The organism is Amycolatopsis sp. NPDC048633, from assembly GCF_040650695.1.
In the GTDB taxonomy this organism is placed as follows: Bacteria; Actinomycetota; Actinomycetes; order Mycobacteriales; family Pseudonocardiaceae; genus Amycolatopsis.
The window spans coordinates 110,960-161,161 of the sequence record NZ_JBEZHS010000022.1 but is presented as its reverse complement, the minus strand read 5'-3'; the positions used below and the strand labels follow the sequence as shown (position 1 = coordinate 161,161).

The window sequence follows — 50,202 nt, the reverse complement described above, 5'->3', positions numbered from 1 at the left end:
GTGCGCGCCCGACGCCCGCAGCGTGTCGAGGCCTTCCTGCCAGGTCCGCGGGGTGCCGAGGATGCGGACGACCACGATGCGCACGCCGTCGAGCACCTTCACGGCATTTCGGGCACGGCGTAAAACACTGTGTGACCAGCGCGTCTTCTCGATCGTGGCGCGCTCTGCCGGGTACCGTCGACAGTTGTGCGGACAACCCTCGAACGTCCTCCGGCGCACGTTTGCGCGGCCTTCGGCGGCCTGGACGACGGCAGCGAGCCGATGCCGGACTCGACGGCGTGGCGCTGCGGCGACCTCGTGTTCAAGCCGGTCACCGACAAGGCCGAGACGCTGTGGACCGCCCGTGCGCTCGACTACATCGACGAGCCGGGCCTGCGAGTCGCCAAGCCGGTCCGCTCCAGCGACGGCCGCTGGATCGTCGGCGGCTGGACGGCCTCCCGGTTCCTCCCCGGCACGCCCGAGCACCTCGGCGACGCGGCGGTGCTGGCCGCGGTGAAGCTGCACCGCGCCACCATCGGCCTGCCACGGCCGGACTTCATCGCCGGGCGCAAGGACATCGACGCGGTCGCCGACCGGGTTGCGTGGGAAGAGCTCGAGGTCCCCCTCGCGGAGACGAAGGGCGGCCGCTGGTTCGAGGTCCTCGCCGGCGCCCGCCGCCCGATCCGGCTCCCGCTGCAGGTGGCCCACGGCGAGCTGCTGGCCGGGCTGCTTTTCGACGGTGACGCGGCCCCGGGCGTCGTCGACTTCGTCCCGTACTACCGGCCGGGCGAGTACGGCGCGGCGATCGTGGCGGTGGATGCCCTGGCCTGGGGCGGCGCGACGCGGGCGCTGGTGGAGCGGTGGGCCCACCTGCCGGAGTGGCCGCAGCTGCTGCTGCGCGCGGTCCTGTTCCGGCTGGCGTCGAACGCGCTCAACCCGAGGTCGACGCAGGCGTCCCTCGACGGCCTGCGCGCCGCCGCCCGCGAGGTGTCCGGGGTCTTGTGACCGGCGCACCGCTCCGGGATGATCGCCGCGTGACCACCTACCGAAAGGGCCATGCCGCGTAGGCGCCCCGGAAGCCTGCGTGCCACCCGGCGGCTCGACGTCGTGGGGCCGCCGCCGGCCAAGATTCCCCACCTTTCCCGCCGCGCTCAGCGGCAGCTCGCCTTCGCCGAAGCCGACGCCGGTCTGTGGCCCGGCGCCGTTTCCGGCGTGCTCCGGGCCTGGCTGCACGGGATGCGGCACCTGTCGAGGCCGTCCTGGCCGCACTGTTCGTGTCACGGCTGCGATCCGGTCGGCGCCCGCGCCGAGCTCGCCGGCTTGCTGGACGAACTGCCGCGCCGGGACCGGGCGCTGATCGGGGCCGTGCTGGCGCGCGCCGACCGCCGGTACACGGACCGGACCCTGCCCGACCCGCTCGGCACGTCGCCGTGGTGGTTCGAGCGGCGGCTGCGGGACCAGAACGGCTGGTGACGCCGGTCACGCACCTCACCGCCGGGGCCTCGTGACTTCCGCCGCAATGTCAACTGCCTGAAACATTCGGTCGAATCCGGTTAACACGGCCTCCTTAGCGTCAGGGCAATCCCCGAACCGCCGAGGAGGTGCCCGTGCCGCAGGTCGACACCCACTGCCCGTACTGCGCGCTGCAGTGCGGGATGCGCCTCGACGGCGTCCGCGTGACGCCGCGGGACTTCCCGGTGAACGCCGGTGGCCTGTGCCAGAAGGGCTGGACCGCCGGCAGTCTCCTCACCTCGCCGAGGCGGCTGACCACCCCGATGATCCGGGTGGACGGCGCGCTCGAGCCCGTCAGCTGGGAGTTCGCCCTCGACTTCGTCGCGCGCAAGCTGCGTGAAGTACGGGAAAACCACGGCCCCGACGGCGTCGCGGTCTTCGGCGGCGGCGGGCTGACCAACGAGAAGGCCTACCTGCTCGGCAAGTTCGCCCGGGTCGCGCTCGGCACGTCGCAGATCGACTACAACGGCCGCTTCTGCATGTCGTCGGCGGCCGCGGCCGGGATCAAGGCGTTCGGCGCGGACCGCGGGATGCCTTTTCCGGTAACGGATCTCAAGAACGCCGACGTCGTGCTGCTCGCCGGGGCGAACCCGGCGGAGACGATGCCGCCGTTCACCCAGCACCTGCGCGGCGCCGACCTGATCGTCGTCGACCCGCGGCGCACCCCGACCGCGGAGCTGGCGAGCCTGCACCTCGCTCCCGCGCCGGGCACGGATCTCGCGCTGGCGCTGGGCATCCTGCACGCCGTCGTCGAGGGCGGCCACCTGAACCAGTCCTATGTGGACGAGCGCACGAACGGTTTCGAAGAGATGTGGCGGATCGCCGCGTCGTGGTGGCCGGAACGCGCCGAGCGCGTCACCGGTGTCTCGGCCGCGGACATGCGCCTCGCCGCCGCCAAGCTGGCCGCCGCCCGCAATGCCTACATCCTCACCGCCCGCGGCACCGAGCAGCACGCCACCGGCACCGCGAACGTCGGCGGCTGGATCAACCTCGCGCTCTCGCTGGGCCTGCCGGGCCGAAAAGGCTCCGGCTACGGCTGCCTCACCGGCCAGGGCAACGGCCAGGGCGGCCGCGAGCACGGCCAGAAGGCCGACCAGCTGCCCGGCTACCGCAAGCTCGACGACCCGGCCGCGCGCGAGTACGTCGCCGGCGTCTGGGGCGTCGACCCCGGCAGCCTGCCCGGCCCCGGCCGCTCGGCCACCGAGCTCCTGGATGCATTGGGCACCGAAGAAGGCCCGAAGGCGCTGATGGTGTTCGGCAGCAACGTCGTCGTCTCGGCGCCACGCTCGCAGCGTGTCCAAGATCGACTGTCCGCTTTGGACCTCCTGGTCGTCGCGGACTTCGTCCTGTCGGAGACGGCCGCGATGGCCGATGTCGTCCTCCCCGTCACGCAGTGGGCCGAAGAGGACGGCACGCTCACCAACCTCGAAGGCCGCGTCCTGCTGCGCCGCAAGGCCATCGACCCGCCGGCCGGGGTCCGGTCCGATCTGGACGTTCTCAACGGACTCGCGAAGCGCATGGGACAGCCGGAAGAACGGTTCCCCCTCGATGCCGAGACGGTGTTCGAGGAGCTGCGGGTCGCGTCCAAGGGCGGGATCGCCGACTACTCCGGCGTCAGTTACGACCGCCTGAGTGCGGGCGAGGCGCTGCATTGGCCGGTCCCGGCGAACGACCACCCCGGCACCCCGCGGATGTTCCTCGAAACCTTCGCCCACCCGGACGGCCGCGCGCGGTTCACGCCGGTCGAGTACACCGGCCCGGCCGAGCTGCCGGACGACGAGTTCCCGTTGCAGGCCACCACCGGCCGCGTGCTGCAGCACTACCAGTCGGGCGCGCAGACGCGGCTGATCGACGAGCTGAACGACGTCGTGCCGGAGGCGTTCGTCGAGGTCCACCCGGACACGGCGAAGCGCGCCGGGCTCGAAGAAGGCGACTCCGCGAGGATCCGGTCCCGGCGGGGAGAGACGATCGCCAAGGTCCGGTTCGTCCAGTCGCTGAAGCCCGACCTCGTGTTCGTGCCGTTCCACTTCCCCGGTGCGCAGCGCGCGAACCTGTTCACCAACCCGGCGCTCGACCCGGTCAGCCGGATGCCGGAGTTCAAGGTGTGTGCCGTTTCCCTGTCTACTGTGGATGGTGCCGCGTGAGCCCCCGTGAAGTGGTGATCGCCGGGTACGGCATGGCCGGTGCCCGGCTGGCCGACGAGATCCGCCGCCGCGACCCGATCGCCGAGCGGGTCCGGCTGACCGTGCTCGGCGCCGAGAAGCACGCCGCCTACAACCGCGTGCTGCTGTCGGCCGTCGTCGCCGGGGGGATGAGCGCCGAGAGCGTCCGCCTGCACGACGACGAGTGGGCCGCCCGCCACAACATCGACCTGCGGCTCGGGGCCGACGTCACGCGCATCGACCGCGAGAAGCGCTGCGTCGAACTCGGCGACGGGTCCACAGTGGACTACGACGCGCTCGTGCTGGCCACCGGCGCCAACCCGTGGATCCCGCCGGTCGAAGGCCTCGAAGCCGGGCCGGGCGTGGTCGCCTTCCGCAGCCTCGACGACTGCGCCAAGATCCTCGACGCCGCCCGCTTCGGCGCGCCGGTCGCGGTGCTCGGCGGCGGCCTGCTCGGCCTCGAAGCCGCCCGCGGCCTGGCCGGGCGCGGCAACCAGGTGACCGTCGTGCACCCGCTCGGGCACGTCATGGAGCGCCAGCTCGACCCGGCCGCCGGGCACGTGCTGGCCCGGCAGCTCACCGGCATGGGCGTCACCTTCCGGTTCGGCGCCACCGCCGCCCGCTACCTGCCCGGCGACGGCCTCAAGCTCGACGACGGCACGCTCGTCCCGGCTGACCTGGTCGTGGTCGCCGCCGGGGTCCGGGCCGAGACGAGCCTGGCCACCGACGCCGGCCTCGACGTCGACGGCGCCATCGTGGTGGACGACCTGTTGCGCACCAGCGACGGCCGCATCCACGCCCTCGGCGACTGCGCCCGCCACCCCGGTGCCCCGGCCGGGCTGATCCAGCCGGCGTGGGAGCAGGCGTCGGTCCTCGCCGACGTCCTGACCGGCACGAACGCGGCCGCCCGCTACCGCGGCACGACCGCCGTCACTCGGCTCAAAGCCCGCGGCATCGACCTCGCCGCGCTGGGCGAGACGCAGCTCGACGCGGGCGCCCCGGACGCCGAGGTGCTGACCTTCAACGACCCCACCGGCGGGCGCTACGGCAAGCTCGTCGTCCGCGAAAACCGTGTCACCGGGGCGATCCTGCTCGGCCTGCCGGACGCGGCCGCGACGATCACGCAGTTCCACGACCGCGGCACGCTGCTGCCCGACGACCGGCTCGCCGTGCTGCTGGGCCGCGCGCTCCCCGCCGGCAGCACCCCGGCGGCCAGCCCGGCCGACCTGCCCGCGGCGGCGGTGATCTGCCGCTGCAACAACGTCACCAAGGGCCGGCTGATCGAGGCCTGGAAGGCCGGGGCCACCGACACTCCCGCACTGGCGCGGGCCACGCGAGCCACGACGGGCTGCGGCGGGTGCACCGACACCGTCGGCGGCATCGCCACCTGGCTCGCGGCGCAATGACGAACCCGACCCGCACGAAGGAGAACTCCGTGGCGCACCGAGGAAAGCACTGGATCGAGCACTGGGAACCGGAGAACGAGCAGTTCTGGGAGGCGACCGGCAAGAAGGTCGCCCGCCGCAACCTCTGGTTCTCGGTCTTCGCCGAGCACATCGGCTTCTCGATCTGGACCCTGTGGTCGGTCATCGTCCTGTTCATGGGACCGCAGTACGGGTTCTCCGCCGCCGACAAGTTCCTCCTCGTCTCGACTCCGACGCTGATCGGCGGCCTGATGCGGCTGCCCTACACCTTCGCCGTGGCGAAGTTCGGCGGTCGCAACTGGACGGTCGTCAGCGCGGCGCTGCTGCTCATCCCGACGATCCTGGCGGCCGTCGTGCTGCACCCCGGGACGTCACTCGGCACGTTCCTGCTGGTCGCGGCCCTCGGCGGGGTCGGCGGTGGCAACTTCGCGTCGTCGATGACGAACATCAACACCTTCTACCCGGAGAAGCACAAGGGCTGGGCGCTCGGCCTCAACGCCGGGGGCGGCAACCTCGGCGTCGCCGCGATCCAGCTGGTCGGGCTGCTGGTGATCGGCACCGCGGGGGCGACGGCCCCGCGGATCGTGCTCTACGTCTACGTCCCGCTGATCGTGGTCGCGGCGGTGTGCGCGTACTTCTACATGGACAACCTCGCGACGGTGAAGGGTGACACCAAGGCGATGCGGGAGGTCGTCAAGGACCCGCACACCTGGGTGATGTCGTTCCTCTACGTCGGCACGTTCGGCTCGTTCATCGGCTACAGCTTCGCCTTCGGGCTGGTGCTGCAGAACCAGTTCGGCCGCACCCCGCTGCAGGCGGCCGCGGTGACGTTCCTGGGCCCGCTGCTCGGCTCGCTGTCACGGCCGGCGGGCGGCTGGCTGGCCGACCGGATCGGCGGCGGCAAGATCACCTTCTTCACGTTCATCGGGATGGCGCTGGCCACGGTCGTGCTGATCCTCGCGTCGACGTCGAAGTCCCTGACGCTGTTCACGGTCGCCTTCATCGTGCTGTTCGTGCTCGCCGGCGTCGGCAACGGCTCGACGTACAAGATGATCCCGGCGATCTTCCGGGCGAAGGCCCGCACGGCGATCGCAAACGGCGCCGAGGAGGCGGCCGAGCTGCTCAAGGCGCGGCGGCTTTCGGGCGCGCTGATCGGCCTGGCCGGCGCGATCGGCGCCGAAGGCGGCCTGTTCATCAACCTCGCGTTCCGGCAGTCGTTCGCCGACGCTCGCAGCGGGGTGCCGGCGTTCGTCGGGTTCCTGGTCTTCTACGGGCTGTGCTTCGCCGTCACCTGGGCGGTCTACCTGCGCAAGCCCGCCGAACAGCCCACGAGTGAGCGCGGTCTGGCGCTCGCGGGAGCGGAGGTCTGAGATGCCCACCCTGGTCGTCGCCGGACACGGCATGGTCGCCCACCGGCTCGTGGAGGCGGTGCGCGCGGAAGATCCACAAGGGACCTGGCACGTCGTCGTCCTGTCCGAAGAGCCGCGCCCGGCGTACGACCGGGTGGCACTCACGTCCTATGTGGACACCTGGGACCCCGCGGCGCTCGCGCTGCCGGGCTCGGACTACGCGGGCGACCCGCACGTCGACCTGCGACTCGGTGAGCTGGTCACGTCGGTGGACCGCGCGGCCAAGACGGTCACCACGGCGTCCGGTGTTGTTCAAGCCTATGACGCGCTCGTGCTGGCCACCGGCTCGCGGCCGTTCGTGCCGCCGGTGCCCGGGCACGACCTGCCCGGTTGCTTCGTCTACCGGACCATCGAGGACCTCGACGCGATCCGCGCGGCGGCGGTCGACAAGCCGGGCCGCGGGCGGCGCTCGGCCGTCGTCATCGGCGGTGGCCTGCTCGGCCTGGAGGCCGCGAAGGCGTTGCGGGACATGGGACTCTCCCCGCACGTCGTCGAGATGGCGCCACGGTTGATGCCGCTTCAGGTGGACGAGGGCGGCGGCGCGCTGCTGCGGCGGCTGATCACTTCGCTGGACGTGACCGTCCACACGGGAACATCGACTGACGCCATCGAAGCCGACGGCTCTCGGCTGGTGGCGCGACTGGGCAACGGTACCGAGCTGGACGTCGACCTCGTCGTGTTCTCCGCCGGGGTCCGGCCGCGGGACGACCTCGCCCGGCAGTCCGGTTTGGACGTCGGCCCGCGCGGCGGCGTGCTCACCGATGCGTCGTGCCGCACCAGCGATCCCTCGGTGTACGCGATCGGTGAGTGTGCCGCGGTGGACGGGCGGGTGTACGGCATCGTGGCGCCCGGGTACGCGATGGCCGAGATCGTCGCCGCCCAGCTCACCGGCGGTTCCGGGGAGTTCCCGGAGCCGGACACGGCCACGAAGCTGAAGCTGATGGGCGTCGACGTCGCGTCCTTCGGGGACGCGCACGCCCGGTCGGAAGGCGCGCTGGAAGTCGCCGTCAACGACGCGGTCGCAGGGACGTACAAGAAGCTCGTGGTCACCGACGACGGCAAGACGCTGCTCGGCGGCGTGTTCGTCGGCGACGCCACCGAGTACAACACCCTCCGCGCGCTGGTCGGCCGTCCGCTGCCGGCCGAGCCCGGTGCGATCCTCGCCCCGGCCGGTGGTGGCGCCGCGGTCGGCGTCGACGCGCTGCCCGACGCGGCGCAGATCTGTTCGTGCAACGCGGTGTCCAAGGGCGCGATCACCCGCGCGATCCACGAAGACGGCTGCGACACCGTCCCGAAGCTCAAGGCGTGCACCCGCGCCGGCACCGCGTGCGGCTCGTGCGTCCCGCTGCTCGGCAGGCTGCTGACGGCGTGCGGCGTCGAACAGTCGAAGGCCGTGTGCGAACACTTCCCGCAGTCGCGTGCGGAGCTGTTCGAGATCGTCCAGGCTACCCGGATCACGACGTTCAGCGAGCTGATCGGCCGGTACGGCTCGGGCAGCGGCTGCGCGATCTGCAAGCCCGCCGTGGCGTCCATCCTGGCCACCCTCGGCAACGGGCACGTGCTCGGCGGCGAGCAGATGACGTTGCAGGACACCAACGACCGGTACCTGGCGAACCTGCAGCGCAACGGCACGTACTCGGTCGTCCCGCGGATCCCCGGCGGCGAGATCACGCCGGAGAAGCTGATCGTGATCGGCCAGGTCGCCCAGGACTTCGGGCTGTACACCAAGATCACCGGCGGGCAGCGGATCGACCTGTTCGGGGCCACCGTGGACCAGCTGCCGCTGATCTGGCGCCGGCTGGTGGACGCGGGCTTCGAGTCCGGGCACGCCTACGGCAAGGCGCTGCGCACGGTCAAGTCGTGCGTCGGGTCGACGTGGTGCCGCTACGGCGTGCAGGACAGCGTCGGGCTGGCGATCGAGCTGGAGCTGCGCTACCGCGGCCTGCGGTCGCCGCACAAGCTCAAGTCGGCGGTGTCGGGGTGCGCGCGGGAGTGCGCGGAGGCGCGGAGCAAGGACTTCGGGATCATCGCCACGGAGAACGGCTGGAACCTCTACGTCGGCGGCAACGGCGGCACCACGCCGCGGCACGCCGACCTGCTCGTGTCCGATGTGGACACGGCGACGTTGATCCGCACGATCGACCGGTTCCTGATGTTCTACGTCCGCACCGCCGACCGGCTGCAGCGGACGGCGCCGTGGATCGAGGAGCTGGACGGCGGTCTCGACCACCTGCGCGCGGTGATCGTCGACGACTCGCTCGGCATCTGCGAAGACCTCGACGCGGCGATGGCCAAGCACGTCGACAACTACGCCGACGAGTGGAAGGGCGTGCTCGAGGACCCGGAGAAGCTGGCCCGGTTCACCTCCTTCGTCAACGCACCGGGCACCCCCGACCCGGCGATCTCGTTCCGCTCCGAGCGTTCACAGAAGGTGCCGGTCATGCTGGGAGTCCCGGAGGTGCGGCGATGACGACTTCGATCGAACGAACCTGGACGGCGGTCTGCCCGGCCGCTTCGGTCCCGGAGTACGCGGGGGTCGCCGCGCTGCTCGACGGCGGCGTGCAGGTGGCGATCTTCCACCTGCCCGGGGATCGGTGGTACGCACTGTCCAATTGGGACCCGTGCAGCGGCGCGGCGGTGCTCTCGCGGGGCATCGTCGGCGACGCGGGCGGCGTCCCGGTGGTCGCCTCGCCGGTCTACAAGGAACGGTTCGCGCTCGACAGTGGACAGTGCCTGGACGCCGAGGGTGTGACGGCCGGGGTGTTCGAGGTGCGCGTTCGAGAGGGCGTGGTCGAAGTGGAGAGCCCGTGATCCTGCCGCTGACCGGGTTCGTGGTCGGCATCACCGCGGCGCGCCGGGCGGACGAGCTCGGCGCGCTGCTGGTGCGCAAGGGGGCGAGCGTCCGCTACGGCCCGGCGATCCGGATCGTGCCGCTGACGGACGACACGGAGCTGCGCGCGGCGACGTCGGTGTTGCTGGAGTCCCCTGTGGACGCGGTGGTGGCGACCACGGGCATCGGCTTCCGCGGCTGGCTCGAGGCGGCCGAGGGCTGGGGGCTGGGGGACGCCCTGCTGTCGCGCCTCTCGTCGTCCGCGTTGCTGGCGCGGGGCCCGAAGGTGACCGGTGCCCTTCGCGCGGCAGGGCTTTCGGAGGCGTACTCACCGGCGTCGGAGAGCAACGCAGAGTTGTTGCAGCACTTGCTTTCTTCGGACGTCTCGGGCAAGCGGATCGCGGTGCAGCTGCACGGCGAGCCGCTGCCGTACTTCGTGGACGCCCTGCGCGCGGCCGGGGCGCAGGTCATCGAGGTCTCGGTGTACCGCTGGGTCGGCCCGGTGGACCCCGGTCCGGTGGATCGGCTGCTCGACGGGGTCCTGGACGGGTCGATCCACGCGCTGCCGTTCACGAGCGCGCCGGCGGTGGCGTCGCTGGTCGCGCTGGCCCGCCGCACGGGCCGGCTGCCGGGGCTGGTCTCGGCGTTGTCAGGTCCGGTCGTGGCAGCGTGCGTCGGGCCGATCACGGCCGGCCCACTGGCGGCGCTCGGCGTGCCGACGGTCCAGCCGCACCGGGCCCGGCTCGGGGCGCTGGCGCGGACGGTGTCGGAGACGCTGCTGGCACGGTCACCGCGGTTTTCGGCGGGCGGGCTGTCGATCGAGCTGCGCGGCCAGTCGGCGGTGGTGGACGGCGAGTGGCGCGAGGTGGCGCCGGCACCGATGGCGTTGTTGCGGGCGTTGGCGGCCGCCCCGGGTCGGGTGGTTTCGCGGCGGGAGCTGATCTCGGCGTTGCCCGGGGGAGGCGAGGAGCACGCGGTGGAGACGGCGATCGGCCGGTTGAGGACATCGCTGGGCGGCGGGAAGGTCGTGCAGACGGTGGTCAAGCGGGGGTACCGGCTCGCGGTGGACGCCTGCTCTCCGCCGTAGTCAACGTATAGCGCACCGGGGGACTTGCGGCAAGGCCCCCGTCGTGCCGAAGAATCACCGGCCGACGGCGAAATCGCCCGAAGGACGGAGATGCGGAGTGCGGGTGGTACTGGCGACCTACGGGACGCGCGGGGACGTCGAGCCGGTGGTCGCGCTGGCGGTTCGGCTGCGGGAGCTCGGCGCCGAAGTGCGGGTGTGTGCGCCACCGGACGAAGAGTTCGTCGAGCTGCTGACGCGGTTCGGCGTGCCGATGGTGCCGTTCGGGAAGTCGTGGCGATCGTGGGCGGCGGAGGAGTCGACGGCTGAGGAGCGGGTCGGGAACGTCGACGAGTTCGTCGCCGGCTACATCGCGGTGACGTACCCCACGCTCGCCGGAGCCGCCGAGGAGTGTGACGTGCTGCTGGCGAGCGGCATGCTCCACTTCGTCGCGGGGTCGGTGGCCGAGCGGGCCGCGGTGCCGCACCGGTTCGTGTTCTTCGCGCCGGGGCTGGGGTCCCCGCCTTACGCGGAACTGGTCCGGGCCCCGATCGACGCGCACCGGGCGTCGCTCGGCTTGCCGCCGGTGGACGACGTACCCGCGTTCCTGTTCACCGAACATCCGTGGGTGGCCGCCGACCCGATCCTCGGCCCGGCGCCCGGCGGGGTGCGGACGGGCTCGTGGATCCTGCCGGACGAGCGGCCGCTCCCGGCCGGGCTCGACGCGTTCCTGGCCGCCGGTGAGCCGCCGGTGTACGTGGGTTTCGGCAGCATGCGCGTGGCGAAGGACAGTGCGGAAGCCGCCATCGCAGCGATCCGCGCGCAGGGCCGCCGGGTTCTGGTCGGCCGCGGCTGGGCCGGCCTGGGCCTGGTCGACGACCGGGACGATGGGTTCGCGGTCGGCGAGGTCAACCAGCAGGCGCTGTTCCGGCGGGTGGCCGCGGTCGTGCACCACGGCGGCGCGGGCACCACGACCACGGCCGCGCGAGCCGGCGCGCCGCAGGTGGTGGTGCCGCAGGCGGCGGACCAGCTGTACTGGGCGAACCGGGTCGCCGCGCTGGGGGTGGGAGTCGCCCACGACGGCCCGGAGCCGACGTTCGAGTCCCTGTCCACCGCGCTCGCGACGGCGCTGCTCCCGAAGACGCGCTCGCGGGCGGATGTGGTCGCGGGCATGGTCCGCACCGACGGGGCGGCGGTGGCCGCGGAGCTGCTGCTGGAGAGCGCTAAGCGAGCCAGGTGACCGTGTGCTTCTCGAACCCCCGCGCCGCGGCCACCCGGGCCGCTTCCGACTCGGCCTCCTCGCGGACCTGCGGGCGCAGCGGGTCGAACGCCGTCACCGTGAACGTCAGCTTCGCGCCGCTGCCCTTCGTCCGCCACGTGCCCGCGATGTCGCCGTCCGCCAGCAGGATCCCCGGGTTGCCCAGCATCTTCCAGACTTCCTTGCGCCGCGCCGGGTCCGGGACCAGCAGGGCCTTGTCGCGGGCCTGGACGAACGGGTCCCACGGCGGCAGCAGCCGCACCACCTCGGGCTCCGGCGGGTTCTCCAGCGCCGCCACGCGCGACGACGGCAGGTAGCGGACCTTGCCCTCGACCTTCACCGCGGCCAGGTCGTCGGGCCACGTCTTGTCCACGACCGCCCGGGCCGTCCCCACGAACTCCGCCGCCTCACCCGGCGAGGCCGGGCCGTTGAGCCGCAAGTACGACTCGACCACCGACGTCGCCGCATCGACGTCCGGAGTGCGACGCATCCGGCCGCGTCCTTCGAGGGGCGCCAGCGTCGCCGGGGTCGCGCCGGCCACCAGGCGGACCCCCGCGTGCGGTGTCGCGATGCGCATCAGCTGCTCCTGGATGTGCGTCGCGTCGCAGCCGCGGCACCAGCGGGAGAACGCCGGTGGCAGCCGCTGGGTCACGGCCGCCGACACCGCGCCCTTCGGCATCGGTTCCTTGACCACCGCACGGATGGCGGCGGCCGCCGTGAAGACCACCTCGGCCGCGGCCAGGCCGGTGGACGCCAGTTCCTTGCGCTGCCAGAGCATCCTGGCCAGTGCGTCCGCGTCGTCGAGGGGCACCAGCGCGCGCGTCACCTCGGCGAGGTCCAGGTGGTAGTGCGGCGCGCCGCGGAGCGTCCAGCCCAGGACGAGCCGCGGATCGTCCACGAGGGACACCGGCCCCTCGACCCGCGCCACGGCGGCCAGCAGCGCCGTGTCGCGCATGCTGTCCTGCAGCCCGGCCCGGACCACCGCCAGCTCGGCGACGTCCCGCGCGGTGCGGTGCAGCCCGTGCTCGGCGATGCGGTAGGCGAGTACCTGACGACGGTCCACGTGCGACTCCTAGAACGCGTACTCGAAGGTGTACCCCATCTTTTCCTCACCCATCGTGCCGCCGACGGTGCCGCTCCCGGTGAGTCCCGCCAGCTCGCCGGTGCCCGAGCCCGGCACGACGCCGAACGTCGACGCGATGCCCTGGGCGTCGAACGTGAATTCGTGCTTCACGATGAACGTCCCTTCGCGACCGTCGACCTTGCCCGCGAAGCGCTCGAAGCTCGGCGACGTCGTCGTGCCGCTCTCGTAGCCTTCGCCCGCGTAGTACAGCAGGAGATCGCAGATCGATTCACCCTCGATGACTCCGTCGTACGCCATCGAGGCGTGCGCGTACGCCACCCGCGGGCCACCTTCGGTGCCGCTGACGACGTTCTCTTCCCAGTTCTTCATGGTGAATGCGTTCATGAGGACCACTCTGCCGGGCATACCTGTCAGCTTGTGTCAGGTATTTCTGCCAAACTGGAGATATGCGAGCCAGCCGTCTCCTGTCCGTCCTCCTGCTGCTGCAGAACCGCGGCCGGATGACGGCGGAAGAGCTGGCCGCGGAGCTCGAGGTCTCGGTGCGGACGGTCTACCGGGACATCGACGCGCTGTCGGCGTCCGGCGTCCCGGTGTACGCCGACCGCGGCCGGACCGGCGGGTATCGCCTGGTCGACGGCTACCGCACCCGGCTCACCGGGATGACCGAGGAAGAGGCCCAGTCGCTGTCGCTGGCCGGGCTGCCCGTGGCCGCGGCCGAGCTGGGGCTCGGCACCGTCCTGGCCGCCGCCCAGCTCAAGCTGTACGCGGCGCTGCCGCAGGAGCTGCGCGACCGCGCGGGGCGGGTCGCCGAGCGGTTCTACCTGGACGTTCCCGGCTGGCACCGGGGCATCGAAAGCCTGCCGGTGCTGTCCGCGGTCGCCGACGCCGTGTGGTCGTCGCACCGGATCCGGATCCGCTACGAACGCTGGGGCCAGCGGGTCGTCGAGCGGGACGTCGAGCCGCTGGGCCTGATCCTCAAGGCCGGCAACTGGTACCTCGCGGGTCGCTGCGAGGGCACCGATCGGACGTACCGGATTTCACGCGTGCTGGAGCTGACCGACCTGGGCGAGGAGTTCGAGCGGCCCGCCGGGTTCGACCTCGCGGCGTACTGGCAGGAGTGGTCCGAGCAGTTCGAACGCCGGATGTTCCCGCGCGTCGCCGTGGTGCGGCTGTCGCCGCGGGCGCAGGCTCTCGTACCGTTCTACGCGGGTTCGGTCGGCGCCCGCGCGCTGCGTGCGGCCACCGGGGAACCTGATGCGGACGGCTGGCTCACCGTGGAGCTGCCGGTGGAGCCGGGCGAACCGGCCATCGGCGAGCTGCTGCGGTTCGGGCCGCACCTGGAGGTCCTGGAACCGGCGGACCTGCGGGCGGAGCTGGCCGAAGCGATCGAGCGGATGGGTGCGATCTATGGGTGAGCTGAGCGGCGTCGCGATCGGCGTCACGGCCGAACGCCGGGCCGAGGAGTTCATCGGGGCCCTCGAACGCCACGGCGCCGACGTCCGTCACGCGCCGACGATCACCATCGTGCCCCTGGATCGCGACCCGGAGCTGCACGCGGCGACGCTGAAGGCCGTGATGTCCCCGGTCGACATCACGGTCGTGACGACGGGCGCGGGCTTCCGCGGCTGGCTCGACGCGGCCGAGGGCTGGGGACTCCGGCAGCAGCTGCTCGACCACCTCCGCGAGTCCCGGATCTACGCGCGCGGCCCCAAGGCGGTCGGTGCGATCCGTGGCGCGGGCCTGCGGGAGACGTACTCGGCCGAGTCGGAGTCGAACGCCGAGCTGTTCGAGGCCGTCACGGCGGCGGGCGTGCTCGGGCAGCGGACGGCGGTCCAGCTGCACGGGACCCCGCTGCCGGAGTTCACGGCGCCCCTGGTGGAAGCCGGTGCCTGGCTGGTCGAGGTCCAGCCGTACCGCTGGTACTCCCCGCCGGACGTGACGCCGGTGCACGACCTGATCGACGCGGCCGTGGCCGGCGAGCTGGGCGCGCTGGCCTTCACGAGCGCCCCGGCCGCGGCGAACTTCCTGACCCTGGCCCGGGACTACGGCCGGTACGACGAGCTGCTGACGACGTTGCGCGGCCCGCTGGTGTGCGCGTGCGTCGGCCCGGTGACGGCGGCGCCCCTCGAACAAGCCGGGGTGCGCACGCTGCAACCGGACCGACAGCGCCTGGGCGCTTTGGTGAAACTGCTGGTCACGACGCTCAGTGGCACCGGTGGGGCGTCGCCGAGCCGGTCGTAGCGCCGAGGTCGTCGTCGCGACCGGCGGCGAGTCGCGGCCACTGGGCGATGGGCCGGCCACCCGGCCACTCCGCGAGCGGCGGCCAGCCGGGTGCGCCGGCTTCGGTCCGGACGTTGGTGCACTCCTGCGGTGAGCCCTCGGGGGAGTCTTCCCAGGCCTCCTGGCGGCCGTACGCGGTCAGGTCCATCAGCGCGTAGCTGTAGTCCATCGCTTCCACGCCACGGCGTTTCGTCCAGTAGGTCTCGAAGACGCGGTCGCCGTCACGCAGGTAGCAGACCAGGTGGAACAGGCCGATCTCCCGCCCGACCAGGAGCGTGTCGAGGGACGGCTGCGCCGAGTACCAGGGCATCCGCCAGTCCATGAAGGCGCGGTAGCGCAGGCTTTCCTCGTACGACGTCCGCGCGTCGGCCGGTTCGGCGGAGACGTTGCGGCCTTGGGAGAACACCGCGTACGTGATGTCTCGGGAGTGCAGGTTGGCCAGTTCGGCGACCTGGTTGGCGTAGAACGTGCAGCCCTCGCACTGTTCGGGCGCGGGACGGCCCGGGTTCCACATGAAGTAGTAGGCGATGAGCTGGCGGCGTCCCTCGAACGCGTCGAGCAGGGTCACCGGGCCGTCCGGGCCGAGCAGCTCGAGCGTGGCGTCCACCTCGACCATCGGCAGGCGGCGCCGGGCCGCGGCGATCGCGTCGCCTTCGTGGGTGTGGGCCTTTTCCCTGGCGCGCAGCACATCCAGCTCGGCCTGGAACGTTTCGCGGTCGACGATGGTCATCAGGACTCCTTCAGCTTGACGGTGATCAGGACGACGCTCGCGAGCGTGATGACGACGGCGACGCCCAGGGCGAGGTGGATTCCGGTGAGCTCGGCGGCCTGCGTCGCGGCGACGGCGCTCAGCACCGGGATGCCGACGGTGATGCCCACCTGCTGGGTCATCGACGTCAATCCGGTGGCCAGGCCCTGCTCCTCGTCCGGCAGCCTGGACGTCGCGGTCACCGTGTACGCCACGATCGCGGCCACGTGGCCGAAGAACCCCACGAACAAAGCCGGGAGCAGGATCAGCAGTGCGGCGCGGCCGGGGCCGAGGAACAGCAGCGGCACGGTCGCCAGCGCTTCGACGGCCAGCCCGGCGGCCAGCAGGACGCGGCTGCCGAAGCGGCCGATGGCCCGGCCGGCGAGCACCCCCGCGGCCACCGACGCCAGCCCGGGCACGCCGAACACCAGGCCGGTCGCCCACGGCGAGAGCCCCAGGATCCGCTGCAGGTAGAGGGTGGTCAGGAAGATCACCGCGGGTTCCATCGCGAACAGCACGAGACCGGCGAAGTTACCCCACTTGACCGTGCGGCGGGCCAGGATCCGCGGCGGCACCAGCGGCGCCGGCGAACGCTGTTCGATCAGTCGGAACGCGGCCAGCAGCACCACGCCGGCCACCGCGGCGAGCACGCTCTTGTCGATGACGGCGTAGACGAGGGCGAGCAGGCCGCCGCTGACCGTCAGCGCGCCGGGCAGGTCCGGTCGCGCGCGGCCGGGCACGGTCGATTCGGGAACGAGGAACGGCGTGGCGACCAGGATGGCGACGGCCACGGGCACGTTCATGAAGAACGCCGCCCGCCAACTCAGCAGGCCGACGAGGGCCCCGCCGACCAGGGCGCCGACGGTGAAGCCGCCGGAAAGCAGGGCGCCGTTGAGGCCGAGGACGCGGTCCCGCGCGGTGCCTTCGGCGAAGGTCGTGGTCAGCAGCGACAGCGCCGCGGGCAGCGTCATCGCGGTGGCGAAACCCTGCAGCGCGCGGGCCGTCAGCAGCAGTTCGGGGTTCGTGGCGACGCCGCCCAGCAGCGACGCCGCGGCCAGCAGGGCCATCCCGGAGCGGAACATCCGCCGGCGGCCGACCAGGTCCGCGAGGCGGCCGCACACCAGCGTGAAGCCGGCCGCGGGCAGCACGAACGCCGTGCTGACCCACGGCAGCGCCGTCAGGTCGAGCCCGACACCGGCGCCGACCTGCGGCAACGCGACGTTCAGGATCGAGAAGTCGATCGACAGGAGGAAGCCGGCGCCGAGCAGCACGGCCAGGACGGCACGCTGTCTCGGCGTGAAACGGGCAGGGGGTAGCGCAACGAGAGTCATGGGGTTCTCCAGAGGGGGAGTCAGTCCTGCTCGGCGATGCGTTTGATCTTGGCCAGGCGGCGGTCCCAGTCGGCGGCGAGCGAGGTCATCCAGCGGGCCGTCGTGTCCAGGGCTTCCGGGCGCACGGCGTACCGGACCTCGCGGCCGACCTTCACGCTGTCGACCAGTCCGGCCGAGCCGAGGACGGTGAGGTGTTTGACGATCGCCTGCCGCGAGACCGGGAGGCCGCCGGCGAGGGTCGTCGCGGTGGCCTGGCCGTGGGCGGCGATCAGGTCGAGCAGCTGACGGCGGGTCGGATCGGCCAGGGCGGCCAGGACACCGTCGACGACGTCAGTGGACATCACTCGGCACGCGCGGCGAGCGCGGTGAAGCACTGTTCCCAGCCCGCGGTGTGGTCCTTGACGACGTTGCGCCGGTTTTCGTCGGACGTCGGCAGCTGCGCGAACCCGCTTTCGACGACGCGCAGCCGGGTGCCGTCGCCCTCGGGGGTCAGGGTGAACTCGACGAGCGTCGAGTTGTCTTCACGCAGCTCCTCGCCGGGGAACGCGCTCACCCAGCGGTACGCCAGGTAGGTCGGCGGATCGACCTTCTCGACGCGCAGCGGGAAGTCGCCGTGCTCCGAGTGCGTCACCACCAGGGTCTGGCCTTCCTCGGCCAGCGTGCCCTGGACGGTTTCGTCGTCGGTCGCCCAGAAGCCGGGTTCGGCCACCAGGGGCCAGACCTTCTCCGGTGCCGCGGCGATCAGCATCTCGCGTTCGATGATCATGGTCGAGCTCCTCTCATGTGCAACACCAGAGTTGCACATGAGGGCTCGTGGTGCAACCTCAGAGTTGCACTTCAGTCCTCGTTCGGGACTTCGCCCGCTTCGGCCGCGCGGGCTGCTTCCCGGCCCGCTGCCTCTTCGCTGATCCCCATGCGCCAGTAACCGGCGAAGCAGATCCGCCGCTTGTCGACTTCGCGCTCGCGCACCAGGTGTCGCCGCACCAGCTTCACGACGCCCGCTTCGCCCGACACCCACGCGTACGGCGCTCCGCCGGGGAAGGTCGCCGTACGCACCGCGTCCAGCAGGGCCTCTCCCAACGGGCGTGACCCGCGAAGCAGCCAGTGGACTTCGACCGCTCCGCGCGTCTCGAACGTCTGGCGCTCTTCGCGCTCCGAGACCTCGATGTACGCCGAAACGCGCGTGCCGGCCGGCAGCTGCTCGATGATCGCGCCGATCGCGGGCAACGCCGTTTCGTCGCCGACCAGCAGCTGCCAGTCGGTGCCGTCCGGCACGTCGTACAGGCCGTGCGGGCCGAGGAACGCCACCCGGTCGCCCGGTGTCACGCGCGACGCCCACGCCGAGGCCGGGCCGGTGTCGCCGTGCAGCACGAAGTCGACGTCGATCTCCGCCGACGCCGGCCGGTGCGCCCGCATCGTGTACGTACGCATCGGCGGCCGGACGTCGTCGGGCATCGCCAGGTACGTGCGGTACCACGACATGACGTCGGAGCCGGTCTCCGGCAGCTCGGGCGCTTCCTGGCCGGGCTGCGGGAAGAAGACCTTGACGTACTGGTCGGGCGCCCCGGCCGCGACCTCGCGGAAGCTCGCCGCCTCGAACGTCACGCGCACCATGTGCGGCGTGACCGGCCGGACCACGGTCACCCGGGCCCGGTGGTACGTCAGGGCGGGTCGCTCCACCTGCGTCGTCATTAGGCGAGGCTAACCTAAAAATTAGGGATCAGAACAGTCCCTCCTCGCCGGGATCTTCGTCACCGTCCGGCTTCCAGCGGTACTTCCGCAGGTCGACGCGCTGACCGTCGGCCAGCACGCCCTCCGCGCGCAGCCGCTCGAGCTGGTCGTGCACCAGGTGCGGCGCCGGCGTCCCGTTCGCGCGCAGGATCCGGTGCCACGGCAGGTCGTGGCCGTCCTCGGCCAGGATGGCGCCGACCATCCGCGGCGAGGGCGCGCCGGCGAGCGCCGCGATGTCGCCGTACGTCGCGACCGTGCCGGCCGGCACCGACTCGATGATTTCCCGCACGCGCTCGTGCAGAACGTCGTCCATGCCACCACTCTGCCGCACGGGTACGACACTTTTCGTAGCCGCCCGCCGCACGCTCCGGCACCTTCGTCGACCGCACCGCCGTTAAGGCGTGCCGGTGCCACGCCGGTTACTCCGGTCGTGGTTCCATCGCTGGGTGAACGCGAGGCGAACGGCGCAGGCGGACGCGCGCCTGGTGCGCACGCCGATCACCGACGCACCCACGTTCACCTGGGACGAAGGCGCCCGGCGGGTGCTCTCCGCACCCGGGGGTTTCCGCCGCGTGCTCGGCGGCCCCGGCACCGGCAAGACGTCGCTGCTCGCGTCGGCCGCCACCCGCCGCATCGCCGAGGGTGCGGACCCGGAGAGCGTGCTGGTGCTCACGACGTCCCGCAAGGCCGCCGACGCGCTGCGCGCCGACATCACGCGCCGCCTCACCTTCGACCCCGACCAGGCTCGGCCGCTGCCGCGGACCGTCCGCGAACCCCTCGTCCGCACGGTCCACTCGTACGCCTACTCGCTGCTGCGGCTGGAAGCGATGGCCGAGGAGCTCCCGCCGCCCCGGCTGCTCGCCGGCGCCGAACAGGACGTCGTCGTCCGCGAACTGCTCGCCGGTGACCTCGACGAAGAGGCCGAGTACTGGCCCGAGCAGCTGCGGCCGGCGCTGATCGTCCCCGGCTTCGCCGAAGAGCTGCGCGACCTGCTGATGCGAGCCGCCGAGCGGGGGCTCGGCCCGGAGGACCTCGCCGAGCTGGGCCGCCGGCGCGGCCGCGAGGAGTGGGTCGCCGCCGGGCAGTTCTGGGCGCAGTACGAAGAAGTCACGCAGCTGCAGGGCGCGGGCGGCAACGCGCTGGGCGTGGCGAGCGCGCCCGCGCTCGACGCCGCCGAGCTGGTCACCTCCGCGCTGCTCGCCCTGGAGGACGACGACGAGCTGCGCGAACGCGAGCGCACGCGCGTGCGGCACCTGTTCGTCGACGACGCCCACCACCTCGACCCGCTGCAGACCGGCCTGGTCCGGATGATCGGGCACACCGCGACCGAGTTCGTCGTCGCCGGCGACCCCGACCAGAACGTGTTCTCCTTCCGCGGCGCCGACGCGAGCCTGTTCGCCGACGCCGACCCGGACGGCAGCCGGACCGTCACGCTCACGACGTCGCACCGGCTGGCCCCGGCCGTCCGCCTGGCGGTGGCGAAGATCGGCGCGACGCTGCCCGGGTTGTCCCAGCACCGCAAGATCGTCGCGCCCGCCGGGGCGACCGGCGGGAACGTCCGGGTGCGCGTGATGCCGACCCCGGCGGCCGAGGCCAGCTGGATCGCCGACCAGCTCCGCCGCGCGCACCTCGTGGACGGCGTGCCGTGGTCGGAGATCGCGGTGCTCGTCCGGTCGCCGGCCCGGACTTTCCTGGTGCTGCAACGCGCTTTGCGCGCGGCCGGCGTCCCGATCGGGTCGGCGACCGAGGAGCTGCCGCTGGCCAAGCAGCCCGCGGTCCGGCCGCTGCTGGCCGTGCTGAAGCTGGCGCCGCAGCCCGACCTGCTCGACATCGACCTCGCCGAGATGCTGCTGTCGTCGTCACTCGGCGGCGCGGATCCGTTGGCGCTGCGGCGGTTGCGGCGCGGGCTGCGCCGGCTCGAACTGGCCGGCGGCGGGCAGCGATCGAGCGACGAACTGCTCGTGGAAGCGTTGCGCGGCGGGGACATCCTCGTCGGGCTGGCCGACGCCGAGGCCGAGCCGGTGCGCCGCGTCGGCGGCCTGCTGCGCGTCACGCACCAGGCCGTGGCCCGCGGGGACGGCGTCGAGCAGGTGGTCTGGCAGCTGTGGCAGGAAAGCGGTCTGCAGGACAAGCTGCTCAAGCAGGTCGACCGCGGGGGATCGCTGGGCGCGCAGGCCGACCGTGACCTCGACGCCGTCGTCGCACTGTTCGACGCGGCCGGCCGGTACGTCGACCGCCTACCTCGCGCGAGTGTCGCGTCCTTTGCGGACTACCTTGGTGCGCAACAGATCGCCGGGGACACCCTCGCGCCGGCGGCCGTCCCGTCGGACGGGGTCTCGCTGCTCACCGCGCATTCCGCCGCCGGTCGCGAGTGGACGGTCGTCGCCGTCGCCGGTGTCCAGGAGGGCGCGTGGCCGGACCTGCGGCTGCGCGGATCCGTGCTGGGCGTGGAACGGCTGAAGGACCTGATGTCCGGGGTGGACGACGACGCCGTCTCCGCGACCGCGCCGATCCTCGCCGAGGAGCGGCGCCTGTTCTACCTCGCGATGAGCCGGGCGAAGCAGACGCTGCTGGTCACCGCGGTGTCCGGAGAGGACGAACAGCCGTCGCGGTTCCTCGACGACCTCGAGGAGAACGGCGCCGACGACGGCGGCCTCGACTCGCGGATGAAGCCGCCTGGCCGGTCGCTGGTGCTGGCCGAGCTGGTGGGGGAGCTGCGCGAGGTCGTCTGCGACGACAAGGCCGAGCCGTCGCGCCGGCGCCGGGCGGCCAAGCAGCTCGCCCGGCTGGCCGAGGCGAAGGTGCCGGGCGCGCACCCTTCCACTTGGTACGGCCTGCTCCCGGCGTCCACCGACGAGCCGGTGCACCGCCCCGGTGACCTGATCCGGATCTCACCGTCCACAGTGGAGATCCTGACGAAGTGCCCGCTGCGCTGGATGATCGAGCGTCACGGCGGGAGCGACCCCGCGCAGCTGGCGGCGGTGACCGGGACCTTGGTGCACGGGCTGGCGGAGTCCGTCGCGTCCGGCAAGACGGACGCGGAGCTGCAGGCCGCGTTGGACGAGGCCTGGGTGCGCGTCGACGCTGGGGCGCCGTGGTTCTCGCGGCGCGAGCGGCGGCGGGTCGAGCAGATGCTGCAGAACTTCGTGACCTGGTTGGAGCGCAGCCGGGCCGAGCTCAAGGCGGCGGGCGTCGAGCAGGACATCGAGGTCGAGCTGCCGGCGGGCGGCGCCGACGAGGTCCGGGTGCTGCTGCGCGGGCGTGTCGACCGGGTCGAGCTGGACTCCGAGGGCCGTCCGGTGATCGTCGACATCAAGACGGGCAAGGTCCCGGTGTCCGGCAAGGACGCCGAGGAGCACCCGCAGCTGGCGGCGTACCAGCTGGCGGTGCTGCTGGGCGCGATCAAGGGCAGCAACGAGCCCGGCGGCGCGCGGCTGGTGTACGTGGCGAAGGCGAACAACAAGACGGGGTCGACCGAGCGGTCCCAGCCGCCGTTGGACGAGGTGGGCGGCAAGCAGTGGCTGGAGCTGGTCCGCGACGCGGCGGCCGCGGCGGCGGGGCCGGACTACCAGGCCCAGGAGAACCCGGACTGCGACCGTTGCCCGGCGCGAGGGTGCTGCCCCCTGCGGCCCGAGGGCAGGCAGGTGCCGGGCCCGTGACCGAGCTGACCACCGCGGCGGCCGCCCCCGCGCCGGGCGCCGCCGGCGGCGCCCGGCCCGGCGCGCGCCGGGGGGACGCTGCGGTTTTCGGTGCGCGCCTGCCGACCGCCGCGGTCGTCGCACCTGGCTTCCGCGAGGTGCGTGCGTGAGGCCGCTCGTCATCGCCAACCCCGTCGAGCCCGCCGAACTCGCCGACGCCCTCGGCCTGCACCGCCCCACCCCCGAACAGGCCATCGTCATCGCCGCGCCGGTCGAACCCTCCCTCGTCGTCGCCGGGGCGGGGGCCGGCAAGACCGAGACCATGGCCGCGCGCGTCGTCTGGCTCGTCGCCAACGGGATCGTCAGCCCCGACCGCGTCCTGGGCCTCACCTTCACCCGCAAGGCCGCGCGCCAGCTCGGCGAACGCGTGCGCGCGCGGCTGCGGCGGCTCGCCGGGTCCGGGCTGCTCGACCGGCTCGACCCGAGTGGCGGCCTGCGGTCCACTGTGGTCGCCGGCGAGCCGACCGTCCTCACCTACCACGCCTACGCCGGGCGCCTGCTGTCCGAACACGGCCTGCGGCTGCCGGTCCAGCCCGGCGTCCGGCTGCTCTCCGAGACGTCGTCGTGGCAGATCGCGCACCGCGTCGTGTCCACTTGGGACAACGAGCTGGACACCGACCGCGTCCCGCCGACCGTCACCGCGGACGTCCTGCAGCTGGCCGGTGAGCTGGGCGAGCACCTCATCTCCACCGAGGAGCTCGCCGAGTACACGACGTGGATGTGCCGCGTCATCGAGAACGCGCCACGCGCCAAGGGACAGCGGGCCGCGCTGCCGCAGAAGCTCACGGAAATCATGGCGGCGCAGCACTTCCGGCTCGCGCTGCTGCCGCTGGTCGAGGAGTACCACCGGCGCAAGCGCAACGAAGGCGCGCTGGACTTCGCCGACCAGATGTCGCTCGCCGCCCAGCTGGCGAGCAACTACCCGTCGGTCGTGCGCGGCGAGCGCGAGCGCTTCGGCGCCGTGCTGCTCGACGAGTACCAGGACACCGGGCACGCCCAGCGCGTCCTGCTGCGGGCGCTGTTCGGCGGCGTCGAGAACCAGCCGATGCCGATCACCGCGGTCGGCGACCCGGCCCAGGCGATCTACGGCTGGCGTGGCGCCAGCGCGGCCAACCTGCCCCGCTTCACCACGGACTTTCCCCGCCACGACGGCGAACGGCTCGTGCCCGCCCACGATTTCGGCCTGCTGACGAGCTTCCGCAACCCGCCGGAGATCCTCGACCTCGCCAACGCCATCGCCGAACCGCTGCGGGCACGCGGACTCGGCGTCGAACGGCTTCGGGCGCGCGAAGGCGCCGGGCCCGCGGACATCGCGTGCGCGCTCCTGCCGGACATCCGCGCCGAACGCGACTGGGTGGCCGACGCCCTCGCGCGGCGCTGGCACGCCACCCAGGAACAGACCGGGAAGCCGCCGACCGCCGCCGTGCTCGTGCGGCGCCGCGCCGACATGGCGCCGATCGCCGCCGAGCTGCGGGCGCGCGGGCTGCCGGTCGAGGTCGTCGGGCTCGGCGGGCTGCTCGACGAACCCGAGGTCGCGGACCTCGTTTCGACCCTCAAGGTGCTGGCGGATCCCCTGTCGGGCAGCGCGGCGGCCCGCTTGCTGACCGGCGCGCGCTGGCGGCTCGCGGCCGCCGACGTCGCCGCGTTGTGGCGGCGCGCGGGGGAGCTGTCGAGCCCGGAGAAGCCGGCTTCGGACGCTCCGGAGCTGGTCGTGGACCGCGTCGAACAGGCCGGTCTGATCGACGCGATCGACGAGCCCGGCTCGCCGGAGCGGTATTCCGAAGAGGGCTACAAGCGCATCCGCCGGGTCGGCTGGGAGCTGTCCGCGTTGCGTCGGCGGCTCGACCAGTCGCTGCCGGAGCTGGTCGCCGACGTCGAACGCACGATGCTCCTGGACGTGGAGTCGCTGGCGCGCCCGGGATCCGCCGGCCGCACGCACCTGGACGCGTTCGCCGAGGTCGTCACCGACTACGCCGAGACGGCACCGACGGCCACGCTTCTGTCCTTTGTGGACTATCTGAACACCGCCGCGCACGCCGAAGACGGGCTCACCCCCGGCGAGGTCGAGGTCGTGCCGGACCGCGTGCAGGTGCTCACCGTGCACTCGGCGAAGGGCCTCGAGTGGGAGGTCGTCGCCGTGCCGCACCTGGTGCAGGACGTCTTCCCGGGCCGGCGGCGGTCGTCGTCGTGGCTGCGGACCGCGACGTCGCTGCCCGCCGCGCTGCGCGGTGACTCGCAGGACCTGCCGGAGCTGCGGATCGCCGACGGCTACGACCGCAAGGAAGTCCAAGAAGGACTGGAGCTGCACGAAGCCGGGTTCGTCGAGCGGGAGCAGTCGGAGGAACGGCGGCTCTGCTACGTCGCGCTGACGCGGTCCGAGCACGCGCTGATCGTGTCCGGGCACTGGTGGAACGAGAGCAGCAGCCGGTTCAAGGGGCCGTCGGAGTTCCTGACGGAGATCGGCGACGTCGTGCGCGAGACCGGCGTCGGGCAGCTCGCCGAGTGGGCGCCGGAACCGTCCGCGGACGACGAGAACCCGCTGGTGTCGGACTCGCGGACGTCGCGCTGGCCCGTCGATCCGCTGGCCGACCGGCGCACCGGCGTGCAGACCGGGGTGGAGCTGGTGTCCGAGGCACTGTCCGCTGTGGACTCTTCTTCGGACACTGCCGAAGAGCAGTCCGAAGAGGACGATCCGGACGGCTGGCTGACCGACACCGACGTCCTGCTCGAAGAGTGGGCGCGCAAGGACGACCGGGTCAGGCGGGTCCCGCTGCCGTCGCGGCTTTCGGTGAGCCAGCTGGTCGCGCTGGCCGATGACGCGGGCCGGCTCGCGGCGGACCTGAGCCGCCCGCTTCCGATGGAGCCCAACAGCTTCGCCCGCCGCGGCACGGAGTTCCACGGCTGGCTGGAACGCCGGTTCTCGGGCGACCAGCTCATCGAGATCGACGACCTCCCGGGAGCGGCCGACTTCGGCGAAGCGCCCGACGCGGACTTCGAGGAACTGCAGACGGAGTTCGAGAAGAGCGAGTGGGCGTCGCGGGTGCCGCACGCGGTGGAGGTCTCGTTCACGGCCGACGTCGAAGGCATCACCCTGCGTGGCCGCATGGACGCGGTCTTCCGGCACCCCGACGGCTACTGGGAGGTCGTGGACTGGAAGACGGGCGCGGTCCCGCCGGAGTCCCGCCAGCCGGTGCTGGCGGTCCAGCTGGCGGCGTACCGGATGGCCTGGGCGGCACTGAAGAACGTCCCGGTGGAAGAGGTCCGCGCGGCGTTCCACTACGTCCGCGCGAACCGCACGATCCGCCCGGCTGACCTCCTGTCCCCAGAAGGCCTCCGCAAGCTCCTCCGCGACATCCCCGAGGCGTGATCAGACCCGTAACCCGCGTGATCAGGGACGTAACTCGCGTGATCAGACCCGCAACTCGCGAGATCCGGCCCCAAACACGCGAGTTACGTCTTCAATCACACGAGTTCCGGCCTCGGTCACGCTGGTTACGCGCGGTCTCGGACCTTCAGGGCCCACGCGATCAGGGGCCACTGCAGCGGGAGGCGGGCCCAGGCGATCGCTCGCTGCGGGAGCGGGGCCGAAGACGCGTCGACGGCCATCTTGACGTTGCCCGGGAAGACCCCCAGGAACAGCAGCGCCGCCGCCAAGCCGCCGAGACGACGCGTGCGGGGCACCGCCACCGCCGCCCCGATCGCCAGCTCCGCGACGCCCGATCCGTACGTCCAAGCCCGCCGCGAACCCGGCAGTGACCGGGGGATGAGCCCGTCGAACGGCTTCGGCACGGCGAAGTGCAGGACGCCCATCGTGCCCAGCACGCCGGCCAGTAAATGCGCGGGCCGTTGTGAGGTAGCCATGGCCTCATCGTTCCACGCGGCGGCCCGCCACCCGGTTCGGCTATCCTCCGGGCGTGAGTGACGCTCGACACCAGCCGCTGGGAGCCGGTGCATGAAGGCCCTGAGGCGGTTGCCGCTGGGCAGTCTCACCGATCGGCCGGACCACGAGCTCGTCGGCGTCCTGCGGATGCCCGAGCTGACGGTCAGTCCCCTCCGCTCCATCATGAAGCGGGTCGTCGGCGCGACTCTCGCGCTGCTGCTGACGGTGATCATCGTGTACCTCGACCGCGACGGCTACCGCGATGCCAACGGCGACGGCCTGTCCCTGCTGGACAGCCTGTACTACGCCACCGTTTCGCTCTCGACCACCGGCTACGGCGACATCGCGCCGGCCACCTCGTCCGCCCGCCTGGTGAACGTGCTGGTGATCACCCCGCTGCGGGTGCTCTTCCTCATCGTCCTGGTCGGGACCACCCTGGAGGTGCTCACCGAGCGCTCCCGGCAGGCGTTCAAGATCCAGAAGTGGAGGACGAAGGTGCGCGACCACACGGTCGTCGTCGGGTTCGGCACCAAGGGCCGGTCCGCCGTCAACGCGCTGCTCGGTGACGAGAACATCGCCCCGGGGCAGATCGTCGTCGTCGACACCGACCAGCAGGCCCTCGACGCGGCGAGCGCGCTCGGCCTCGTCGCCGTGCACGGCTCGGCCACCCGCTCCGACGTCCTGCGCGTCGCCGCGGTGCAGCACGCGCGCGCGGTCGTCGTCGCCCCGAACCGCGACGACACGGCGGTGCTCGTCACGCTCACCGCCCGCGAGCTGGCGCCCAAGGCGCACATCGTCGCGTCGGTGCGGGAGGCGGAGAACGTCCACCTGCTCAAGCAGTCGGGCGCCGACCAGGTCGTCGTCTCCAGCGAGACGGCGGGGCGGCTGCTCGGCATGGCGACGTCGACGCCGCTGGTCGTGGACATCATGGAGGACCTGCTCACGCCCGAGTCCGGCTTGGCGATCGCCGAACGGCCGGTCGAGCCGGCGGAGGAAGGCGGGTCGCCGCGGCACCTGTCCGACCTGGTCCTCGGCCTGGTCCGCGACGGTGTGCTCTACCGCATCGACTCCCCGCAGGCCGACGCCATCGAGCCCGGCGACAAGCTGCTCTACGTCAAGAAGGTGACGCAGACGGAGAAGATCGAGCGGTAGGTCCGGTTCGCCGCCGGCCGGGACCGGGCCGCCTGGGTTTTGCCCGCGGGATCTGGAACCATGGCGAAGTGCCCCCGCGATCACTCGATCTCAAGTGGCCCACGGTGGCGATCCCCGCCGCGGCGGGCGTGCTCGTCGTGGTGCTCGCCTGGCTCGCCGGGCCGGGGTTGCTGGGCATCTCCAACGACGACCTCGGCGCCCCGGTGACGGCCGAGGTCACCAAGCCCGCGCCGTGCGACCGGCCGGACGCCGTCGAGACCGTGAAGTTCACCGTCGCGGGCAAGACCCACGAGGGCACGCTCAACGGCTGCGGGCACGGCCAGGGCGAGCGCGTGGACGTCGGCGTCCCCGAGGACCTGCCCGACCAGGGCACGGTCACCGTCCGGGCCGCGGACACGTCGGCGGGCGCCTCGGACGCGCGGCGTCCCATCGGGCTGTTCCTGCTCGTGTTCGCCTGCTTCTCGGGCGGGATGTTCGTCTACCTCTGGCTGAGCATCCCGCTGCGGCCGAAGCCCGCCGCGAAGGTCAGCTGACCTCGGACGACGGCGCCGCGAAGGTGTTGCAGTCGGCGATCCGGTTGCTCGTGGCCCCCGCCCGCCACCAGGACGCGTAGTGCGCGTTCGTCCCGTGGTCGTGGCTGCGGGACGTGTTGTCGCCGCGGGTCTCCTGGTCGTTCCAGGCCTTGTTGTACATGTCCCGGCTGATCGTGCCGCCCTGGTCGACGTGCGCGCCGAGGAACATGCCCGAGAAGCACTGGGCCTGCAGCTCCTTGCGCCGGGACATCTCGAGCCCGGCCGGGCTGTTCTGGCCGGCCTCGTAGATCTTCTGCCAGGCCGCGTCCATCAGCCCGGCGACCTCCTGCACGTGGTGGCCGTACTCGTGGGCGAACAGGGCCAGGTAGACGCCGGGGTTGTTGCCGTACTGGTCGGTCTGCAGGCCGCGGAACGGGACGTAGAGGTTGTTTTCGCAGTAGTACGCGGCGGTCGCGATGCCGACCTGGATGGTGCCGCACTCGGTCTCGAAGCTCGCGCCGGTGGGGAAGTGCAGCGCCGGCGGCGTGAACGGCAGGCCGTAGGCGCTGAGGAACGGGCCCCACGCCGCGTCCAGGCACTTGCTGGCCGCGGTGAAGAACGCTTCCGCGCCCGCCTGCGTGCTCTGCCAGGTCGGCAGCGTGCAGACGCGGTTCTGCAGGCCGGCGTTCGGGTCCTGCAGGATCGGGTGGTCGGCGAGCTTGAGGATCTTCTGCGGGCCGGTCGCGCTGGGCGCGGACGTCTCGGACGGCAGGCTCGACGCCGAGGCGGGGGCACCCGCGCCGCCCGGCTGCGGCTGCGAAGGGACGTCTTGGGACGACGGGGTGTCGCGGAAGTTCGCGTTGGCCGACGGGGTCTCGCCGCGGTTGAGGGCGACGATCGCGACCAGTCCGAGCACCAGGACGGCCACCGCTCCGAGGCACACCCCGATCACTGCCGCCGGGGACCGGCGTCGCGGCGCGGACACGGTGTGCGGGCGGCCCAGCCAGGGAAGTTCCGGTTGCGCATCCGGCACCGGCGGCGGCTGGACGGTCCCGCGAGGCGGTACCTGGCCGTGGGGCGGTTGCGTCACTAGGCAGTCCCGAAGGGTCTCGGTACGGACCGGGGGTACCCGATCCCGCCATTCAGCATATCGGGGGAACGGGGCCTCTCGCACCCGTCCGTGCGCACGCGGTCACCGCGCTCGGACGTCACCCCAGGTCTGGCCGGGTGCGACCGGCTCTGAAAGAGTGTCGGCAAGCACGCACTGCAGGCGAGGGGCTTCGATGACAGACACCGGTGGCGCGCCCGGCGGCCAGGGCGACGACACGCCGACTCCCAGCCAGGGCGTCCCGCAGATTCCCGCCCCCGGAACGGGTGATTCGAAGCCGGCCGAAGACCACTCCGCGTCACCGGCGACGCCGCCGCGCGGGTGGCAGCCACCGGACGCGCAGGCGACCCCGGGACCGGCGACACCGCCCCCGGGCTGGCAGCGCGGACCCGGCTGGCAGCCGGACGCGCTCCCGCCGTACTCCGGCGGGCAGCAGCAGTACCAGCAGCAGCCTTGGAGCCCGCACGGGCTCGGCAAGCCCGGCGTGATCGCGCTGCGGCCGCTCAACATCGGCGACATCCTCGACGGCGCGATCACCGCGATCCGCCGGCACCCGCTGCTGATCCTCGGCATCGGCGCGGTGATGGCGGTGATCACCGCCGGGATCACGTTCCTCGTGCAGAAGTACGTGCTCGCGGACTTCGAGAACTTCGCCTCGACGGCGACCCTCGGCCCGGGCGCGACCGAAGAAGAGCTGCAAAGCGCCGTGTTCGGCACCTTCGGCGAGCTCTTCCTCGTGCTGATCCCGACGCTGCTGATCTCGACCATGCTGCTGGCGGTCACCACCGGCCTGATGGCCACGGTGATGGGCCGGGCCGCGCTGGGCCGCGAGGTCACCTTCGGCATCGCGTGGCGTGAGCTGCAGCCGCGGCTGCTGCCGCTGCTCGGCGTCTCGTTCGTGTACGGGCTGATCACGACGATCGGTCTGATGCTCTGCATCATCCCGGGGGTGCTGGCCTGGGTGTTCTGGGCGCTGGCCGTGCCGGCGCTCGTGCTCGAGCGCGGGACGTTCCGCCAGGCGTTCGCCCGGTCGATCAAGCTGGTCAGCGGCGCGTTCTGGCGGGTGCTGGGCATCCTGCTGCTGGCGCGGGTCATCCAGTCGCTCTTCGAGAACATCATCCAGCTGCCGTTCGCCCTCGGCACCGGCGTCTTCGACCAGGTGCTCAACCCGGGCAAGGTGTCGCTGCCCAGCACCGGTGACCTGCTGCTGCAGTCGGCCGGGCAGATCGTCTCCGGCACCATCGCGATCCCGTTCGTCACGCTGGTCACCGTGATCGTCTACCTCGACCAGCGGATGCGCCGCGAGGGCATGGACATCGAGCTGGCCCGCGCGGCCGGGGTGCAGCCGCCGCAGGCATGGTGACGCTGCTGCTCACCGACGTCCCGGTCGACATCGACCGGGACACTGCGCGGCGCGCGGCGGCGGAGGAGCTGACCGACCCGAAGTACCGGGACGCCAAACCGAACTTCCTGCAGCAGATCGGGCAGTGGCTCGGCGAACAGCTCGAAAAGCTGCTGAACGGCGTGTCGTCGGTGGTCCCGGGCGGGATCTGGGGCGTCCTGCTGGTCCTCGTGCTGCTGATCGTGCTCGTCGTCGTGATCCGGCTGCGCACCGGCAAGATCGCCCGCGCGTCCCGGGCCGGCCGGACGGTCTTCGGCGGGAAGCGGCAGAGCGCCGACGACTACCGCCGCTCGGCCGCCGAAGCCGCCGCGGGCGGGCGGTACGGCGACGCCGTCCGTGACCGCTTCCGGGCCGTCGTGCGGGCGCTGGAGGAACGCGCGCTGCTCGACGTCCGCTCCGGCCGGACCGCGGACGAGGCCGCCGCCGAGGCCGGGGTGCTGCTGCCGAACGTCGCCGCGGAGCTGCGCGAGGGCGCCCGCCTCTTCGACGACGTCCACTACGGCGGCCGCGAAGGCACCGAAGCGGCCTACCGCACGCTGACCGAGCTGGACGAACGTTGCCGCCGGGAAAAGCCGGTCGCCATGGCGGCCTCGTGAGCACTTCTTCCGTTTCGCCGGACGTGCGCCGGGTCTGGCGCGGCGCACGGATTCCGCTCGCCCTGGTCGCGCTGATCTTCGCCGCCGGCGCCCTGCTCCTGCTCGGCCGCGGCGAACAGACGCACGGCGCGCTGGAGCCCGGCTCGTACGAACCCGGCGGCGCGCACGCGCTCGCGCAGCTGCTGCGGGACCAAGGCGTCGACGTCCGGACGGCGCACACCGCCGACGAAGCGGACGACGCGATCGACGAAGACGCGACGCTGCTGGTCACCCAGCCGGACCTCGTCCCGGCGAAGCGGCTCGACGCGCTGCGGCAGCACGCCGCGGACGTCGTCCTCGTGACGCCGGGAGCGCCGACGTTGCACGACTCGCTGCCGCTGGTGCAGCCGGTCGGCCAGAGCGACCTCGGCACCCTGAGCCCGCAGTGCACGGTCGCCGCGGCGGTCGCGGCCGGCGACGTCACCCTCGGCGGCATCGGCTACTCCTCGCCCGGCGCGCGTTCGTGCTACCCCGGCGAAGACGGCGGCGGCACGCTGCTGCAGCTCGCCGACTCGGGCGGCACGACGACGCTCCTCGGCTCCTCGGCGCCGCTGACCAACGCGCGGCTCGCCGACCAGGGCAACGCGGCGCTGGGGCTGCACCTGCTCGGGGCGCACCCGAAGCTCGTCTGGTACCTGCCGTCCACCACGGACCCGGCGCTGGACGACACCCGCAAGTCGATCTTCGAGCTGATCCCGGACGGCTGGTACTACGGTGCCGCGCAGGCGTTCATCGCCGTGGCGCTGCTGGCGCTGTGGCGGGCGCGCCGGCTCGGCCCGGTGGTCACCGAGCCGCTGCCGATCGTCGTGCGCGCGGCCGAAACCGCCGAAGGACGCGCCCGCCTGTACCGGCGGGCGAAGGCCGCGGGACACGCGGGCGAGACGCTGCGGGAGGCGGCGCGGACCCGGCTGCGGACCGTGCTGGGCCTGCCGCGCGACGCGGACGCGGCGGCGCTGGTGACCGCCGTCGGCGCGCGCACCGGGCGGCCGGCCAACGACGTCGGCGCGGTGCTCTACGGCCCGCCGGCGCCGGACGACCCCGCGCTGGTCCGGCTGGCCGGCGAACTGGACAGGGTGGAACGAGAGGTGGGGCGAACTTGAGCAGCGGTACCGAAAACGCGACCGGGGCCCGTGACGCGCTGATCGCGCTGCGCGCCGAGGTCGGCAAGGCCGTCGTCGGCAACGACGCCGCGGTCACCGGGCTGATCCTGGCGCTGCTCTGCCGGGGGCACGTGCTGCTCGAAGGCGTCCCGGGCGTGGCGAAGACGCTGCTCGTGCGGGCGCTGGCGGCGTCGTTGAGCCTGGAGACCACGCGCGTGCAGTTCACGCCGGACCTGATGCCCGGCGACGTCACCGGCTCGATCGTCTACGACGCGCACAGCGGCGAGTTCTCCTTCCGCGAGGGCCCGGTGTTCACGAACCTGCTGCTCGCCGACGAGATCAACCGGACGCCGCCGAAGACGCAGTCGTCGCTGCTGGAGGCGATGGAGGAGCGGCAGGTTTCGCTCGACGGCAAGTCGCGGCCGCTGCCCGACCCGTTCATCGTGATCGCCACCCAGAACCCGGTGGAGTACGAGGGCACCTACCCGCTGCCGGAAGCGCAGCTGGACCGGTTCCTGCTGAAGCTGACCATGCCCACGCCGTCGCGCGAGGACGAGATCGGCATCCTCTGGCGGCACGCGCAGGGCTTCGACCCGCGCAACCTCGCGGCGGCGGGGCTCAAGGCGGTCGCGGGCGCTTCGGAGCTGGCGGCCGCGCGGGAAGCCGTCGCGAAGGTGACGATCGGGCCCGAGGTGATCGGGTACGTCGTCGACCTGTGCCGGGCGACGCGGCAGCTGCCGTCGGTGCGCATCGGCGTTTCCCCGCGTGGTGCCACGGCGTTGCTCGCGGTCACGCGGGCCTGGGCGTGGCTCGCCGGCCGTGACTACGCGACCCCCGACGACGTCAAGGCGCTGGCGCGGCCCGCGCTGCGGCACCGCCTCGACGTGCGGCCGGAGGCCGAACTGGAGGGCGTCACCGCGGACGGCGTGCTCGACCGCGTGCTCGCGTCCGTGCCCGTGCCGCGCTGACATGGCCGTCACCGGAAGGCTCGGGCTGCTGGCGCTGTTCGGCGCGCTGGTGGTCGGGCTGCTCCTGCCGTCGACGACCGGGATCCTGGCCGTCGGCGGGGTGCTCCTGCTGCTCGTGGTCGCCGACCTGGTGCTGGCCGGGGGCGTGCGGCCGCTGGCTTTTCAGCGGTCCGGCGACACGTCGGTGCGGCTCGGCGAGCCGTGCGAGGTGACGCTGGTCGTCGCGAACCCCGGTGGCCGTGCGGTCCGCGGGCAGCTGCGCGACGCGTGGCCGCCTTCGGCGGGCGCTGACGACCGGCACGTCCTGCGCGTTCCGGCGGGGGAGCGCCGGGCGCTGGTGACTTCTTTGCGGCCATCACGGCGCGGTGACCGGACGGCGGCGCGGGTGACGGTCCGGTCGGTGGGGCCCTTGGGCCTGGCCGCGCGGCAGGGTTCGCACGAGGTGCCGTGGACGGTCCGCGTGCTGCCGCCGTTCCACAGCCGCAAGCACCTGCCGTCGCGGCTCGCGCGGCTGCAGCAGCTCGACGGCCGCAGCGCGGTGCTGATCCGCGGCCAGGGCACGGAGTTCGACTCGCTGCGCGAGTACGTGATCGGCGACGACGTCCGCTCGATCGACTGGCGCGCGACGGCGCGGGCGGCGGACGTGATGGTCCGGACGTGGCGCCCGGAGCGCGACCGGCACGTGGTGCTGGTGCTCGACACCGGCCGCGTGTCGGCGGGCCGGGTCGGCGACGCCCCGCGTCTCGACGCGGTGATGGACGCGGCGTTGCTGCTGGCCGTGCTGGCTTCCCGGGCCGGCGACCGCGTCGACCTGCTGGCGTACGACCGCCGGCTGCGGGCCGCGGTGCAGGGTTCTTCGGGGGCTTCTCTGCTGACCTCGTTGGTGAACGCGATGGCGCCGATCGAGCCGTCACTCGTGGAGACGGACGCGCGGGGGATGGTCGCGGAGGTGCTCCAGCGCACCCGCCGTCGTTCGCTGGTGGTGTTGCTGACCGGGCTGGACGCGGCGCCGCTGGAGGAGGGGCTGTTCCCGGTGCTGAGCTCGCTGACCGCGCGGCACGAGCTGATCGTGGCGTCGGTGGCGGACCCGCGGGTGGCGGAGATGCTCGCCGGCCGGGGTGACGCGGAGGCCGTGTACGACGCGGCGGCGGCGTCGCGGACGATGGCGGAGCGGCAGCGGGTGACCGAACGCCTGGCCCGGCACGGGGTCAGCGTGGTGGACGCGGTGCCGGAGGAGCTGCCGCCGGCGTTGGCGGATCGGTACCTGGCGCTGAAGGCCGCGGGCCGCCTCTAACGGGTGGCTGCGGTGGTGAACGTCCGTTCGGCCTGTTAAGCCCGAAGCATGTGGATGCTCATGGCCGCGGCCCTGGCGATCGTTTCGGCACCGGCGTTGGCGGACGGTGCGCCGGTGTACCTGGCCGACGGCGGCGGCAAGCTCTCGCTCGCGGTGGTCGACGGCAAGCCGGTGCTGGCCGACGCGGGGGACGCGGGCGCGAAGTGGACGTACGCTTCGCAGCACTTCACGAATGTCCAGAGTGGACAGTGCCTGGCGGCGGCGAGCCCGGTCGACGGGGTGGCGGTGAAAATGGCGGCCTGCGACGCGGCGGACAAGCACCAGGCGTGGCGGCGCGTGGCGGGACTGCCGGGGTTGGTGGAGATCGCCAACGTCGCCACGGCAAGGTGTTTGACCGCGGAAGGCGCGGCGGTGGGAGCCCGGCTGTACCAGGAAGTCTGTTCCCTGACGGGAATCGCGAACACGTGGGCGGCGGGCGGCCGGACACTGGCGATCCTGTCCGGCAACGGCCAGCGCTTGGCGACGAAGGACCCGGGCGCGCCATTCGTGGTCCGGGTGATCGGCGAAAACGGCCAGCCGGCGGCTGATGTGCCGGTGACGTTCTTCGTCCGGGCCGCTCGTCCGAAGAACTCCCTGGCTTTCGAAGGGGGCGGCGAAACGGTGTCCGTCAAGACGGGAGCGGACGGTTCGGCCGCGAGCCCGAAGCTGGTGTTGACCGAGGTGGGCGAGTTCGAGGCCCGGTTCGTGGGAACGGCGGGGCTGGAGGACGGATCGTCGATCGCCTTCGAGGGCTCGTGCCTATGCTGACTCGGGCAGGGCGTCCCCGGCGTCGCGCGCGTCGAGGTCGCCCACTTCGCCTTCCTTCGCCGCTCGCCGGCCGAGCGTGAAGACGTACACCAGGAAAGCCACTTCGACCGCGATGCCGATGCCCACGCGGACCCACGTCGGCCAGCCCGACGGGGTCACGAACGCCTCGATCAGCCCGGACACGAACAGCACGCACGCCAGCCCGAGCGCCATCACGACCACCGAGCGGCCCTGTTCGGCGAGCGCGGCCGTCCGGGAACGGCGGCCCGGGTCGACCACCGTCCAGCCGAGTTTCAGCCCGGTGCCCGCCGCGATGAACACCGCCGTCAGCTCCAGGAGGCCGTGGGGGAGCAGGAGACCGATCATCACGTCGCCGCGGCCGGCCGCGCTCATCGCGCCGATGATCAGGCCCGCGTTGAGCGAGTTCATCCACAGCGCGCCGATCACCGGCAGGCCCAGCGCGATGCCGAGGAACAGGCACGTCGCCGCCACCCAGGCGTTGTTCGTCCACACGCGTGCCGCGAACGACGTCGCCGGGCCCGTCGAGTAGTAGCTTTCCGCCTCGCCGCCGGGCTTGGTCAGCTGGTTGAGCTCGTCGGGCGACGCGATCGACGCCCGCACGTGCGGGTCGCCCGCGACCCAGACGGCGATCACCGCCATCACCGCGATCGACACCAGCGCGGCCGGGATCCACCAGCGCCGCGAGAGGTACACGGCGGCGGGGAAGCGGCGCGTGAAGAACAGGGTGACCTCGCGCCACGCGGGGCTGTGCGACCCGGAGATCGCGCTCCGGCCCCGCGCGACCAGCCCGGACAGCCGGCTCACCAGGGCCGGGTCGGGCGCGACCGAGCGGACGATCGACAGGTGTGTCGCGGTCCGCTGGTAGAGCGTCACCAGTTCGTCGGCTTCCGCCCCCGTCAGCTTGCCGCCGCGGTGGGTCAGCTCGCCGAGCCGGTTCCACTCCGCCGAGTGCGTCGCGACGAAGACGTCCACATCCACGGGGCCAGCCTATCCGTCGCTACGCTGGGTCGCGTGCACGAGGAATCCGAGCTGGTCACCGGCGAAGCGGTCGTCCTGGACCTGCGCGTCGCCAAGCTCGCCAGCCGCGCGCTGGCGATGGTGCTGGACGTCCTCGTGCAGTTCGCGCTGCTGCTGGGCGCGTTCTTCGTGCTCATGCTCACCGTGCCGGGCGAGGACGAATCGCTCGCGCTGACCCTCATCCTGGTGTTCCTGGTGCTGATCATGGTCGGCTACCCGGTGCTGTTCGAGACGCTCTCGCGCGGCCGTTCGCTGGGCAAGATGGCGGTCGGGCTGCGCGTGGTGCGCGTCGACGGCGGCCCGATCCGCTTCCGCCACGCCCTGACCCGCGCGCTCGCCGGGTTCGTCATCGACTTCTGGGCGCTCGGCGTGTTCGGGGCAGTGGCGGTGATCGTGTCGCTGTGCTCGTCCGACGGCCGCCGCGTCGGCGACTTCCTCGCCGGGACGCTGGTGGTCCGCGACCGCGCGCCGGAGAGCTCGGGGTTCCCGGCGATCGGCATGCCCCCGGGCCTCGAGGGCTGGGCGGCCCAGCTCGACCTGACGCGGCTCCCGGACGACCTCGCCCTGGCGAGCCGCCAGTTCCTGGCGCGGTTCGGCCAGCTGGCACCGGAAGCGTCGCACGCGCTGGGGTGGAAGCTCGCGCAGCAGGTGGGCAACGCGCTGGGGACGCCGGTGCCGCCCGGGGTGCCACCGTGGGCGTTCCTGGCGGCGGTGCTGGCGGAACGGCGGAACCGCGACCACGCCCGCGCGGTCCGGACTTATGCGGCGCAGGTCGCGGCGGCGCGCGGGCACCTTCCCCCAGAGCCGGTGCCGGATCGGGCGGGGTACTCGGCCAGTGCCATGTCCACCGGCGGCCAGGCGTACGCGGCCGCGCAGCCTTCGCCCTGGTCAGCCGGGTCCGGACCTGCTGAGGGGGACGCGCCGACCCCGCCGTCCGGAACCCCGGCACCTCCCGCCGCCGAAAACCCGTTCACCCCACCGAGCTGACCCGGTTTCTCCAGCGCCCCAATGCGGCCTTCGGTGCGTCCAACGCACCGAAGGCCGCCTTGGGTGCGTTGAACGCAACCAAGGCCACATTGGGGCGCTAGGAGACGTCTCCGGACGCCGAGAGCCACGTGTTGCACTGCTGGTTGCGGTTCTTGGTCGCGCCGTGCTGCCACCAGGAGATGTTGTGCTTGGCGCTGCCGTGGTCGCGCTTGCCGTTGCGGGCGTAGTCGTCGCCGCGGTCCTGGGCGTTCCAGGCCTCGTTGTAGATGTTCTTGTCGACCGAGCCGCCGGAGACCGACGCCGAGCCGAGGAACATGCCCGAGAAGCACTGCGCCTCGAGCTCCATCCGGCGTGACAGCTCCAGGCCGACGGCCGAGTCGGCGCCCGCGTCGTAGCGCTGGCTGCCGTACGCCTCGGAGATGCCGGCCAGGTTCTGCACGTGGTGGCCGTATTCGTGGGCCAGGATCGACAGGTACGGGCCGGGGTGGTTGCCCCAGTCGTCGATCTCGATGCGGTCCATCGGCATGTAGATCGTGTCGTTCGACGGGCAGTAGAACGGTGTGACGCCGGTGGTGGTGCCCCCGCTGCCGCACGGCGTCGACGACTCCGACAGCGACCGCGGCACGGACAGGTTCGGCGACCGGAACGGCAGGTTCACGCCGCCGAGCATCCGCGACCACATCGCGTCGAGACAGGCGACCCCGGACTGGAAGAAGCGGGTGGCGCTGTTCTGGTCGGTCGCCCAGCGGCTCAGCGAGCAGGAGACGTTCTGCAGGCCGTAGTCGGCGCTGGCGAACAGCGGGTTGTTCCCGGTCGCGACGACCGAGCGGGGGCCGCGCGGGGTCTCGGACGTGCGGGTCGTGCGCTCGGTGGTCCGGCTGGTGGTCGTCTCTTCGGTGGACGACGTGGTCGAGGTGGTCTCGTCGGCGGAGGTGGTTTCGTAGGTGTCCGAGGGGTAGGTGCTGGAGTACCCGGCGTCGGCGACGTGCCGCGTGTTGCCCCCGATCAGCGCGACGGCCGCGACGAGCCCCCCGACCACGGCGACGATCCCGATGATCGCGACGGCGACGATGACCCCGGTGTTCGACTTCTTCGCGACGTAGGGCCGGTAGCCGGGCGCGAACCGAGGGCCGAAGGGCGCACCGGGGGGTGGGCCGGCGTAGGTGGGGGTGAAGACGGGCGGAGCGGCCGCAGCCGGCGGCGGCAGGGGCGCGCCGAAGCCGGGGCGCGGGTAGGGGGCGGACGGTGGGCCGTGGGCGGGAAAGCCCTGAGTGCCCTGCGGACCGCGCGGCGGCTGGCCGGGAAACTGCGGCGGCTGGGCGGGCTGTTGCGGTCGCCCGCCCTGCGGCGGCTGCCCGGGTGCACCGGTGGGTCCTTGCGGACCGGGTCCCGGGCCTTGCTGGGGAGCACCGCCCGGCGCTTGGTTCGGCCGGCCGTGCGGGGTTCCGGCCTGCCCTGGCCCACCGGGCGCCCCGGCCGGGCCGTGCGGTGCCTGCCCCGGCTGCCCGCCGGGGCCTCGGTTCGGCGCACCACTGGGCCCGGCGCCTTGCCCCGGACCTTGGCCCGGCGCGCCACCCGGTCCCTGGCCCGGCCGTCCCTGAGGGAGCGGCCGAACCCCAGGCGGCGGCAACGGCCGGGCCCCCGGTGGTGGCAATGGCGCCCGCCCCGGTGGCGGCAGCGGCCGCCGCGGGTCTTGTGGGCCAGGACCCTGTGGGCCTTGCGTCATGAAAGCGGAACCCCCCGTGCGATTTCCCCGTCGGAAGCGGCGTACCTGCGGAGATCTCGCCGTTCCGGGCGTCAGCATAGAGCGGGTGCTCTAGGGTGTGGTGCTGTGTTGAGCAAATGGGGGACAGCGGCCGCGGTCGCCATCGTGGCCGTGCTGACCGCCGGGCCCGCCGCCGCGCAGACCGGCCCGTCCGCCGGGCCCGTCCTGCCGGACGCGCCGTCCGAGCAGGTCAAGAAGCCCCAGCAGCTCGACGGCGAAAACGTGCTGCCGCCCGAAGGCGCCACCGCCGACGTCGCCCTCAAGGTCCTCCGCGACGGCACCCTCCAAGTCACCGAAAAGGTCACCGTCCCCGGTGGCAAGCAGCTCACTTCGCGCGTCCCGCTGAAAGTCTCGGCCGGGGACGACCAGGACCGCGTCTTCGAAGCCCGGGACATCAAGACCGAAGGCGCCGCCACCAGCCAGCTGACCGGCGACCAGCTCGTCCTCACCTTCACCGGCGGCAGCTCCACCGTCACCTACACCGTCGACGGCGCCGTCGCCGACCAGAGCGGCCGCCAGCAAGCCCGGTGGCAGGTCGCGAGCGGCTTCGACACCCCGCTCGCCAAGCTCACCGCGTCCTTCCTGGCGCCCTCGCCACGACTGTCCCCTGTGGACTGCTTCGCCGGCCCGATCGGCTCGAACCAGCGCTGCACCCTCGCCGAGCTCGACCACACCGGGGTCGTCCGCCTCGAGCAGAACGACGTCCGGCCCGGCGACCGCGTCGACCTGCTCGTCGGCCTCCCCGCGAACACCGTCCCGGCCACCGCGAAGTTCGCCGACGTCGGCCTCTTCGCCACCGCCTTCGCCTTCACCCCGCTGACCGGCATCGTCTTCGCGCTGCTGCTCGTCTTCCTCATCGCCGGCGGGATCTACGTCCAGCGCCGCCGCAAGGAGGACGCCGGCGCGCTCACCACCGCCACCGGCCCGGTCGAGGTCCTGCTCCGCGACGGCGAGCGCGTCTTCTTCGCGAGCCCGGACGGCGTCCTGCCCGGCCAGGTCGGCACGGTCGTCGACGAGACCGTCGACGTCGTCGACATCAGTGCCACCGTCGTCGACCTCGCCGTCCGCAACTACCTCTGGCTGGCGGAAGTACCGGGACAGGACTGGCAGATCGCCCGCCGCAACCCGCCGGACGAGCACCTGCACGACTTCGAACGCGCCGTCTACGAGACGCTGCTGCCGGCCGGCACCGACGCCGTCCTGGTGTCGCAGCTGCGCGCCCGCGGCCGCCTCGACCTGCGCAAGATCAGCGACGCGATGTACGCCGACGTCGTCACCAAGCGCTGGTTCTCCCGCCGCCCGGACACCGCCCGCGGCCGGCTGACCTGGCTCGGCGCCGGGATCTTCGCGCTCGGCGCGGTCGCCACCGCGGTCCTCACCTTCACCATCGGCGACGCGCTGCTCGGCGTCGCGGTCGCGCTGGCCGGGCTCGCCGTCGCCGCGGCGGCCGCGCTGCTGCCGTCGCGCACCGCGCGCGGCCGGGTGCTCGTCGGCCAGGTCCGCGGCCTGCTCGACTACCTGCACACCGCCAAGGCCGAGGACATCCCGCCGGCCGACCGCGAGATGGTGTTCTCGCGCTCGCTGCCGTACGCGGTGGTCCTGGGCGACACCGAACGCTGGCTCGGCACCTTCGCCGCGCTCAACCCCGCGTCGGACGGCTCGGCCGGGCTGTACTGGTACGGCGGCATGGAGTCCGATCACGACCTGCGCCGCTTCGGCGCGCACTTCCCGTCGTTCCTGACGGCGCTCGACGGGCTGCTCACCGCGTCCGCCCGCGCGTCCCGCTGACCGTGCTCGCGGGAGCGGTGCTGGCCCTCTTCCTGGCGGCGGCGCCCGTGCCCGCCCAAGACCAGCCGCCGTTGCCCACCGTGCCGCAGAGCGCCGAGATCCAGCTCAAGGTCGAGCGCGATGGCTCGCTCTCGGTCGCCGAAGCGATCTCCGTGCCCGACGGCGTCACGATGGACCGCCGCGTCCCGCTGCGGGTCGCGGCGCCGCACCACCGCGAGCGCGTCTACGGCGTCCGCGACGTCGTCCTGGAAGGCAGCGGGACGGCGAACGTGGACCAGGACGCGTTCACCGTCCACCTCACCGCCGGAACGTCGATCTTCCGGTACACAGTGGACGGTGCGGTCGCCGGCAACCGGGTCACCTGGGAGCTGGCCGGCGGCTGGAGCACCGACCTGAAGTTCATCCGGGCCTCCTTCGCGGCGCCGAAGATCCCGGTCGCGGTCGACTGCGCGATCGGCGGCTTCCCGTGCGCCGCCGCGCAGATCGACCACGCCGGGCTGACGCGGTTCAGCCAGCAGAACCTCGCGGCGGGCGACCGGATGACGGCGACGGTCGAGTTGCCCGAGCACACCGTCCCGGCGAACGAAGTCCTCGTCCCGGCCAAGACGATCGCGGGCGCGTTCGTCCTCACGACGCCGGTCGCCTGGGCCTGGGTGGGCTTCGCCGCGCTCCTGCTGACCGCGGCCGCGGTCGTCGGTTTCGCCCGCCGCCGTGGCACCGGCGACCCGCCCGAGGCCGGGCTGATCGCGAAGAACGGCGGGTTCGCGTCCCCGGAGGGTGTGCTGCCCGGGCACATCGGATTGCTGCTGCACGGCCGCGCCGGGCCCGCCGACCTGGCCGCGACCGTGCTCGACCTGGCCGTCCGCAACTACGTCTGGGTGAGCGACGGCCCGACGCTGACTCGCCGCAACCCGCCCGACGAGCACCTGACGTCCTTCGAACGTGCCGTCTTCGAGGCCGTCCTTCCGGGGGAATCGGTGACGCTCGCCGAACTGCGGCAGCGGCACGTCGAGATCCCACGGGTGGCGCTGCACGCCGATCTCGCCGGCCGCGGCTGGCTCGCGACCGGGCGGCTCGGGCGGGCCGGGACCCGGGTCGTCTGCTACGGCGTGTTCCTGACGATCCTGCTCGCGCTGACCGCCGGGTACGCCCAGCTCGGCGTCATCCTCACGCTGGCCGGAGCCGCCGCCGTCGCCGTCTCGGCCGCGCTGCCCGCCCGTCGGCGGGCGGGCGCCGAGGTCGCGCGCCGGCTCCGCGGCGTCGCGGAGCAGCTCGCCGCGATGCGGGCGAAGGACTTCGACAAGCCACAGCGCGAACTGGTGTTCTCGCGCGGCCTGCCGTACGCGTCAGCTCTGGGCGAACTAGGCCCGTGGGTGGCCGCGTTCGACGGCCTCGACCACCCTCCGCCGGTGTACTGGCACGACGGCGAGATAGCCCCTGACCAGGCCGGATCCTTCGCGACGGCGCTCGCGGGCACGTTCGCGGGCGCCCGCCGCGGGCGGCTGCTCGCCACCGCGGCCGCGGACACCGGGTGTCACCCGCCAGCCGGGAAGCCAGGAGGCGCCGAGCCGTCGTAGGGTGGGGCCATGGCCGATCCCGAGCTCGTCCGATACACCCTAGACAACGGTCTGCGCGTGGTCCTCGCACCCGACGCGACCGCGCCGGTGGTCGGCGTCAGTGTCCACTACGACGTGGGCTTCCGCTCCGAGCCGGAGGGGCGCACCGGGTTCGCGCACCTCTTCGAGCACCTGATGTTCCAGGGCAGCGAGAGCTTGGAAAAACTCGCCCACTTCCGGCACGTGCAGTCCAGCGGCGGCACCTTCAACGGGTCCACCCACCCGGACTACACCGACTACTTCGAGGTGCTGCCGAGCGCCGCGCTGGAGCGCGCGCTGTTCCTCGAAGCCGACCGGATGCGCGCGCCGAAGCTGACCGCGGAGAACCTGGCGAACCAGATCGACGTCGTCAAGGAAGAGATCCGGCTCAACGTGCTGAACCGGCCGTACGGCGGGTTCCCGTGGATCACCCTGCCGCCGGTCCTGTACTCGACGTTCCCCAACGCGCACAACGGTTACGGCGGCTTCGAGGACCTCGAGAGCGCCACGGTCGAAGACTGCGCCGCGTTCTTCGACACCTACTACTCGCCGGCGAACGCCGTGCTCACCGTGGCGGGCGACTTCGAGATCGCCAACGCCAAGGACCTGATCGAGCAGCACTTCGGCGACGTCCCGCACCGGCCCGCGCCGCAGCGGCCGTCCTTCGCCGAGCCGCTGCCGACCACCGAGCTGCGCGGCGAGAACGTCGACCCGCACGCCCCGCTGCCCGCGCTCGCCGTCGGCTACCGGATGCCGGACCCGGTCAACGACGTCGACGGCTACCTGGCCTACCTCGTGCTCGCCGGCGTGCTGACCGACGGCGACGGCTCCCGCCTGCAGCAGCGGCTGGTGCACCGCGAGCCCCTGGTCGTCGACATCGGCGCCGGTGCCGGGCTGTTCGGCCCGTTCGAGGCGCGCGACCCGGACACGTTCACCATCACCTTGATCCACCCGCACGAGGTGCCGCGCGAGCGCGTGCTCGCGGCGCTGGACGACGAGCTGCAGAAGCTCGCCGACAGCCCGCCGAGCGAGGAGGAGCTGCGCAAGGTCACCGCCCGCTGGACGGCGAGCCTGCACTCCGAGCACGATCGCCTGGTTTCGCGGACGCTCGCGCTCGGCTCGTTCGAACTGCTCTACGGCGACGCGTCGCTGGTGTACAAGCTCGCGGACCGGATGTCCGCCGTCACCTCGGAAGCCGTGTCGGCCGCGGCGAAGGCGCTGCGCCCGGACGCGCGCGCCGTGCTGGTGGTCAAGCCCGCTTCGGAAGGGAACAACGAGCAGTGACTTCTGCAACGCACCGCACGGCCGAGGAGATCGGCCGCACCACGCGGGGGCCGCGCCCGCTGCCCCCGCTGGGCGAGCAGCGCGCCGCCGGCGATCTGTCCCATGTGGACACCGAGCTTTCGAACGGCCTGCGGGTACTGGCCGTGCGCAAGGCGACTGTGCCGATGGTCGAGGCGCGGCTGTGGATCCCGTTCGCGGGCGACGACGCGCTGCACCCGGCGACGTCCGAGGTGCTCGCCGAGACGATCCTGACCGGCACCGCGCGCCGCAGCCGCATCGACATCGACACCGAGCTGGCGCTCATCGGCGGCGACATCGGCGTCGGCGTCGACCCGGAACGCCTGGTGCTGACCGGCTCCGCGCTCGCCGCCGAGCTGCCGACGTTCCTCGACGTCCTCGCCGACGCCCTCACCGGCGCGACCTACGCGGGCGACGAGATCGCGCGTGAGAAGGAACGGCTGGTCGAGCGGATCGCCGTCTCGCGCACCCAGCCGCGCACGATCGCGCGGGAAGCGCTGCAGAAGCACCGCTACGGCGACCACCCCGCCACGCGCGAGGTCCCGCGCGCCGAAGACGTCGCCGTCGTGACGCCCGAGCAGGTCCGCGCGCTGCACCAGGCGTCCGTGCAGGCACGCGGTGCCGTGCTGGTGCTGGTCGGCGACATCGACCCGGCCGCTGTCATCGGCGAGCTGGAGAAGGTGCTCGGCGGCTGGGCGTCCGACCGTTCCGCCGTCCGGCTGCCGCCGCTGCCGGAGCTGACCGGGCCGAGCGTGCGGCTGGTGCCGCGGGCCGGCGCCGTGCAGTCGCAGATCCGGCTGTCCGCACAGACCGTGCCGCGCACCGACCCGGGCTACGCCGCGCTGCAGCTGGCGAACCTGGCCTACGGCGGGTATTTCTCGTCGCGGCTGGTGGAGAACATCCGCGAGAACAAGGGGTACACGTACTCCGCGCACTCCGGGTTCGAGTTCACCGACGGCACCGCGGTGGTCAACGTCGACGCGGACACCGCCACCGACGCGACCGCCCCGGCGCTGCTGGAGACCCGCTACGAGCTGGGCCGCCTCGGCCAGGTCCCGCCGACGGGCGACGAGCTGGAGTCGGTGCGGCAGTACGCGATCGGTTCGCTGCTGACGTCGACGTCGTCGCAGTCCGGGCTGGCCGGCCAGGTGCTGGCGCTGGCCTCGACCGGGCTGGGGTTGGAGTGGCTCAACGAGCACCCGGCGCGGGTGGCGGCGGTGACCGCCGACGAGGTGGCCGAAGCGGCGCTGAAGTTCTTCGCCCCCAAGCGGTTCACCGGCGTGGTCGTCGGGGACGCGGCGGTGCTGGAACGCAAGCTCCTGTCCCTCGGCGACGTCGTAGTGGGCGAGCCGGCCTGATGTCCGTCCCGTTCTCCCTCGGTGCCCTGCCCACCCTGTCCCGGTCCACTGTGGACCGCCAGGAGGGCTTGCGCACCAACCCTTCGCGACTGGTGTCGCGCTGGGCCGACGCCCGGGTCGTCCTGCTGGACGACACCGGGCGCACCCCGGTCGTCGAGGGCTCGTCGGTCCTGGCTTTCCGCAAGGCGATCGACTTCGGTGCTTCGCCGCCGCCGGACGCGGTGTTCCTCGGCGAGTGGGAGGACACCGACTACTGGTCGCTGCCGGGCGGCCCGTCGGGTGACGCCGGCACGGTGAAGATGGCGGGCAGCTGGGGCTTCGTCGAGGAGGTCCCGAGCGTCGACGGCGAGATCTGGGTCGAGCTGCGCGGGTACGGAGACCTGCTGGACGACACGTCCGCGGGGCTGTTCACGACGGCGCAGGCGCTGCGGAACTGGCGTCGCCAGGCCAAGTTCTGCACCCGCTGCGGTCATCCGACGGAGCTGATCCAGTTCGGCTGGGCGAGCAAGTGCACGAACGACGGCCGCGAAGAGTACCCGCGCACCGACCCGGCGGTGATCTGCCTGGTCCACTCGCTGGAGGGGGTCAACGGATCCCACGTGCTGCTGGCCCGCCAGCCGATCTGGCCGGCCGGGCGGTATTCGGTACTGGCCGGGTTCGTGGAGGCGGGGGAGTCGCTGGAGGCGTGCGTCCTGCGCGAGATCCGCGAGGAGGTGGGGGCGGTCGTGTCGGACGTCCGCTACCTCGGCAGCCAGCCGTGGCCGTTCCCGCGCTCGATCATGCTGGGGTTCACGGCCCGGGCTGATCGTTCCTTGCCGTTGGTCCCGGCGGACGGCGAGATCGAAGAGGCGCTGTGGGTTTCGCGTGCCGAGGTGCGCGAGGCGTTCGAGAACAGCCAGCTGCGGAATGAAGGCGCTCGGCCGACGCCGATCGCGGGCGGTGCGGCGGAGATCATCCTGCCGGGTAATTCGTCCATCGCCCGCGTGATGCTCAAGGCTTGGGCGGACGCGGAGGAGTAGTCACGGCCAGTACGGCTGGGCGTTCGCCGCCGCCTCGGCGATCGCCCGGCCGTCGAGCGTCGTGGTGGTGCGGGCGAGGCCGACCTTCCGCCACTCGACGCTGAACTCGAACGGCTCGGCCGGCAGCGGGCTCAGCCACAGCTGCCGGTCGCCGCGGTAGTGCCGGTCGCTGCCGCTCGCCCCGCCGCCGACCTCCAGCAAGGCGCCCTGGCTGACGCGGAACTGCAGGCCGGTGTCGGTGGGGCCGGGGAACCCGCCCGCGTGACTTCCGTCGATGCCTTCCCAGGTGACCGCGTCCAAGGAGCCGCGCCGGACGGACAGGTGCACGGTGAAAGCGCACCCCGCCGGGTAGGCGAGGACGTCCTGCAGCGCGACCACCGCGAGGTCCGTCCGCGCGACGAACCGCGCGATCGGCACGGGGCACCCGAGCATCTCTTCCGGCGGGGTCATCGCAGGTCACCTCGTTCGATCACCGTGTGGGCCGGCTCGCCGGCGAAGCCGGCGACGGTGCCATAGGCCAAGTTCAGCGTCTCGAGCCGGTAGTGCCACTGGGCGCCGCACTCGCACAGCGAGCCGAAGCGGTAGTTGATCTGCCAGCGCAGCCACTCGCCCGGCCGCAGGCGGACCGGCTCCGGCCGCCATTCCCGGTTCGGCCAGCTCATCGGGGCCAGTTCCACCCGCACCGCCAGCGAACCGCCGGCTTCTCGGAGCGTGACTCCGTCCAGCGTGTCAAGCACCGTCGACTGCGGCGTGAAGCCGGTCGACTCGTCGATGGTCACCTCGTGCAACCGGACGCCTTCCGGCAGCGGGAAGACCACCGGCACGCGGTTGCGCGCGGAAGCCGCCGGGCCACCCCGGGACCGCTTGGTCCAGGTGGTCCGCACCCGTTGCGCGACGACGTCCACAAGACCAGGGTCCTCCGGTGGGCAACCGGAAATCCGCTGACCACGCCCCAGCCGCCCGGCGGAACTCGTTCACCGGTGTTTCCGCCACGTGGCCCAGCGCGGCCCCAAGCGTTACCTGCCCGTTTCCGGAGCCCGTTGACGACTGTGCCCCGGCTCACTACAGTCCCCGGAAACCGTCTGTAAAGTATCCTAATTAAGTCCGGAGGGACGAGTGCGAGCCGGTAGCCCGCGGATGCTGCGCGAGATCAACGATCGCGCCGCCATCGAGGTCCTCCTGCGTGAGGGCCCGTTGACGCGCGCCGAGCTCGAGCTCGCCATCGGGCTCTCCAAGCCCGCCACCGCGCAGCTCATCACCCGCCTCGAGCTGGACAACCTCGTCATGAAGGCCGGCGTGCGAGGCGGTGGCCGCGGACCGCGCGCCCAGCTCTGGGCGGCCAACGGCAGCCTCGCCTTCGTCGCCGCCGTGGACCTCACCCCGCACATCGCCGACTTCGTCGTCGCCGACGTCGCCGGGATCGTGCTCGCCGAGTACCGGATCCCGCTGCCCGTCCACAAGGGCGCCGACGTCGTCGGGACCTTCGGCGAGGCCCTCAGCCACGTCGCCGGGGAAGCCGGGATCACCCGCGACCAGCTGGCCCACGTCGTGATCGGCGCGCAGGGCGCGTTCGACCCGCGGACCGGCCTGCTCTCCTCCGCCCCGCACATCCCCGGCTGGCTCGGCTTCGACGTCCCGCAGAAGCTCAGCGACGACCTCGGCGTCGACGTCCTGATCGAGAACGACGTCAACCTCGTCGCCGTCGAGGAGATGAGCGTCGGGCAGGCCCAGGACGTCGACGACTTCGTCATGGTGTGGCTGTCCGAAGGCGTCGGCGGCGCGGTCGTCATCGGGCGCCGGCTCCTGCGCGGCGCCACCGGCGGGGGCGGCGAGATCGACTGGATGCGCGTGCCCGACCCGGCCACCGTCGACACCGGCGACGTCTGGCCCGAGGCCGGCGCCCGCTTCGGCAACCTGGTCGACTCGCCCGCCGTCTGCCGCCTCGCCGCCGCGCACGGCATCACCGCCGAAACCGCGTGGGACGCCGTCGCCCAAGCGGGCGACCGACACCCCTTCCTCGACGACCTGGCGAGAAGGGTCGCCGGCGGCGTCGCGAACCTCGTCGCGGTCGCCGACCCGCAGCTCGTGCTCCTCTGCGGCGACACCAGCCGCGCCGGCGGCGAGAACTTCGCCGCGCTGGTGCAGGACAAGCTGCACGAACTGGTCCTGCCGCGCACGCCCGTCGGCTGCGCTTCGGTGCAGGGCAACGCCGTCCGCGCCGGCGCGCTGCAGTCCGCCCTGGCCACCGCCCGTGAGGACGTCTTCGGCGTCGTCACCCCCACGCTCCTCGGGTCGCGCAGGCCCGCGGTCGGAGAGCCACTCGGCAAGACCCCGGAGGCCCTCCCGAACACCCGTCCCGCCCCGTCCCCAACCGAGTAGCCCAACCGATGAGGAGGAGGGCCATGCCCCCTACCACCCGGATCCGCCGAGGCGCCCTGTTAGCGGCCGCCGCCGCGGCGTCCGTCCTGCTGACCAGCGCCTGTTCCGGCGCCGCCGCCCCGAGCGGTGGTGACGCCGCGGCCGCGCCCGGCAAGGACGACAAGCTCACGATCACCGTGTACTCCAAGTTCACCGACCGCGAGTACGGCGTGGTCACCGCGGGCCTGAACAAGCTCAAGGCGAAGTTCCCGAACATCGAGATCAAGCACGAGGGCAACCAGGACGACGACAAGCTCACCCAGTCGATCCGCGGCGGCAACCCGCCCGACGTCGCGATCTCCTTCTACACCGACAACCTGGGCGCCTGGTGCTCCACCGGCAGCTTCCAGGACCTGAAGCCCTACATCGAGCGCGACAAGATCGACCTGAACCAGATCCCGGAAGCGGTCCGCAACTACACCGAGTACCAGGGCAAGCGGTGCGCGATGCCGATGCTCGCCGACGTCTACGGCTTCTACTACAACAAGGACATGTTCGCGGCGAAGGGCGTCACCTCGCCGCCGAAGACCACGGATGAGTTGCTCGAGGACGCCAAGAAGCTGACCGAGTACAACGCGGACGGCTCGATCAAGGTCGCCGGCTTCGTGCCGTCGATGCCGTTCTACGCCAACCAGGCCCAGTACTGGGCGCCGAACTTCGGCGCGCCGTTCATCGGCCCGGACGGCAAGTCGGACCTCGCCACCAACCCCGGCTGGAAGGCGATGTTCGAGTTCCAGCAGAAGCTGATCGATGCACTCGGTGGCCACGACAAGGTCGAGAAGTTCAAGGCCGGTCTCGGTGACGAGTACTCCGCCGACAACGGCTTCCAGAAGGGCAAGCTGGCGATGATCTACGACGGTGAGTTCCGCACCGCGTTCATCAAGGACCAGGCGCCGACCCTGAACTACGCCACCGCGCCCGCCCCGGTGCTCACCACCATGGCGGACAAGTACGGCAGTGCCTTCACCACCGGCACGATCATCGCGATCCCCAAGGGTGCCAAGAACCCCGGCGCCGCGTGGGAGCTGATCAAGCAGGTCTCCTTGGACACGGACACCCTGGTGGACATGGCCAACGGCCTGAAGAACGTGCCCAGCACGAAGGCCTCGCTGACGTCGCCGCGCCTCGACCTGCAGCCGCAGTTCAAGACGTTCCTCGACATGTACGACAGCGGCAAGCTCGTGTCGAACCAGACCACGCCGATCGGTGACGCGCACCTCAAGGCGGTCAACGACTTCGCCGAGAAGTGGCAGGCCGGCTCGATCCCCGATCTGACCGAAGGCCTGAAGAAGGTGGATGCGCAGATCAACGACGAACTGAAGCAGAAGGGCGCGGGCGGATGACGTCCACGCTCGCGGAAAAGGTCTCCCCGTCCGCGCCTGAGAAGGCGCGGGCGGGGGCCCGCCGGGCCAAGCGCCGCCGGACCGTCTTCCTCTTCATGGCACCGGCGTTCCTCGGATTCCTGATCTTCTTCGGCTACCCGCTGATCGCCACGGTCTACTACTCCTTCACGCGGTACGACCTGATCAACCCGCCGGTGTTCGTCGGCTTCGACAACTACGTCC

45 protein-coding genes (1 of these 45 running past the window's edge) are annotated in these 50,202 nt (G+C 72.5%); 31 read left to right on the top strand and 14 right to left on the bottom strand.

The genetic code is table 11. The features are described 5' to 3' along the window. The first annotated feature begins 186 nt into the window (after window positions 1–186). The 9 genes from AB0C38_RS32245 (at window position 187) to AB0C38_RS32205 (ending at window position 11,619) form a co-directional block, all read left to right on the top strand. The gene (locus AB0C38_RS32245) at window positions 187–984 is read left to right on the top strand and encodes a TIGR02569 family protein (protein ID WP_360680820.1); all 798 of its coding nucleotides are present in this window, start codon (window positions 187–189) and stop codon (window positions 982–984) included. Window positions 985–1,035: 51 nt separating this feature from the next. Continuing rightward, window positions 1,036–1,452 carry a hypothetical protein gene (locus tag AB0C38_RS32240; RefSeq protein WP_360680818.1) on the top strand — a complete coding sequence of 139 codons (417 nt, stop codon included), beginning with the start codon at window positions 1,036–1,038 and terminating at the stop codon, window positions 1,450–1,452. A 134-nt stretch (window positions 1,453–1,586) separates the two neighbouring features. After that, the gene (locus AB0C38_RS32235; protein WP_360680816.1) at window positions 1,587–3,635 is read left to right on the top strand and encodes a molybdopterin-dependent oxidoreductase; all 2,049 of its coding nucleotides are present in this window, start codon (window positions 1,587–1,589) and stop codon (window positions 3,633–3,635) included. Further along, window positions 3,632–5,059 (top strand): FAD-dependent oxidoreductase, encoded by a 1,428-nt coding sequence (locus AB0C38_RS32230; protein ID WP_360680814.1) that lies wholly within the window; start codon window positions 3,632–3,634, stop codon window positions 5,057–5,059. Before AB0C38_RS32235 ends, AB0C38_RS32230 begins: the two co-directional genes overlap by 4 nt. Beyond that, a complete protein-coding gene (locus tag AB0C38_RS32225) occupies window positions 5,056–6,447 on the top strand; it encodes a nitrate/nitrite transporter (protein WP_360680813.1) in 1,392 nt (463 codons plus the stop codon). The genes AB0C38_RS32230 and AB0C38_RS32225 overlap by 4 nt, the downstream gene beginning before the upstream one ends. Window position 6,448: 1 nt before the next feature. Further along, window positions 6,449–8,956: a nitrite reductase large subunit NirB gene (gene nirB, locus AB0C38_RS32220; RefSeq protein ID WP_360680811.1), complete on the top strand. Its 2,508-nt coding sequence runs from the start codon at window positions 6,449–6,451 to the stop codon at window positions 8,954–8,956. Continuing rightward, entirely contained in the window at window positions 8,953–9,297 is a 345-nt protein-coding gene (gene nirD, locus AB0C38_RS32215; protein WP_360680809.1) for a nitrite reductase small subunit NirD, read from the top strand. The genes nirB and nirD overlap by 4 nt, the downstream gene beginning before the upstream one ends. Continuing rightward, the gene (locus AB0C38_RS32210) at window positions 9,294–10,403 is read left to right on the top strand and encodes a uroporphyrinogen-III synthase (protein WP_360680807.1); all 1,110 of its coding nucleotides are present in this window, start codon (window positions 9,294–9,296) and stop codon (window positions 10,401–10,403) included. The genes nirD and AB0C38_RS32210 overlap by 4 nt, the downstream gene beginning before the upstream one ends. 97 nt (window positions 10,404–10,500) lie before the next feature. After that, window positions 10,501–11,619, top strand: coding sequence for a glycosyltransferase (locus tag AB0C38_RS32205; RefSeq protein ID WP_360680806.1), 1,119 nt, complete (start codon window positions 10,501–10,503; stop codon window positions 11,617–11,619). Here the strand turns inward: AB0C38_RS32205 and AB0C38_RS32200 are convergent. Next, window positions 11,603–12,700 (bottom strand): crosslink repair DNA glycosylase YcaQ family protein, encoded by a 1,098-nt coding sequence (locus AB0C38_RS32200; RefSeq protein ID WP_360680804.1) that lies wholly within the window; start codon window positions 12,698–12,700, stop codon window positions 11,603–11,605. The two genes, AB0C38_RS32205 and AB0C38_RS32200, sit on opposite strands and share 17 nt — an antisense overlap. 9 nt (window positions 12,701–12,709) lie before the next feature. Further along, window positions 12,710–13,105 carry a DUF3224 domain-containing protein gene (locus tag AB0C38_RS32195; RefSeq protein WP_360680802.1) on the bottom strand — a complete coding sequence of 132 codons (396 nt, stop codon included), beginning with the start codon at window positions 13,103–13,105 and terminating at the stop codon, window positions 12,710–12,712. Between the two features lie 62 nt (window positions 13,106–13,167). On the opposite strand from AB0C38_RS32195, the gene AB0C38_RS32190 reads away from it, so the two are divergent. Together AB0C38_RS32190 and AB0C38_RS32185 are read left to right on the top strand one after the other, a co-directional pair. After that, a complete protein-coding gene (locus AB0C38_RS32190) occupies window positions 13,168–14,136 on the top strand; it encodes a YafY family protein (RefSeq protein WP_360680800.1) in 969 nt (322 codons plus the stop codon). Then, window positions 14,129–14,962 (top strand): uroporphyrinogen-III synthase, encoded by an 834-nt coding sequence (locus AB0C38_RS32185; RefSeq protein ID WP_360680798.1) that lies wholly within the window; start codon window positions 14,129–14,131, stop codon window positions 14,960–14,962. Before AB0C38_RS32190 ends, AB0C38_RS32185 begins: the two co-directional genes overlap by 8 nt. Here AB0C38_RS32185 and AB0C38_RS32180 read toward each other — a convergent pair. The 6 genes from AB0C38_RS32180 to AB0C38_RS32155 form a co-directional block, all read right to left on the bottom strand. Further along, window positions 14,925–15,731, bottom strand: a complete 807-nt coding sequence (locus AB0C38_RS32180; protein ID WP_360680796.1) for a DUF899 family protein — start codon at window positions 15,729–15,731, stop codon at window positions 14,925–14,927. The genes AB0C38_RS32185 and AB0C38_RS32180 overlap by 38 nt on opposite strands. Then, window positions 15,731–17,080 carry an MFS transporter gene (locus AB0C38_RS32175; protein ID WP_360680794.1) on the bottom strand — a complete coding sequence of 450 codons (1,350 nt, stop codon included), beginning with the start codon at window positions 17,078–17,080 and terminating at the stop codon, window positions 15,731–15,733. Before AB0C38_RS32175 ends, AB0C38_RS32180 begins: the two co-directional genes overlap by 1 nt. 20 nt (window positions 17,081–17,100) lie before the next feature. Further along, window positions 17,101–17,421, bottom strand: a complete 321-nt coding sequence (locus AB0C38_RS32170; RefSeq protein ID WP_360680792.1) for a metalloregulator ArsR/SmtB family transcription factor — start codon at window positions 17,419–17,421, stop codon at window positions 17,101–17,103. Beyond that, on the bottom strand, window positions 17,421–17,846 hold the full coding sequence (locus AB0C38_RS32165; protein ID WP_360680790.1) for an SRPBCC domain-containing protein: 426 nt from the start codon (window positions 17,844–17,846) through the stop codon (window positions 17,421–17,423). Before AB0C38_RS32165 ends, AB0C38_RS32170 begins: the two co-directional genes overlap by 1 nt. A 71-nt stretch (window positions 17,847–17,917) precedes the next feature. Beyond that, window positions 17,918–18,772 (bottom strand): siderophore-interacting protein, encoded by an 855-nt coding sequence (locus tag AB0C38_RS32160; RefSeq protein WP_360680788.1) that lies wholly within the window; start codon window positions 18,770–18,772, stop codon window positions 17,918–17,920. Between the two features lie 28 nt (window positions 18,773–18,800). After that, window positions 18,801–19,124, bottom strand: coding sequence for an MGMT family protein (locus AB0C38_RS32155; protein WP_257923117.1), 324 nt, complete (start codon window positions 19,122–19,124; stop codon window positions 18,801–18,803). Window positions 19,125–19,296: 172 nt separating this feature from the next. Between AB0C38_RS32155 and AB0C38_RS32150 the strand changes: the two genes are divergently transcribed. Genes AB0C38_RS32150 through AB0C38_RS32140 form a run of 3 tightly spaced genes read left to right on the top strand, consistent with a single transcriptional unit; the run spans window position 19,297 to window position 25,876 of the window. Next, window positions 19,297–22,470 (top strand): ATP-dependent DNA helicase, encoded by a 3,174-nt coding sequence (locus AB0C38_RS32150; protein WP_360680833.1) that lies wholly within the window; start codon window positions 19,297–19,299, stop codon window positions 22,468–22,470. Beyond that, on the top strand, window positions 22,467–22,619 hold the full coding sequence (locus AB0C38_RS32145; RefSeq protein ID WP_360680786.1) for a hypothetical protein: 153 nt from the start codon (window positions 22,467–22,469) through the stop codon (window positions 22,617–22,619). Before AB0C38_RS32150 ends, AB0C38_RS32145 begins: the two co-directional genes overlap by 4 nt. Beyond that, window positions 22,616–25,876, top strand: a complete 3,261-nt coding sequence (locus tag AB0C38_RS32140) for an ATP-dependent DNA helicase (RefSeq protein ID WP_360680784.1) — start codon at window positions 22,616–22,618, stop codon at window positions 25,874–25,876. The genes AB0C38_RS32145 and AB0C38_RS32140 overlap by 4 nt, the downstream gene beginning before the upstream one ends. 125 nt (window positions 25,877–26,001) lie before the next feature. Here AB0C38_RS32140 and AB0C38_RS32135 read toward each other — a convergent pair whose 3' ends face one another. Further along, a complete protein-coding gene (locus AB0C38_RS32135) occupies window positions 26,002–26,370 on the bottom strand; it encodes a hypothetical protein (RefSeq protein WP_360680782.1) in 369 nt (122 codons plus the stop codon). A gap of 91 nt (window positions 26,371–26,461) precedes the next feature. Between AB0C38_RS32135 and AB0C38_RS32130 the strand changes: the two genes are divergently transcribed. Together AB0C38_RS32130 and AB0C38_RS32125 are read left to right on the top strand one after the other, a co-directional pair. Beyond that, complete coding sequence (locus tag AB0C38_RS32130; protein WP_360680780.1) at window positions 26,462–27,541, top strand: potassium channel family protein; 1,080 nt, start codon at window positions 26,462–26,464, stop codon at window positions 27,539–27,541. A 104-nt stretch (window positions 27,542–27,645) separates the two neighbouring features. After that, entirely contained in the window at window positions 27,646–28,074 is a 429-nt protein-coding gene (locus tag AB0C38_RS32125) for a hypothetical protein (RefSeq protein ID WP_360680831.1), read from the top strand. Here AB0C38_RS32125 and AB0C38_RS32120 read toward each other — a convergent pair. Beyond that, window positions 28,067–29,086, bottom strand: coding sequence for a neutral zinc metallopeptidase (locus tag AB0C38_RS32120; RefSeq protein ID WP_360680829.1), 1,020 nt, complete (start codon window positions 29,084–29,086; stop codon window positions 28,067–28,069). The two genes, AB0C38_RS32125 and AB0C38_RS32120, sit on opposite strands and share 8 nt — an antisense overlap. Before the next feature lie 250 nt (window positions 29,087–29,336). Here AB0C38_RS32120 and AB0C38_RS32115 point away from each other — a divergent pair, with 250 nt between their 5' ends. From AB0C38_RS32115 to AB0C38_RS32090, 6 genes are read left to right on the top strand one after another with little or no spacing between them, the layout of a single operon-like run. Next, window positions 29,337–30,524, top strand: a complete 1,188-nt coding sequence (locus AB0C38_RS32115) for a hypothetical protein (protein ID WP_360680779.1) — start codon at window positions 29,337–29,339, stop codon at window positions 30,522–30,524. Continuing rightward, window positions 30,518–31,159 carry a DUF4129 domain-containing protein gene (locus AB0C38_RS32110; protein ID WP_360680777.1) on the top strand — a complete coding sequence of 214 codons (642 nt, stop codon included), beginning with the start codon at window positions 30,518–30,520 and terminating at the stop codon, window positions 31,157–31,159. Before AB0C38_RS32115 ends, AB0C38_RS32110 begins: the two co-directional genes overlap by 7 nt. Next, on the top strand, window positions 31,156–32,298 hold the full coding sequence (locus tag AB0C38_RS32105) for a DUF4350 domain-containing protein (RefSeq protein ID WP_360680775.1): 1,143 nt from the start codon (window positions 31,156–31,158) through the stop codon (window positions 32,296–32,298). Before AB0C38_RS32110 ends, AB0C38_RS32105 begins: the two co-directional genes overlap by 4 nt. Further along, window positions 32,295–33,266, top strand: a complete 972-nt coding sequence (locus AB0C38_RS32100) for a MoxR family ATPase (protein ID WP_360680774.1) — start codon at window positions 32,295–32,297, stop codon at window positions 33,264–33,266. Before AB0C38_RS32105 ends, AB0C38_RS32100 begins: the two co-directional genes overlap by 4 nt. Window position 33,267: 1 nt before the next feature. Then, entirely contained in the window at window positions 33,268–34,560 is a 1,293-nt protein-coding gene (locus AB0C38_RS32095) for a DUF58 domain-containing protein (RefSeq protein ID WP_360680772.1), read from the top strand. A 48-nt stretch (window positions 34,561–34,608) separates the two neighbouring features. Then, on the top strand, window positions 34,609–35,367 hold the full coding sequence (locus AB0C38_RS32090) for a hypothetical protein (RefSeq protein ID WP_360680770.1): 759 nt from the start codon (window positions 34,609–34,611) through the stop codon (window positions 35,365–35,367). Here AB0C38_RS32090 and AB0C38_RS32085 read toward each other — a convergent pair. Beyond that, window positions 35,359–36,366, bottom strand: a complete 1,008-nt coding sequence (locus tag AB0C38_RS32085) for a stage II sporulation protein M (RefSeq protein ID WP_360680768.1) — start codon at window positions 36,364–36,366, stop codon at window positions 35,359–35,361. The genes AB0C38_RS32090 and AB0C38_RS32085 overlap by 9 nt on opposite strands. A 33-nt stretch (window positions 36,367–36,399) precedes the next feature. Here AB0C38_RS32085 and AB0C38_RS32080 point away from each other — a divergent pair, with 33 nt between their 5' ends. After that, a complete protein-coding gene (locus AB0C38_RS32080; protein ID WP_360680766.1) occupies window positions 36,400–37,392 on the top strand; it encodes an RDD family protein in 993 nt (330 codons plus the stop codon). Window positions 37,393–37,489: 97 nt separating this feature from the next. On the opposite strand, the gene AB0C38_RS32075 is transcribed toward AB0C38_RS32080, so the two are convergent. Then, window positions 37,490–38,431, bottom strand: coding sequence for a neutral zinc metallopeptidase (locus tag AB0C38_RS32075; protein ID WP_360680764.1), 942 nt, complete (start codon window positions 38,429–38,431; stop codon window positions 37,490–37,492). 792 nt (window positions 38,432–39,223) lie between these two features. Between AB0C38_RS32075 and AB0C38_RS32070 the strand changes: the two genes are divergently transcribed. From AB0C38_RS32070 to nudC, 5 genes are read left to right on the top strand one after another with little or no spacing between them, the layout of a single operon-like run. Next, on the top strand, window positions 39,224–40,945 hold the full coding sequence (locus AB0C38_RS32070) for a DUF2207 domain-containing protein (RefSeq protein ID WP_360680762.1): 1,722 nt from the start codon (window positions 39,224–39,226) through the stop codon (window positions 40,943–40,945). 17 nt (window positions 40,946–40,962) lie between these two features. Then, window positions 40,963–42,522 carry a DUF2207 domain-containing protein gene (locus AB0C38_RS32065; protein ID WP_360680760.1) on the top strand — a complete coding sequence of 520 codons (1,560 nt, stop codon included), beginning with the start codon at window positions 40,963–40,965 and terminating at the stop codon, window positions 42,520–42,522. A 9-nt stretch (window positions 42,523–42,531) separates the two neighbouring features. Then, window positions 42,532–43,824, top strand: coding sequence for a pitrilysin family protein (locus AB0C38_RS32060; RefSeq protein ID WP_360680759.1), 1,293 nt, complete (start codon window positions 42,532–42,534; stop codon window positions 43,822–43,824). Further along, a complete protein-coding gene (locus AB0C38_RS32055) occupies window positions 43,821–45,200 on the top strand; it encodes a pitrilysin family protein (RefSeq protein WP_360680757.1) in 1,380 nt (459 codons plus the stop codon). Before AB0C38_RS32060 ends, AB0C38_RS32055 begins: the two co-directional genes overlap by 4 nt. Then, window positions 45,200–46,219 (top strand): NAD(+) diphosphatase, encoded by a 1,020-nt coding sequence (gene nudC / locus AB0C38_RS32050; protein WP_360680755.1) that lies wholly within the window; start codon window positions 45,200–45,202, stop codon window positions 46,217–46,219. Before AB0C38_RS32055 ends, nudC begins: the two co-directional genes overlap by 1 nt. Here nudC and AB0C38_RS32045 read toward each other — a convergent pair whose 3' ends face one another. Together AB0C38_RS32045 and AB0C38_RS32040 are read right to left on the bottom strand one after the other, a co-directional pair. Beyond that, window positions 46,220–46,669 carry a hypothetical protein gene (locus AB0C38_RS32045; protein ID WP_360680753.1) on the bottom strand — a complete coding sequence of 150 codons (450 nt, stop codon included), beginning with the start codon at window positions 46,667–46,669 and terminating at the stop codon, window positions 46,220–46,222. Then, window positions 46,666–47,124, bottom strand: a complete 459-nt coding sequence (locus AB0C38_RS32040) for a hypothetical protein (protein WP_360680750.1) — start codon at window positions 47,122–47,124, stop codon at window positions 46,666–46,668. The genes AB0C38_RS32045 and AB0C38_RS32040 overlap by 4 nt, the downstream gene beginning before the upstream one ends. Before the next feature lie 232 nt (window positions 47,125–47,356). Here AB0C38_RS32040 and AB0C38_RS32035 point away from each other — a divergent pair, with 232 nt between their 5' ends. The 3 genes in view from AB0C38_RS32035 to AB0C38_RS32025 are tightly spaced (at most 23 nt apart) and all read left to right on the top strand, a layout consistent with a single transcriptional unit that may run on beyond the window. Beyond that, on the top strand, window positions 47,357–48,598 hold the full coding sequence (locus AB0C38_RS32035) for an ROK family transcriptional regulator (protein ID WP_360680828.1): 1,242 nt from the start codon (window positions 47,357–47,359) through the stop codon (window positions 48,596–48,598). 23 nt (window positions 48,599–48,621) lie between these two features. Next, window positions 48,622–49,980: an extracellular solute-binding protein gene (locus AB0C38_RS32030; protein WP_360680747.1), complete on the top strand. Its 1,359-nt coding sequence runs from the start codon at window positions 48,622–48,624 to the stop codon at window positions 49,978–49,980. Next, window positions 49,977–50,202, top strand: partial view of a sugar ABC transporter permease gene (locus tag AB0C38_RS32025; RefSeq protein WP_360680744.1) — the beginning only. It continues 761 nt past the right edge of the window; the window shows 226 of its 987 coding nt (coding positions 1–226); the start codon lies at window positions 49,977–49,979; its stop codon lies off the right edge, out of view. The genes AB0C38_RS32030 and AB0C38_RS32025 overlap by 4 nt, the downstream gene beginning before the upstream one ends.

What these genes read in the sequence shown, in the direction of transcription:
- AB0C38_RS32090 (WP_360680770.1), top strand. Translation starts at nt 34,609, where the DNA reads ATGTGGATGCTCATGGCCGCGGCCCTGGCGATCGTTTCGGCACCGGCG.
- nirB (WP_360680811.1), top strand. Translation starts at nt 6,449, where the DNA reads ATGCCCACCCTGGTCGTCGCCGGACACGGCATGGTCGCCCACCGGCTC.
- AB0C38_RS32045 (WP_360680753.1), bottom strand. Translation starts at nt 46,669, where the DNA reads ATGACCCCGCCGGAAGAGATGCTCGGGTGCCCCGTGCCGATCGCGCGG.
- AB0C38_RS32195 (WP_360680802.1), bottom strand. Translation starts at nt 13,105, where the DNA reads ATGAACGCATTCACCATGAAGAACTGGGAAGAGAACGTCGTCAGCGGC.
- AB0C38_RS32155 (WP_257923117.1), bottom strand. Translation starts at nt 19,124, where the DNA reads ATGGACGACGTTCTGCACGAGCGCGTGCGGGAAATCATCGAGTCGGTG.
- AB0C38_RS32160 (WP_360680788.1), bottom strand. Translation starts at nt 18,772, where the DNA reads ATGACGACGCAGGTGGAGCGACCCGCCCTGACGTACCACCGGGCCCGG.
- nudC (WP_360680755.1), top strand. Translation starts at nt 45,200, where the DNA reads ATGTCCGTCCCGTTCTCCCTCGGTGCCCTGCCCACCCTGTCCCGGTCC.
- AB0C38_RS32035 (WP_360680828.1), top strand. Translation starts at nt 47,357, where the DNA reads ATGCTGCGCGAGATCAACGATCGCGCCGCCATCGAGGTCCTCCTGCGT.
- AB0C38_RS32115 (WP_360680779.1), top strand. Translation starts at nt 29,337, where the DNA reads ATGACAGACACCGGTGGCGCGCCCGGCGGCCAGGGCGACGACACGCCG.
- AB0C38_RS32180 (WP_360680796.1), bottom strand. Translation starts at nt 15,731, where the DNA reads ATGACCATCGTCGACCGCGAAACGTTCCAGGCCGAGCTGGATGTGCTG.
- AB0C38_RS32130 (WP_360680780.1), top strand. Translation starts at nt 26,462, where the DNA reads ATGAAGGCCCTGAGGCGGTTGCCGCTGGGCAGTCTCACCGATCGGCCG.
- AB0C38_RS32175 (WP_360680794.1), bottom strand. Translation starts at nt 17,080, where the DNA reads ATGACTCTCGTTGCGCTACCCCCTGCCCGTTTCACGCCGAGACAGCGT.
- AB0C38_RS32225 (WP_360680813.1), top strand. Translation starts at nt 5,056, where the DNA reads ATGACGAACCCGACCCGCACGAAGGAGAACTCCGTGGCGCACCGAGGA.
- AB0C38_RS32240 (WP_360680818.1), top strand. Translation starts at nt 1,036, where the DNA reads ATGCCGCGTAGGCGCCCCGGAAGCCTGCGTGCCACCCGGCGGCTCGAC.
- AB0C38_RS32185 (WP_360680798.1), top strand. Translation starts at nt 14,129, where the DNA reads ATGGGTGAGCTGAGCGGCGTCGCGATCGGCGTCACGGCCGAACGCCGG.
- AB0C38_RS32170 (WP_360680792.1), bottom strand. Translation starts at nt 17,421, where the DNA reads ATGTCCACTGACGTCGTCGACGGTGTCCTGGCCGCCCTGGCCGATCCG.
- AB0C38_RS32165 (WP_360680790.1), bottom strand. Translation starts at nt 17,846, where the DNA reads ATGATCATCGAACGCGAGATGCTGATCGCCGCGGCACCGGAGAAGGTC.
- AB0C38_RS32030 (WP_360680747.1), top strand. Translation starts at nt 48,622, where the DNA reads ATGCCCCCTACCACCCGGATCCGCCGAGGCGCCCTGTTAGCGGCCGCC.
- AB0C38_RS32135 (WP_360680782.1), bottom strand. Translation starts at nt 26,370, where the DNA reads ATGGCTACCTCACAACGGCCCGCGCATTTACTGGCCGGCGTGCTGGGC.
- AB0C38_RS32110 (WP_360680777.1), top strand. Translation starts at nt 30,518, where the DNA reads ATGGTGACGCTGCTGCTCACCGACGTCCCGGTCGACATCGACCGGGAC.
- nirD (WP_360680809.1), top strand. Translation starts at nt 8,953, where the DNA reads ATGACGACTTCGATCGAACGAACCTGGACGGCGGTCTGCCCGGCCGCT.
- AB0C38_RS32095 (WP_360680772.1), top strand. Translation starts at nt 33,268, where the DNA reads ATGGCCGTCACCGGAAGGCTCGGGCTGCTGGCGCTGTTCGGCGCGCTG.
- AB0C38_RS32060 (WP_360680759.1), top strand. Translation starts at nt 42,532, where the DNA reads ATGGCCGATCCCGAGCTCGTCCGATACACCCTAGACAACGGTCTGCGC.
- AB0C38_RS32190 (WP_360680800.1), top strand. Translation starts at nt 13,168, where the DNA reads ATGCGAGCCAGCCGTCTCCTGTCCGTCCTCCTGCTGCTGCAGAACCGC.